50 protein-coding genes are annotated in these 48292 nt (G+C 69.9%); 23 read left to right on the forward strand and 27 right to left on the reverse strand.

The window, feature by feature from the left end; translation table 11 throughout:
• Positions 1-167: 167 nt before the first annotated feature.
• Positions 168-1040, reverse strand: a complete 873-nt coding sequence (locus EIZ44_RS40195) for a MurR/RpiR family transcriptional regulator (RefSeq protein ID WP_134662417.1) — start codon at positions 1038-1040, stop codon at positions 168-170.
• A 94-nt stretch (positions 1041-1134) separates the two neighbouring features.
• Here EIZ44_RS40195 and EIZ44_RS40200 point away from each other — a divergent pair, with 94 nt between their 5' ends.
• The 8 genes from EIZ44_RS40200 to EIZ44_RS40235 all read left to right on the forward strand — a co-directional run bounded on the left by EIZ44_RS40200 (position 1135) and on the right by EIZ44_RS40235 (position 7978).
• A complete protein-coding gene (locus tag EIZ44_RS40200) occupies positions 1135-1881 on the forward strand; it encodes an amino acid ABC transporter ATP-binding protein (protein WP_134662418.1) in 747 nt (248 codons plus the stop codon).
• A gap of 14 nt (positions 1882-1895) precedes the next feature.
• Positions 1896-2816, forward strand: a complete 921-nt coding sequence (locus tag EIZ44_RS40205; RefSeq protein ID WP_134662419.1) for a transporter substrate-binding domain-containing protein — start codon at positions 1896-1898, stop codon at positions 2814-2816.
• Positions 2817-2829: 13 nt separating this feature from the next.
• Positions 2830-3468, forward strand: a complete 639-nt coding sequence (locus EIZ44_RS40210; protein WP_051729800.1) for an amino acid ABC transporter permease — start codon at positions 2830-2832, stop codon at positions 3466-3468.
• The gene (locus tag EIZ44_RS40215) at positions 3465-4277 is read left to right on the forward strand and encodes an amino acid ABC transporter permease (protein ID WP_037820155.1); all 813 of its coding nucleotides are present in this window, start codon (positions 3465-3467) and stop codon (positions 4275-4277) included. Before EIZ44_RS40210 ends, EIZ44_RS40215 begins: the two co-directional genes overlap by 4 nt.
• Complete coding sequence (locus EIZ44_RS40220; protein ID WP_037820162.1) at positions 4274-5740, forward strand: serine hydrolase domain-containing protein; 1467 nt, start codon at positions 4274-4276, stop codon at positions 5738-5740. The genes EIZ44_RS40215 and EIZ44_RS40220 overlap by 4 nt, the downstream gene beginning before the upstream one ends.
• 18 nt (positions 5741-5758) lie before the next feature.
• Positions 5759-6751, forward strand: coding sequence for an AraC family transcriptional regulator (locus tag EIZ44_RS40225; protein WP_134734162.1), 993 nt, complete (start codon positions 5759-5761; stop codon positions 6749-6751).
• A 67-nt stretch (positions 6752-6818) separates the two neighbouring features.
• Complete coding sequence (locus tag EIZ44_RS40230; protein WP_037820151.1) at positions 6819-7244, forward strand: nuclear transport factor 2 family protein; 426 nt, start codon at positions 6819-6821, stop codon at positions 7242-7244.
• Complete coding sequence (locus EIZ44_RS40235) at positions 7241-7978, forward strand: alpha/beta fold hydrolase (RefSeq protein WP_051729799.1); 738 nt, start codon at positions 7241-7243, stop codon at positions 7976-7978. The genes EIZ44_RS40230 and EIZ44_RS40235 overlap by 4 nt, the downstream gene beginning before the upstream one ends.
• A gap of 28 nt (positions 7979-8006) precedes the next feature.
• On the opposite strand, the gene EIZ44_RS40240 is transcribed toward EIZ44_RS40235, so the two are convergent.
• The 4 genes from EIZ44_RS40240 to EIZ44_RS40255 are packed head-to-tail and all read right to left on the reverse strand — an operon-like array spanning position 8007 to position 11645.
• Positions 8007-8774, reverse strand: a complete 768-nt coding sequence (locus EIZ44_RS40240) for an amino acid ABC transporter ATP-binding protein (protein WP_037820149.1) — start codon at positions 8772-8774, stop codon at positions 8007-8009.
• Positions 8771-9664 (reverse strand): amino acid ABC transporter permease, encoded by an 894-nt coding sequence (locus EIZ44_RS40245; protein WP_037820147.1) that lies wholly within the window; start codon positions 9662-9664, stop codon positions 8771-8773. The genes EIZ44_RS40240 and EIZ44_RS40245 overlap by 4 nt, the downstream gene beginning before the upstream one ends.
• 57 nt (positions 9665-9721) lie before the next feature.
• Complete coding sequence (locus EIZ44_RS40250) at positions 9722-10690, reverse strand: aldo/keto reductase (protein ID WP_051729798.1); 969 nt, start codon at positions 10688-10690, stop codon at positions 9722-9724.
• A gap of 31 nt (positions 10691-10721) precedes the next feature.
• Complete coding sequence (locus tag EIZ44_RS40255) at positions 10722-11645, reverse strand: ABC transporter substrate-binding protein (protein WP_167754430.1); 924 nt, start codon at positions 11643-11645, stop codon at positions 10722-10724.
• A 116-nt stretch (positions 11646-11761) separates the two neighbouring features.
• Between EIZ44_RS40255 and EIZ44_RS40260 the strand changes: the two genes are divergently transcribed.
• From EIZ44_RS40260 to EIZ44_RS40270, 3 genes are all read left to right on the forward strand, one after another.
• On the forward strand, positions 11762-12301 hold the full coding sequence (locus EIZ44_RS40260; RefSeq protein ID WP_240691546.1) for a MarR family winged helix-turn-helix transcriptional regulator: 540 nt from the start codon (positions 11762-11764) through the stop codon (positions 12299-12301).
• A gap of 138 nt (positions 12302-12439) precedes the next feature.
• Positions 12440-12709, forward strand: a complete 270-nt coding sequence (locus EIZ44_RS40265; protein ID WP_134734164.1) for a DUF1918 domain-containing protein — start codon at positions 12440-12442, stop codon at positions 12707-12709.
• A 58-nt stretch (positions 12710-12767) separates the two neighbouring features.
• Entirely contained in the window at positions 12768-14597 is a 1830-nt protein-coding gene (locus tag EIZ44_RS40270; protein WP_134734165.1) for a DUF4236 domain-containing protein, read from the forward strand.
• A 2-nt stretch (positions 14598-14599) separates the two neighbouring features.
• Here the strand turns inward: EIZ44_RS40270 and EIZ44_RS40275 are convergent, their stop codons facing one another.
• From EIZ44_RS40275 to EIZ44_RS40305, 7 genes are all read right to left on the reverse strand, one after another.
• A complete protein-coding gene (locus EIZ44_RS40275) occupies positions 14600-16972 on the reverse strand; it encodes an HAD-IC family P-type ATPase (RefSeq protein WP_134734166.1) in 2373 nt (790 codons plus the stop codon).
• 84 nt (positions 16973-17056) lie between these two features.
• Positions 17057-17518, reverse strand: coding sequence for a nuclear transport factor 2 family protein (locus EIZ44_RS40280; RefSeq protein WP_134734167.1), 462 nt, complete (start codon positions 17516-17518; stop codon positions 17057-17059).
• Positions 17519-17626: 108 nt separating this feature from the next.
• Positions 17627-17827 (reverse strand): hypothetical protein, encoded by a 201-nt coding sequence (locus tag EIZ44_RS40285; RefSeq protein WP_134734168.1) that lies wholly within the window; start codon positions 17825-17827, stop codon positions 17627-17629.
• Positions 17828-17919: 92 nt separating this feature from the next.
• Complete coding sequence (locus EIZ44_RS40290; RefSeq protein ID WP_205673461.1) at positions 17920-18585, reverse strand: (2Fe-2S)-binding protein; 666 nt, start codon at positions 18583-18585, stop codon at positions 17920-17922.
• Complete coding sequence (locus tag EIZ44_RS40295; RefSeq protein WP_043827061.1) at positions 18582-19421, reverse strand: CbtA family protein; 840 nt, start codon at positions 19419-19421, stop codon at positions 18582-18584. The genes EIZ44_RS40290 and EIZ44_RS40295 overlap by 4 nt, the downstream gene beginning before the upstream one ends.
• A 25-nt stretch (positions 19422-19446) precedes the next feature.
• Positions 19447-19656: a CbtB domain-containing protein gene (locus EIZ44_RS40300; RefSeq protein WP_043827060.1), complete on the reverse strand. Its 210-nt coding sequence runs from the start codon at positions 19654-19656 to the stop codon at positions 19447-19449.
• A gap of 250 nt (positions 19657-19906) precedes the next feature.
• Positions 19907-20095: a hypothetical protein gene (locus tag EIZ44_RS40305; protein WP_043827059.1), complete on the reverse strand. Its 189-nt coding sequence runs from the start codon at positions 20093-20095 to the stop codon at positions 19907-19909.
• Positions 20096-20275: 180 nt separating this feature from the next.
• Between EIZ44_RS40305 and EIZ44_RS40310 the strand changes: the two genes are divergently transcribed.
• The gene (locus tag EIZ44_RS40310; RefSeq protein ID WP_037820124.1) at positions 20276-21904 is read left to right on the forward strand and encodes a GMC family oxidoreductase; all 1629 of its coding nucleotides are present in this window, start codon (positions 20276-20278) and stop codon (positions 21902-21904) included.
• A 16-nt stretch (positions 21905-21920) separates the two neighbouring features.
• The gene (locus tag EIZ44_RS40315) at positions 21921-23495 is read left to right on the forward strand and encodes a succinic semialdehyde dehydrogenase (protein WP_134734170.1); all 1575 of its coding nucleotides are present in this window, start codon (positions 21921-21923) and stop codon (positions 23493-23495) included.
• Here EIZ44_RS40315 and EIZ44_RS40320 read toward each other — a convergent pair.
• A complete protein-coding gene (locus EIZ44_RS40320; protein ID WP_134734171.1) occupies positions 23482-24144 on the reverse strand; it encodes a TetR/AcrR family transcriptional regulator in 663 nt (220 codons plus the stop codon). The genes EIZ44_RS40315 and EIZ44_RS40320 overlap by 14 nt on opposite strands.
• Positions 24145-24228: 84 nt before the next feature.
• On the opposite strand from EIZ44_RS40320, the gene EIZ44_RS40325 reads away from it, so the two are divergent.
• Positions 24229-25725: an acyl-CoA synthetase gene (locus EIZ44_RS40325; protein ID WP_134734172.1), complete on the forward strand. Its 1497-nt coding sequence runs from the start codon at positions 24229-24231 to the stop codon at positions 25723-25725.
• Positions 25726-25731: 6 nt separating this feature from the next.
• Here EIZ44_RS40325 and EIZ44_RS40330 read toward each other — a convergent pair whose 3' ends face one another.
• Positions 25732-28275, reverse strand: coding sequence for a glutaminase domain-containing protein (locus EIZ44_RS40330; protein ID WP_134734173.1), 2544 nt, complete (start codon positions 28273-28275; stop codon positions 25732-25734).
• Between the two features lie 142 nt (positions 28276-28417).
• Positions 28418-30202: a gamma-glutamyltransferase family protein gene (locus tag EIZ44_RS40335; protein WP_134734174.1), complete on the reverse strand. Its 1785-nt coding sequence runs from the start codon at positions 30200-30202 to the stop codon at positions 28418-28420.
• Between the two features lie 72 nt (positions 30203-30274).
• Here EIZ44_RS40335 and EIZ44_RS40340 point away from each other — a divergent pair, with 72 nt between their 5' ends.
• Positions 30275-31186, forward strand: a complete 912-nt coding sequence (locus EIZ44_RS40340; RefSeq protein WP_134734175.1) for a LysR family transcriptional regulator — start codon at positions 30275-30277, stop codon at positions 31184-31186.
• 24 nt (positions 31187-31210) lie between these two features.
• Here the strand turns inward: EIZ44_RS40340 and EIZ44_RS40345 are convergent, their stop codons facing one another.
• A complete protein-coding gene (locus EIZ44_RS40345) occupies positions 31211-32482 on the reverse strand; it encodes a YbiU family protein (protein ID WP_134734176.1) in 1272 nt (423 codons plus the stop codon).
• A gap of 101 nt (positions 32483-32583) precedes the next feature.
• Here EIZ44_RS40345 and EIZ44_RS40350 point away from each other — a divergent pair, with 101 nt between their 5' ends.
• Positions 32584-33672, forward strand: coding sequence for an ROK family transcriptional regulator (locus tag EIZ44_RS40350; RefSeq protein ID WP_134734177.1), 1089 nt, complete (start codon positions 32584-32586; stop codon positions 33670-33672).
• Here the strand turns inward: EIZ44_RS40350 and EIZ44_RS40355 are convergent.
• Complete coding sequence (locus tag EIZ44_RS40355; protein ID WP_134734178.1) at positions 33662-34387, reverse strand: S1 family peptidase; 726 nt, start codon at positions 34385-34387, stop codon at positions 33662-33664. The genes EIZ44_RS40350 and EIZ44_RS40355 overlap by 11 nt on opposite strands.
• A gap of 238 nt (positions 34388-34625) precedes the next feature.
• Here EIZ44_RS40355 and EIZ44_RS40360 point away from each other — a divergent pair, with 238 nt between their 5' ends.
• On the forward strand, positions 34626-34943 hold the full coding sequence (locus EIZ44_RS40360) for an ArsR/SmtB family transcription factor (RefSeq protein ID WP_134734179.1): 318 nt from the start codon (positions 34626-34628) through the stop codon (positions 34941-34943).
• Positions 34940-35344, forward strand: a complete 405-nt coding sequence (locus EIZ44_RS40365; protein WP_134734180.1) for an SRPBCC family protein — start codon at positions 34940-34942, stop codon at positions 35342-35344. Before EIZ44_RS40360 ends, EIZ44_RS40365 begins: the two co-directional genes overlap by 4 nt.
• Before the next feature lie 2 nt (positions 35345-35346).
• Here the strand turns inward: EIZ44_RS40365 and EIZ44_RS40370 are convergent, their stop codons facing one another.
• Complete coding sequence (locus EIZ44_RS40370; RefSeq protein ID WP_134734181.1) at positions 35347-35982, reverse strand: class I SAM-dependent methyltransferase; 636 nt, start codon at positions 35980-35982, stop codon at positions 35347-35349.
• Between the two features lies 1 nt (position 35983).
• Positions 35984-37381, reverse strand: a complete 1398-nt coding sequence (locus tag EIZ44_RS40375) for an FAD-dependent monooxygenase (protein ID WP_134734182.1) — start codon at positions 37379-37381, stop codon at positions 35984-35986.
• Between the two features lie 111 nt (positions 37382-37492).
• Here EIZ44_RS40375 and EIZ44_RS40380 point away from each other — a divergent pair, with 111 nt between their 5' ends.
• Positions 37493-38458 (forward strand): Lrp/AsnC family transcriptional regulator, encoded by a 966-nt coding sequence (locus EIZ44_RS40380; RefSeq protein ID WP_134734183.1) that lies wholly within the window; start codon positions 37493-37495, stop codon positions 38456-38458.
• Positions 38459-38595: 137 nt separating this feature from the next.
• The gene (locus EIZ44_RS40385) at positions 38596-40659 is read left to right on the forward strand and encodes a phosphocholine-specific phospholipase C (RefSeq protein ID WP_134734184.1); all 2064 of its coding nucleotides are present in this window, start codon (positions 38596-38598) and stop codon (positions 40657-40659) included.
• A 49-nt stretch (positions 40660-40708) separates the two neighbouring features.
• Here the strand turns inward: EIZ44_RS40385 and EIZ44_RS40390 are convergent, their stop codons facing one another.
• The 5 genes from EIZ44_RS40390 to EIZ44_RS40410 are packed head-to-tail and all read right to left on the reverse strand — an operon-like array spanning position 40709 to position 43774.
• A complete protein-coding gene (locus tag EIZ44_RS40390) occupies positions 40709-41848 on the reverse strand; it encodes an MFS transporter (RefSeq protein ID WP_134734185.1) in 1140 nt (379 codons plus the stop codon).
• 9 nt (positions 41849-41857) lie between these two features.
• Positions 41858-42388: a Chromate resistance protein ChrB gene (locus tag EIZ44_RS40395; protein ID WP_134734186.1), complete on the reverse strand. Its 531-nt coding sequence runs from the start codon at positions 42386-42388 to the stop codon at positions 41858-41860.
• Positions 42389-42408: 20 nt separating this feature from the next.
• The gene (locus EIZ44_RS40400) at positions 42409-42930 is read right to left on the reverse strand and encodes a TetR/AcrR family transcriptional regulator (protein ID WP_167754431.1); all 522 of its coding nucleotides are present in this window, start codon (positions 42928-42930) and stop codon (positions 42409-42411) included.
• Complete coding sequence (locus EIZ44_RS40405) at positions 42927-43109, reverse strand: hypothetical protein (protein ID WP_134734188.1); 183 nt, start codon at positions 43107-43109, stop codon at positions 42927-42929. Before EIZ44_RS40405 ends, EIZ44_RS40400 begins: the two co-directional genes overlap by 4 nt.
• A gap of 41 nt (positions 43110-43150) precedes the next feature.
• Positions 43151-43774, reverse strand: coding sequence for a class I SAM-dependent methyltransferase (locus EIZ44_RS40410; protein WP_134734189.1), 624 nt, complete (start codon positions 43772-43774; stop codon positions 43151-43153).
• Between the two features lie 158 nt (positions 43775-43932).
• Here EIZ44_RS40410 and EIZ44_RS40415 point away from each other — a divergent pair, with 158 nt between their 5' ends.
• From EIZ44_RS40415 to EIZ44_RS40425, 3 genes are all read left to right on the forward strand, one after another.
• Complete coding sequence (locus tag EIZ44_RS40415; protein ID WP_134670410.1) at positions 43933-44829, forward strand: RNA polymerase sigma-70 factor; 897 nt, start codon at positions 43933-43935, stop codon at positions 44827-44829.
• A 123-nt stretch (positions 44830-44952) separates the two neighbouring features.
• Entirely contained in the window at positions 44953-45219 is a 267-nt protein-coding gene (locus EIZ44_RS40420) for a GlsB/YeaQ/YmgE family stress response membrane protein (protein WP_037820087.1), read from the forward strand.
• A 165-nt stretch (positions 45220-45384) separates the two neighbouring features.
• Positions 45385-45666, forward strand: coding sequence for a DUF3040 domain-containing protein (locus tag EIZ44_RS40425; RefSeq protein ID WP_037820086.1), 282 nt, complete (start codon positions 45385-45387; stop codon positions 45664-45666).
• A 455-nt stretch (positions 45667-46121) separates the two neighbouring features.
• Here the strand turns inward: EIZ44_RS40425 and EIZ44_RS40430 are convergent, their stop codons facing one another.
• The 3 genes from EIZ44_RS40430 to EIZ44_RS40440 all read right to left on the reverse strand — a co-directional run.
• Positions 46122-46598, reverse strand: a complete 477-nt coding sequence (locus EIZ44_RS40430) for a hypothetical protein (protein WP_205673463.1) — start codon at positions 46596-46598, stop codon at positions 46122-46124.
• 284 nt (positions 46599-46882) lie between these two features.
• Complete coding sequence (locus EIZ44_RS40435) at positions 46883-47794, reverse strand: ArsR/SmtB family transcription factor (protein ID WP_134734191.1); 912 nt, start codon at positions 47792-47794, stop codon at positions 46883-46885.
• Positions 47795-48163: 369 nt separating this feature from the next.
• A partial coding sequence (locus EIZ44_RS40440; RefSeq protein ID WP_240691547.1) for a Fe-Mn family superoxide dismutase occupies positions 48164-48292 on the reverse strand: 129 nt, incomplete at its 5' end.

The raw sequence follows: 48292 nt of genomic DNA on the forward strand, positions 1-48292 counted from the left end.
TGGGTGCATCTGACGCACCCAATGCCACATTGGGGCGCAAGACCGCACAACCCGAAGCCCCAGAGCACCACGACCTCGTGAGGCGGGCGGGCAACGGCCGGTCGGCCGGTCGGCCGACCTCGCGGGGGGCGATCGCGGAGAGAACCGCGATCGCCGCCCGGCGAGCGCTACTTCCGCTCGCCGAGGTCCGCCCGGAGCCGGGTCAGCAGGTCCGCGGCCGTCTTCGCGCGGTCCGGCTCCCGGCCCGCGATGGTGTGCGCGAGGATGTCGGTGACGATCGAGGCGGTCAGGGTCTCGCCGGTGAACTTCGTCGGGGAATCCGGCGCAGGCAGCACGACGCGGACCCGGGATTCGAGGTCCGCGGACAGCTGGCTCGTCACGAGCACTACCGGCGCGCCGACCTCCTCCGCGTAGCGCAGGATCAGCTCGACGTCGCGGTTCTGCCGGGCCGGGACGTACACCAGCACCGCGTCGTCGGCGGTCAGCGGGAGCATCGCGTCCGCGAGCCGGAAGCCGGTGTCGTCGCAGTGCCGCGTGACCAGCCCGCGGCGGGCGAGCCGGAACGCGGCGTACTCGGCGCAGACCGACGACAGCCCGAGTCCCCAGGTGAACACCATCCTGGCGGCGAGCAACAGCCGCGCCGCCTCCTCGACCGCTTCCGGCGCGAGCTGGCGCTGCATTTCCTGCAGCCGCTCGGCACTGTCGGCCATCACCCGGTCGATCTGGCGCGACCCGGTCGACCCGAGGTTCTCCATCGCCGCGCTCAGCCGGACGGTCGGCTCGGTGCGCGCGGTGAACGTCTGGCCGAGGTGGCGTTTCAGCTCCGGCAGCCCCGAATAGCCGAGCGCTTTCGCGGTGCGGACCACGGTCGCGTCGCTGGTCCCGGCCGCCGCGCCGAGGTCGCCCGCCGACGAGAACAGCACCTCGTTCGGATTGGCCAGCATGAACCGGGCGACCTGGCGTTCCGCCGGCTTGAGGTCGTCGAGCCGGGCGCGGACGTGGTCGTCGAAGTGGTCGCCGCCGAGATAGGTAGTGGACATGACACCCTTGACTGGACGTAGTGGCTACTACAAGATGCCGGAGGGTTCTCCGTTGTGTAGTGAACCCTACCCGCCGGCTCGACGAGGAGCACTCATGAGCACAGATCAGCCCCTGGTACGGCTGCGCGGCGTCGGCAAGTCGTTCGGATCGGCCCGGGTGCTGACCGGGATCGACCTCGACGTCCGGCGCGGCGAGGTCGTCGTGGTCATCGGCCCGTCCGGGTCCGGGAAATCGACGCTGTGCCGCTGCGTCAACCGGCTGGAGACCGCGGACGAGGGCTCGATCGAGATCGACGGCCGCCCGCTGCCCGCCGAGGGCGCGGACCTCGCCCGGCTGCGCGCGGACGTCGGCATGGTGTTCCAGTCCTTCAATCTCTTCGCGCACAAAACCGTGCGGGACAACGTGATGCTCGGCCCGGTCCGCGTGCGCGGGCTCAGCCGCGACGACGCGCGGAAACGGGCCGACGAGCTGTTGGAACGGGTGGGCGTCGGCGCGCACGGGGACAAGTACCCCGCACAGCTGTCCGGCGGTCAGCAGCAGCGGGTCGCGATCGCCCGCGCGCTGGCGATGGAGCCGCGCGTGCTGCTGTTCGACGAACCGACCAGCGCGCTCGACCCGGAGATGATCCACGAGGTGCTCGACGTGATGACCGCGCTCGCCGCCGACGGCATGACGATGATCGTGGTGACCCACGAGATGGGTTTCGCCCGCAAGGCCGCCGACCGCGTCGTCTTCATGGCCGACGGCCGGATCGCCGAATCCGCCACGCCGGACGTCTTCTTCGGCTCGCCGCAGACCGAACGCGCCCGCGATTTCCTCGCCCGCGTGCTCAGCCACTGAGCCTGGAGGCCTCCGTGTCCGCTCCCCTCACCCGCCGAGCCGCGCTGCTCGCCGCCGGCACCGTCCCCTTGCTCGCCTCGTGCAGCGGCGGAACCACCCGCACAGCAGGCAATCCCGCCTACGCCACGCTCGACCAGGCCGACGCCGTCGCGCGCGGACCGGTCGGCGTCGACCTGCCGGAAACGCCGACGCTGCGCCGGATCCGCGACCAAGGCGTCCTGCGGCAGTCCGCTTCGGTGACCACCCCCGGGTTCGGCATGATGAACCCGGCGACCGGCAAGATCACCGGCTTCGACATCGGAATCGCCCAGCTGCTGGCCAAATACCTGCTCGGCACGCCCGAGGTGGACAGCATCACCGGCGGCGCCGACACGCGCGAAGCGATCCTGCAGAACCGATCCGTCGATGTCGCCGTCTGTACTTACACGATCAGCAAAAGCCGGGCACGGCTCGTCTCGTTCGCCGGGCCGTACTACCTCGCACGCTCCGGCATCGTCACCGCCGCGGACGGACCGCAGGTCACCGCCGTGCGAGATCTGGCCGGTAAGGACGTCGCAGTACAGCCCGGTGCGGCGCAGGAAGCGCTGCGGAAAGCGTGTCCGCAGGCGCGTGCGGTGGTGTTCGAGGAGTCGAGCCAGTGCGCCGCCGCGGTCCGGCAGGGCCGGGTCCAAGCGTGGTCGGCGAACACCGCGATCCTCCTGGGCAAAGCGGCGGTCGACGCGCGGCTGCGGATGACGCCCGCGACGTACGGCAGCAGCCCGTTCGGCATCGGGCTGCCGAAGGACGATCCGGCGTTCAAGGAGATCGTCGTCGGGTTCCTGCGGCGCATCGCCGCCGACGGGAGCTGGCGGCGGCTGTGGGAGCAGACCGTCGGCCCGCTCGTGTCCGGTCCCGCCCCCGAGCCGCCCGTGCCCGGCTCCGTCCCCGGCTCCTGAAGGGAGATCACCCGTGCTTTCCGGTCACGCCGGGGAAATCCTCGGCGGTTTCACCACCACTTTGCTGCTCACCGCGTGCGCCTTCCCGCTCGCGCTCGTCCTCGGCTGCGTCGTCGCGATCTGCCGGATCAGCCCGGTCCGGCCGCTGCGCGCCGCCGGACGGCTGTATGTCGACCTCGTCCGCAATTCGCCGTTGCTGCTGATCGCCGTGCTGCTCATTTTCGGGCTGCCCGACGCCGGTGTGCTGATTCCGTTGTTCTGGTGCCTCGTGCTCGCGCTGGGCGTCTACTTCGGCGCGTACGTCTGCGAAACCGTCCGTTCGGGCATCCGCGCGGTGGATCGCGGGCAGGTCGAGGCGGCCAGGGCGATCGGGCTGCCGTTCCGCCGGGTCGTGCTCGATGTCCTGCTGCCGCAAGCGTTCCGCGCGATGGTGCAGCCGCTGGGCACGATCCTGATCAACGTCGCGCTGGGGTCGGCGCTCGGCGCGGCCGTCGGCGTGGACGAACTGACCCTCGAAACCCGCTCCTTCAACCTCGAGACCGCCGAACCGATCCTGGCCTTCGCCGTCGCGGCCTGCGGTTATCTCGTGATCAACCTGGCGGTCAGCGGGGTCGTGCGGCTCGTCGAGCGAAAGGTCCGGGTGCTCCGGTGAACGACGACATCCTCTTCGACGCACTCGGCCCGAAAGCCAAGGCCCGGTTGCGCACTGTGTCCATCCTTTGTGGACTCGTCCTGCTCGGCCTGCTGACTCTCGTCCTCGTCAAGCTCGGCGCCTCCGGCCAGCTCGACCCGGCCCGCTGGGCGATCCTCGTCGACGGCGCGATGCTGCGGTTCCTGGTGCAGGGCTTGGCGATGACGCTGCTGGTCGGCCTGGTGTCCACGGTGCTGTCGGTCGCGATCGGCGTGCTGCTCGCGCTCGGCAGGCTGAGCCGGAAGCGGTGGCTGAGCTGGCCGTCCGCCGCGGTCATCGAGTTCTTCCGCGCGATGCCGCTGCTGCTGATCCTGTTCTTCTTCATGTTCGGGCTGCCGATCCTCGGCGTCCGGGTGCCGATCTTCTGGCAGCTGGTGCTGGCGATCGTCGCGCACGCCGGGGCGATCTTCGCCGAGATCGTGCGGGCCGGGATCCTCGCCGTGGGCCGCGGCCAGAGCGAGGCCGGGCACGCGATCGGCCTGCGGCACTGGGAGGTCATGACGTTCGTCGTGCTCCCGCAGGCGGCCCGCGCGCTCGCGCCCGCGCTGATCAGCCAGACCGTGCGGGTGATCAAGGAATCCAGCCTCGGCTACGTCGTCGGCATCGCCGAACTGCTCAACAACGGCAAGGTGCTCGGCGAGTTCAGCGGCGACTTCATCCAGGCCTACGTCGGGGCCGGGCTGCTCTACATCGTCGTCAACATCGCCCTCTCGCGGGTCGCCGAACGGCTCGCGAACCGCAAGAAAACACTCGTCCAGGAGCCTTCGTGACCTTCCCCTCCGCCGCCCCGTCCGACGCGGGCCTCGACGCCCAACGCGTGCGCGGCTTCCTCCACCGGCTGACCGCCGACGGGATCTCGCTCGACAGCCTGCTCGTCTACCGCTCGGGCAAGCTGGCCTTCGAACACTACTGGTGGCCCTACCGCAGCGACCGTCCACACACGACACACTCGGCAACGAAGTCCTTTGTCGGCACCGCAATCGGCCTCGCCCTGGACGAAGGCTTGCTGCGCCTGGACGACCGTCTGACTTCGTTCTTCCCGGAACTCGTCCCGCCCGACGCGTCGGAGCACCTGCGCGCCATCACCGTCGAAGACCTGCTGACCATGCGAACCGGCCACCGCGTCGGCCTGTCCGGCAAAACCTGGCGACTGCTGAAAACCAGCTGGGTGCGGGAATACCTGCGCACCCCCGTGGATCTGCCGCCGGGCAAGACGTTCACCTACTCCAGCGCGACGTCGCACATGCTGTCCGCCATCGTGCAACGGGCATCAGGCCTCTCTGTCTACGACTACCTGCAACCACGACTGTTCGAGCCGCTCGGTTTCGCCGGACACACCTGGGACACCGACCCGGAAGGCATCTGCTCCGGCGGAAACGGCTTGAGCCTGCGCAGCATCGACTTCCTGAAATGGGGCGTCCTGCACCTGCACGACGGCCTCTGGCAAGGCGACCGGATCCTGCCCGCCGGATGGGTGCGCGAGGCCACCGCGTGGCACGTGCAGAACGCCGACGCCGGAAGCTGGAACGGCACCGAATTTGTCCCGTCCGCCTCCGCCGGAGACGAACGCCCGGAGGGTTACGGATACCAACTGTGGCTCGACGCCGACGGCGGATACCGGGCGTCCGGAATGTTCGGCCAGGACGTCTTCGTACTCCCCCAGCACGACGCCGTTGTTGCCACGACAGGCAGCATCACGCACGGGAAGCACCGGCTGCTGTCCGGATTGGTGCATGACCTGCTGGTGCCCGCTTTTACCGGCACTCCTTCCCCTTCGGCTGATGCTTCGTTGGCTGCCGAACTCGCTGTTGCTGCTCCCGCGCTTTCGCCGACCACCGTCGACCTGGGCGGCCAGCGGTACGAATGCGAGTCCAATGAGGACGGACTTTCCGCTATCTCGTTCACTGTGGACGGTGATGATCTTGTGGTGACCTTGGACGACGATCGCGGCTGCCATTCGGTCCGTTGTGGACTGTCCACGTGGGTCGAGTCGGATACCGGAGTTACCACCTGGCAACTGCACCACTCGTATCAGGCCGACTCGACGCGAGTCCTCGCTGCCGCGCAGTGGAGTTCCCCGGGGGTGCTGGTGCTGGAGTGGTACTTCGTGGAATCGCCGTTCCACGACACGGTCACCATCGAGTTCAGTGACGGTCAGTTGCGGTGGCATCGTCGGACCAATGTGAACAGTGGACCTACGGAGCGTCCGGTGGTTACCGCGAAGCTCGACTGACGGCGTACGATCCCGCGGATGAGCCGGGTGGCCGGGATCGCCGAACTCGTGCGGACGCGCGGGCGACGGATGGTGAGCGCCGCCGACGACGTGGACGAGGTCGTCGGCGCGTGCAGCACCGCCCTGCGTCCGCACGCGCTGCTGGTGCGCGATCGCCGGCTGTCCGCGCGGCTCGATCACCTCGCCGCCGGCTCGGTTTCGGTGAACCGGCTGCGGTACGGCGCGGCTGTGCGCATCTCGGAACTGGCTCCCGAACAGGACGAATTCCTGCTTTCGCTGCCGGTGAGCGGCCGGGCGCGGTTCGCTTACGGCACCACGAGCGCGGTGCTGCGGCCGGGGGCGGCGTCGGTGGTGAATCCGTACCGCTCGTTCCAGCTCGACTTCGACGACGCGTTCGACCAGGTCGTGCTGCGCCTCGACCGGCCGCTGGTCGAGCGGACCGCCGCACTGCTCGCCGGGACGCCCGGCACGGTCGCGGTGCAGTTCGACCTCCGGGCGGACACCGTCTCCCCCGGCGTGCTGGCACTGGTCGAAGCGGCGGTCCACCTTTCCGCCGAGGGCGCGCGGCCCGGGCATCTCGAGGCGCTGCTGGCCGAGGCCCTGTTGCTCGGCCACCCGAACACCCTCAGCGAAACCCTTGCCGCCGAGACGAAAGCTCCCTCGTCGGCGCGGGTCCGGCGCGCGATGGACTACCTGCTGGCGCACCTGCCGGAGTCGTTTTCGATGGCCGAAGTGGCCCGGCATTGCGGGGTGTCCCTACGCAGCCTGCAGATCGGCTTCCGCCGCGAAACCGGGCGGACCCTCAGCGAATGGCTCCGCGAACAGCGTCTCGACCGCGCCCGCGCGCTGCTGGCCGCGGCGGATCCCGCCGGCGCCACGGTGACCGCGACCGCGCTCGCTTGCGGCTTCGTGCATCTCGGCGATTTCGCCGCCCAGTTCAAACGCCGGTTCGGCGAATCGCCGTCCGCCGTGTTGCGCGAAACCGACGACGGCAGTTCGCGCAGGCGATAGTCCTGGCACGGCGGGCCGCGCAGACTCTGCGCAACGCAAGTCCGCGCTGCCAAAGGAGAACGCCGTCATGCCACTATCCACTGAGGACAAGCTCGCGATCGTCGAGCTCTCGAACGCCCAGATGCGCGCCCTCGACAACCACGACGTCGACGGGTGGGTCGATGCCTGGATCCCGGACGGGCAGTTCGTTTCCACCTACGGCACCTTCACCGGCCGCGCCGAGCGGGTCGAGTTCATCAAGGGCCACATCGCGGCGGGCAAGGAGGACGGCGCCCGCCACCTGCTGACGAACTACGTCGTCACCGGCGAAGCCGACCGCGCGACCGTCACCTGCCTGGTCGCCAAACTGCAGGTCGAAGCACCGCCGTTCGTCATCGCGACCGGCGTCTACCAGGACGTCGTGGTCCGCACCGCCGACGGCTGGCGTTTCGAATCCCGCCGCCTCGACATCGACCGCGGCGTCTTCGCCCGGGCCGAGGCGGCCGCGCGATGACCGGCTTGGCTGTCGAACGGTGGGGAGAATCCGGCCCGCCGATCGTGATGGTGCACGGCAGCCTGAATTCGGCCGCCGCCGCGTTCAGCGAGCAAAAGGTGCTTGCCGACCGGTTCCGGATCATCGCGCCGTACCGCCGGGGATACCGGCCCAGCCCGCCGACCGACCGGATCGACCCGGACCGCGACGCCGCCGACGTCGCCGAACTCCTGGGCGACGGAGCGCACCTGCTCGGCACGTCGATGGGCGGAGTGGTGGCCATGCGAGCCGCCGCGCTCGCGCCGGGCAAAGTCTGGTCGCTGACCGTGGTCGAACCGCCCGCGCTGCCGAACGGCGCCGGCCGCCCCGCCGCCGACCGGCTCGCCGACGCCCTTCGAAACTGCTGGGCGGCTGCCGAAGACAGCGAGCCGGCGACGTTCGTGGCCCGGTTCCTGCGGGTGTTGAACGTCGATCTGCCGTTGCCGTCGCCGCTTCCGCCCCCGTTGCTGGAGGCCGCCCGCAATCTGATGACGGAACGGCCTTGGGAAACGGGTGTCCCCGCGGAGGCGCTGGCCCGCGCGTCGTTCCCGAAACTCGTGGTGACCGGCGGCGGCACTCCGGGATTCGAGGCAGTCGCCGACGCCCTGGCGGAAACATTGCCCGCGAAGCGGGTGCTGTTCCCCGGCAGCCCGCACGCGGTGCAGCGGATCGGGCAACGGTTCAACGACGAGTTCCTGGCTCACCTGAGCCGTTGAGACGAGGGAGGGCCGGCCCGGCCCTCCCTCAGGCCCGCTCCCCCAGCGACCGCACGAACGCCTGCGTCGTCCGGTGTTTCGGCGCTCCCAAAACCTCCTCCGGTGTGCCGAGTTCGACTATCGTCCCGCCGTCCATCACCGCCACGCGGTCCGACACCTGCCGGGCGAAGCCGATCTCGTGGGTCACCACGATCATCGTCATCGTCCGTTCCGCGAGCCGCCGCATGACGCCGAGGACTTCGCCGACCAGCTCCGGATCGAGCGCGGACGTCGGCTCGTCGAACAGCATCACGTCCGGCTCCATCGCCAGCGCCCGCGCGATCGCGACGCGCTGCTGCTGCCCGCCGGACAACTCGCGCGGATACGCCGCGTGCTTCTCCGCCAATCCGACCGACGCCAGCAGTTCGTGCGCCTGCTCGGTGCACGCACTGCGCGGCCGGCGCAGGACCCGGGTGGGCGCTTCCAGGATATTCTCCAGCACAGTCAGGTGCGGGAAGAGATGAAAACCCTGGAACACCATCCCGAACCGACGGCGCTGGCGAGCGGCGGCACGGTCGCTGAGCGGGTAGTACGTGTCGCCTTTGCGCGTGTAGCCGATCAGCTCGTCTTCGAGCCGGATCTCGCCGCCGTCCACCGTCTCCAGGTGGTTGACGCAGCGCAGCAGCGTGCTCTTGCCCGAGCCGGACGGGCCGATCAGGCACACCACCTCGCCCTGGCCGACATCGAGGTCCACGCCGCGCAGCACCTCGAGCGGACCGAAGCTCTTGCGCACGCCGGACAGCCGCAGGAACGTCATCGCGAGTTCTCCTTGCCCGGGCGGCCCGCGGTGAACCCGCGGCCGAAACGGCGTTCGAGGTAGCGCTGGCCGATCATCGCGAGGCTGGTCAGCACGAGGTACCACAGGCAGGCGACCAGCAGCAGCGGAATCGTCTGGTAGGTGCGGCCGTAGATGAGCTGCACGGTGGTGAGCAGTTCGGTGTAGCCGACCACCGACACCAGCGAGGTGTTCTTGAACATGGTGACGAGTTCGTTGCTCAGCGGCGGGATGATCACGCGGATCGCCTGCGGCAGAACGACTCTCCGCAGTCGCTGCCGCCCGGTCATCGCGAGTGCGGTCGCGGCTTCCAGCTGTCCCGCAGGCACGGACAGGATCCCGGCGCGGAAGATCTCCGCGCTGTACGCCCCGAGCACCAGCGCGAGCCCGACGACCGCCGCGGAGAACTGCGAGATCAGCCGGTTCGTCGGCACGCTGAGGAACTCCGGGCCGAACGGGATGCCCAGCGACAGTTTCGGCAGCAGCGCGCCGAGGAAGAAGATCAGCAGGAGCAGCACCAGCGCCGGGATGGCGCGGATGAACCAGATGTAGGCGGTCGCGACCCAGCGCAGGACCGGGTCTCCGGACAGCCGCATCAGCGCGACGACGACGCCCACGACCAGCCCGGCCGCGCTGCTGATCAGGGTCAGCAGCACTGTGTTCAGCAGGCCGCGCAGGATGTCGGCCGAGAACAGGTAGCCCCCGACGAGCCGCCAGTCCCAGCGCGGGTTGGTGATCAGGAAATGCGCGAACATCGCGGCCAGCACGAGCGCGACGCCCGCGGTGAGCCAGCGCGCGGGCTGCCGCCGCCGGGCGAACCGGACGCCCGCCGGGGCCTCGACCGGCGCGCGGGTGGAGGTGGGGATCGACATGAGGACTCCTTCGGGACAGCCCGGGCGGCGGCCGTCGCGGGGACGGCCGCCGAGGGGTCAGACAGTGACGAACTCGCCGAGCGTCCGTTCGGTGTGCGGATAGGGCGCGTCGTTCTCGTGCCCCGCGACGCCGAGCCCGGCCAGCGCGGCCACGATCTCCGCGCCGCGTTCGCCCGCCAGCTCGACCGCGCGGACGTTGTCCTCGATCTGCGCGATCCGGGTGGACCCGAACAGCACCGACGCCGTCGCCGGCTGCGCCAGGCAGAACGCGAGCGCGAGCTGCGACGGGCTCGCGTCGAACGAGGCCGCGATCTCCCGCAGCCGCGGCACGAGTTCCTTGATCCGCTCGCGGATGCCGCCGGTGTCGATGCCGATCTTGCGGCCGGGGTCGAGGTTCCCGGCGAGGATCCCGCCCTCCATCGTGTCGGAGGCGTGCAGCGAGATCCCGGTGTCGGCGAACAGCTTCTGGTACTCCGCGCTGTCCACGACGGACCGCCGGGCGACGCTGTACTTGAGCTGGACCAGCTGCGGCGCCGGGATCCCCTTCGCCGCGGCGTGGTCGTAGGCGGTGCGGAGATCGGCGGCCGACCAGTTCAGCGCGCCCCAGCTGCGGGCCCGGCCGCTGGTGACCAGCCCGGCGAGTTCCTCGGCGATCGCCGGGACGTCCATCCCCGGCCGGGGGTGCTCGGTGATGATGACGTCGACGTACTCGGTGCCGAGCCGGACCAGGGACTCGTCGAGCTGTTCGGCCAGCGGCTGGCGCGGATAGTCGAAGTACCACACCTTTTCGGCGATCGCGTAGTCCTCGCGCGGTTTCCCGACGACGTCGAGGATCCGGCCGAGCAGCACCTCGGTATGCGGTTTGTCGCGGTAATAGGCGACGTCGAGGAAATCGATGCCGAGGTCGAACGCGCGCCGGACGAGCGCGACGCCCGCCTCGAACGTCATCCGGCTGTAGGTGTTCCACGACCCGAGCGACAGCGCGGAAACCTCGGGTCCCTCGCGGCCGATGCGGCGGTAATCCATGCGTTTCTCCTTCTTCGGTGGACCGGGCGGCTCAGAACCGGGAACCGTTGACCGCGATCCGGTCGACGGCGATCGAGCCCTGCCCCCATTCGTCGAGGATCTTGCGGTAGGTGCCGTCCTCGACGAGCTTCTGCAGCGCACGCCGCGCTGCGTCGCGCAACTGCTGGTCGTCCTTGCGGAACCCGGCCGCGTACGGCGCGAGCCAGTGCACGCCGTCGCCGGTCAGCTCGAACTGGCCGGGATTCTGTTTGATCAGGTAGTTCGCCGGCGCGATGTCGTTCCACGCCGTTTCGACGCGGTCGCTCTGCAGGGCCAGCACCATCGCCTGCCCGTCGGCGAAGGCGTTGATGTTCACCGCGGGCTTGCCCTTGCCGACGCACTCCTTGCTGACCCGCTGCGCGTCGGTCTCCTCGATCGACCCGCGCCCGATGGCCAGCGACCGGCCGCACAGATCGTCGATTCCCTTGACGCCGTGCGGGTTTCCGGAACGGACCATGAGCGCGGTGCCGCCGCGCAGGAAGTCGACGAAATCCATCGTGCCCTGCCGGGATTTGAAGTCCCCCACCGACATCACGGCGTCGAACCGTCCGGAAAGGACTCCCGGCATCACGTTGCCGCCCTCGGTCCGCACGACCTGCACGTCCAGTCCGAGCAGCTTCGTCCACGCCTTCGTCAGGTCGACCACCACGCCGGTGATCTCGATGTCGTTCTTGCTGTCGACGAAAGCGAGTGGCGGAACGCTCGCGCTGGTCGCGACGGTGATCGTCTTCTTGTCCCGGTACCGCTGCGGCACCAGCGCGCTGAGACCGGCGTCGACCTGGACCGCGGCCTCCGCGCCGGCCCCTTTCTTCTGCGCGCCTTCCGGTGCGGGCTCCTGCGGAGCGGCACACCCGCTCAACGCCACGAGTGCCGCGCACGCGGCGGCGGCGACGCGCCCTCGGGTTCGGTGTCGCATCGAGACCTCCATTGCTCTCTCGGACGCCGGGAACGCTAGAAGCCGCTCCGGAACATTGTCAAGGCTTTGACGTTCAACCTTTGACAATCTCGGGGAACCTGGCATGATCGAGAGGCGTGAGGGAGCCCGAAGCCGCCGAACCGGATTACTGGACCTTCGTCGACCACGCGGTCCGCTCGGTGAGCGAAACCCTGCCCGACGTCGACCCGGACGCGATGCGCCTGGTGATGACCCTGCACCGGGCCACCGACCTGCTGTCTTACGACCTGCACGCCCGGCTCGGCGAGATCAAGCTGAACGAATCGGCACAGCTGAGCAGCACCGGTCTGCGGCTGCTGCTGGTGCTGTCGGCGTCCGGCCCGCTGGAACTGCGCCGGGTGGCGGCCCTGTCGGGCATGAGCCGCGCGGCCGTGTCAGCCGCGGTGGAGAACCTCGCCTCGAACGGCCTGGTCGGGAAGGAACCGTCGCGGGAAGACCGGCGGACGGTGCTGTTGCACCTGACCCCGGAGGGGCAGAAAACGTTCGCCCGCTGCTTCGCGGCCTACAACGCGGGAGAGCAGCATTGGGCGGCGACGCTGACGGCCGAGGAGCGGGGTCAGCTGGTCGGGTTGCTGACGAAGTTGATGCAGACCAAGGACGTGCAGCGGCGGACGTGACGGCGGAACTCCTCAAGCGTCTGAGCCGAACCGACCCCCGCGAGTCACTTGCTTACCCCTGATCGGACTACTCCGAGGTTTCACGCCCGGCGCGACGAGGTATCGCTGCGGACGACGACGTCGTTCTGAGGAGGCGACATGCACGCACAGCGCGGAGACTGGCTGGTCGTGAAGGGAATCCACGTGGACGTGCCGGAGCACCGGGGCCGCATCGTGGCGGTGGGCTCGCCGGACGGAGGGCCGCCGTTCACCGTCCGCTGGCAGGGCGCGGACCACGAATCGACGGTCTTCCCGGGCCCGGACGCGATCGTGCTGACCGACGCGGAGATGGCTGTGCAGGACGAACAGGCCCGGGAGCGGGTCGAGGGGCTGGGCGCGTTGCAGCACCATCTCCCGAGCGGCGCGTAACAACCGGCGCACGCACGGCGATCCAGAGCGGGCAAATGCCGTCCGTCGAAGGTCGCCTATGTCGTTCTATCTGCGTACGAGGGTCAAGGTCGGTCCGCTGCGCGTCAGCATGTCGCGGGCCGGGCTCGGCGCGTCCGTCGGCGTGCCCGGGTTCCGCGTCGGCACCGGTCCGCGCGGTGCTTACGTCACGCTCGGCGGCGGGCTGGTCAGTTATCGGACGACGACCCGGTCAACGGCTCCGAGCGCACCGCCGCTGCTGCCCGCGAGCGACGTCGTCATGGCCGACATCACCGGCGCGACCACCCTCGAAATGGCGGCCGCCGATTCGAGCGAGTTCGTCGGCCAGCTCAATGCCGCGGCACGGTCGATGCGATGGTGGCCGTGGGTCCTGGTGCTCGCGCTCGCGCTGGCGGGCGCGTCGCTGTGGACACTGCTGGCCGGGGTGCCGCTCACGGTGTGGGTTTTCCTCAAGGACCGGATCCGGCGGACCGTCGTGGTGTTCTACGACGTGCAGGACGCCGAGGAGGCGCAGCGCTTCCAGGGACTGGTCGACGCCTTCGGACCGGTGCGGGAGGCGCGGCGGGCGTGGCACGTCGTCGCGTCGGGGGCGTTGTCGACGACGCGTCAGCACAAGGTCAACGCCGGAGCATCCGCGCTGGTCAAGCGGCACTCGCTGGACCGCGGCATCGGCGGCCCGCCGCAGCTGTCCGCGAACATCGCCGTCCCGTCGCTCGCCACGAGCCATCGGGCGGTCTATTTCCTGCCCGACCGGGTTCTGCTGCGCGAAGGCAAGCAGTACGCCGACGTCCAGTACGGAGAGCTGCGGATCGAGGCGGACGTCCAGCGGTTCATCGAGAGCGGTTCGGTGCCCGGCGATGCCCGCGTCGTCGGGCACACCTGGCAGTACGTCAACGTCAAGGGCGGGCCGGACCGGCGCTACAAGAACAACCGGCGGCTCCCCGTCCTCGAATACGGATCGGTGCGGCTTTCCGGGCCGAACGGCTATCGCGCGACCTTCGACTTCTCGACGCCGCGAGCCAGCTCGGCGCTGGCGCGATCGTTGCGGGCGATGACCGCGCCCGTCGCACCGCCGGTGGTGGTCACACCGCCTGCGGCACGGCCCAAACCGGACCGGATCCAGGAGACGCCGGCCGCCCCGCTGATCCGGCGGCGGCTGTCTGCGGACGGACGAATCGCGATCGTCGGCGAAGCGCATTACCAGCCCGCGCTGCAGCGGGCGGCGAGGGGGATCGCCGCCGGTGAAGGCTTCGACCAGCACCTCCCGGTCGTCGCGCTTCTCGTGCCGGAACCGCAGAACCCGCACGATCTCCACGCCGTCCGCGTCGACGCGATCCACCCCGGCGGAACGGAAACCGTCGGCTATCTGTCCCGTTCGGACGCCCGCAGTTACCAGCCCGCTCTCCGTGCGCTCGGCAAAAGCGGCTTCGCCGGCACTTGCCCGGCGCGGATCACCGGCGGCGGAAACGGCCGCCGCTACGGGATGTACCTGCACCTCGCGGGCCCGGACGCGCTGGAGATCACCAATCTGCTCGCCGAGGCCGATCTTCTGGCGCCGGAGCGGACGGTCACCGTCACCAAGGAGGAAAACCATCAGAAAACCTTGCGGCACTACCATTCCGGCGTGCTGCGCACGATCGTCGCCGCCGAGCTCGCACCGTCCACTGTGTCCAGTGGCAAGCACAAGGGTTCCTACGCGATCGAGGTCCGGCTCGACGGGCAGCGCGTCGGCGAACTGACCGCGGCGATGAGCGCTCGCTATCGGCACCTCGTCACTGGCGTCCCGCGGTGCGAAGCGTTCATCACCAGCGGCGACCGCGGATTTCAGATCGACCTCCGGCTGCCGAAGACCGACCCTGCCCCGCGCTGAGGCTATTTCCCCACCCGGTTCCCGATCCACCGCCCGACCTCGATCAACACCAGCCCCACCGCCGCGCAGCCCACTGCTGTCAGCGTGTACCTGGTGTTGCTCGGATCCAGCTGGAAAATCTCCCGGGTCCACGGCATCAGGAACATCAACGCCGAAACCACCGCCATGGTCGCGACCAGCGCCGCCTTCCACCACGTGTACGGCCGTGCGACCACCGCCAGCACCCACAATGCCAGCGCCATCAACGTCATCAGTGCCGTAGTGCTCGCCTGCACCTGCGCGGCGTTAGTGGTCGCATGCCCTGGATGCACCAGGATGTACGACACGAACGACGCCGCACCGATCACCACCCCGGCTGGAATCGCCATTCGCAGTACGCGGCCGACGAAACCGGGGCGCGCGCGGTCGTTGTTGGGAGCCAGCGACAGCACGAACGCGGGCAGCCCGATCGTGAACCAGCCGACGATCGTGACGTGCCGGGGCAGGAACGGATACGGCATCGCGTCCTGCCCGATCAGCCCGGGCACGCCGACGATCAACGCCAGCAGCACCGAGTACACCGTCTTGGTGAGGAACAGATTCGCGACGCGTTCGATGTTCCCGATCACCCGGCGACCCTCGCCGACGACATGCGGCAAGGTCGCGAAAGCGTTGTCCAGCAAGACAATCTGCGCAACGGACCGCGTCGCCGGGCTGCCCGCGCCCATCGCGACGCCGACATCGGCGTCCTTCAAGGCGAGCACATCGTTGACCCCGTCGCCGGTCATCGCGACGGTATGCCCGCGAGCCTGCAACGCGGCGACCATCGACCGCTTCTGCGCCGGGGTCGCGCGGCCGAACACCGCGGTCTCTTCGAGCTGCGAAGCCAACTTCCCGGGGTCTTCGGACAGCGTCCGCGCGTCAACGGGAGCCTCGCCGCCGGGCAGGGCCAGCGCGCGGGCCACGCCGCCGACCGACACCGCGTTGTCGCCCGAAATCAGTTTCACCGCAACGCCTTGGGCGGCGAAGTAGTCCAGCGTCTCGCGAGCGTCGCCGCGGATCTTCTGTTCCAGCACGGCCAGCGCCACCGGCGTGACCTTGCCCGGCCCGTCCGGCGCGTCGACGGCGTTCGCGGCCCGGCCGAGCAGCAGCACCCGCAGGCCCTGCGCGCCGATCCGTTCCGCTTCCGCGCGTTCCTCCGACTCGGCCGGCAGCAGCACGTCCGGCGCGCCGAGCACCCAGTCGCCGTGCTCGCCGAACGCCGCTCCGCTCCACTTCCGCGCCGACGAGAACGGCACCACGGCGGTCGGCGTCCAGTCCGGCGCGGACGGGCAGCCCTCGGCGATCGCGACCAGGCTGGCGTTCGGCCGCGGGTCGGCGGCGGCGAGCGCGGCCAGCACCGTCTCCGGAGCCTCGCCCGCTTCCCGCAGCCGCCGCAGTTCGGACAGCCGCATCGTGTTCTCGGTGAGCGTGCCGGTCTTGTCCGCGCAGACGACGTCCACGCGGGCCAGGCCCTCGATCGCGGGCAGCTCGTTGACCAGGCACTGCCGCCGCCCCAACCGGATCACGCCGACCGCGAACGCGACCGACGTCAGCAGGATCAGCCCCTCGGGCACCATCGGGACGAGCGCCGCGACCATCCCGCGCAGCGCGTCGGGCAGCTGCTGCGAACCGGAAAGCTGGTTGTAGATCGACAGCGCGCCCGCCGGGACCAGCAGGTACGTGATGACCTTCAGGATCTTGTTGATCCCGTTCCGCAGCTCCGAATCGACCAGGGTGAACCGGCCCGCCTCCTCGGCGAGCTTCGCCGCGTACGCCTCCGAGCCGACCTTCGTCGCCCGGTACGCGCCGTTCCCGGCCACCACGAAACTGCCGGACATGACCGGGTCGCCCGCGCGCTTCACCACCGGGTCCGACTCGCCGGTGAGCAGCGATTCGTCGACCTCGAGCGCGTCCGCGGACAGCACCTCGCCGTCGACCACGACCTGGTCGCCCGCGCCGACCTCGATCACGTCGTCGGCCACGACCTCCTCCGGGGCCAGCTCGCCGCTGACCCCGTCGCGGCGCACGCGCGGGCGCACCTGGCCGACGATCGCGAGCCGGTCCAGCGTCCGCTTGGCGCGCAGCTCCTGCACGATGCCGACGACGCTGTTCGCCACGATCACCCCGGCGAACAGCCCGTCCAGCAGGTAGCCGGTGGAGAAGATGATGACCGCGAGCACCGCGAAAATCGCGTTGATCCGGGTGAAGACATTCGACCGGACGATCTCCCACGCGCTGCGGCTCGTGCGCGAGGGCACGTCGTTGGTCCGTCCCTCGGCGACCCGCTCGGCCACCTCGGCCGCGGTGAGCCCGCGCGTGCTGTCCTGCGTGAGCAGGCCGTCGTCCCCTGGCATGGCTTCGACCTTACGCAGTTTCCGGGCAAAACCGTCACGTCGCCGCCCCTGGCGGGTCCGCCCGTTCGGGTGACTCGGCGCGGCTCACCGGCCGAGGCGGGTCGCGCGAACCTCCCGGGTTCCGATCAGATCGAGGTGCACCTCGCGGCGCGCGAACCGCCATTCGCCGCCGGTTTTCGCGTAGCGGTCGAGGTAGTGAAGGTGCCACACCGCGTCGGCGAACCGGCCGTCGCGCGGGCTGACATGATGGGCGACGCAGGTGACCCGTCCGCGCGCGGCGGCCGGATGGTCGCCGGGGTCGAAGACGACGCCAGTGATGCTGTGCTCGGTCAGGGACACCTCCTCAAGGACGGACAGGGCGGCAACGACGCCTTCGGGACCGCGATGTTCCCGGACCGGACCGAAGTCGCGCGGCGGATTCGGCAGGACGAGCACTCCGTCGTCGCCGAACAACTGGGCGACGCCCGCGAAGTCCCGCTCGTCGACGCGCGCGGCGTAACGGTGCACGAGATCGTGCAGCGCGATCCACTCCGCCACGGGGATCACCCGCGTTTCCTCGAACGGTCGGCCAGTGCGATGAAGAAGAACACCGGACCGACCTTATGGACCACGACGGCACAGCGGCGGCAATCGTCCCGGAGACCGGGAGACGGGTCAGCTCAGCCACTGCTTCGGCGGCGGGTAGACGTATCGTGCGATGGTCGTGCTGACCCAGCCGATGCAGAAGCCGCCGAACACCGGCAGCACCAGCTGCACCTCGTGTCCGCCGCGGAGCAGGCCGGTGAGCAGGAAGACGAGCCCCCACGCGACGAGCAGGCCGGCGCTGTAGGTCCAGTAGTTGCGATACCTGCGCATGACGGCCTCCCGATGCTCTCCTCCCCGAGTGTTCCTCGCGCAGGTCTCGATTGCAGGGTCACCGGGAGGCTTTCGGGCATTCGGCGCGCAGTTCAGAGCAGCACGCAATCCCCGCATTTCGGGCCGTCGCGGTCCGGGGCCGCCCGATAGAAAAGACAGCAGCTGCGGCGACGGAATCGGCCGTTTTCCCGGGTCGCGGTACCGGAAAGTTCCGGCAATTCCTCCAGCGCGGCGACAATTCCGGCAACCCGGTCAGTCCACTCCGGACGCTCGGACCGCAACACCGTCACCGCCCCGTTCAGCGCCGACGCCACGTTCCCCCGCCGGACGTTCCGCGCCAGCGAGAACTGCGCCATCGCTTTGTCCAACCGTGCCAACGGGCCGCGCAAGACCTGCGATGCGAAGGCACTGACCACATCGGACTCAACCGGCGGGTTCTCCTTCAACGACAACGGAAAGGCACCACCGAGCTTCGGCTGCCACCACGCCGTCGAGTAATCCGGCACCGCTCCCGCACCGACCGCGAGACCCAGTGCGGGCGAGATGATCCGAGCCGCCAGCCCGAGATGCGCGATCGACGCCGCGACCCGCAGTTCCACGAAATCGCCGCCGAGCACGGCCCGGTTCTGCGCGACGCGTTCGCGCAGAACCGGGCCGTCGTCCAGGACCTCGGACAACGGACGCCACGGCTCCGCCGGGTCCTCGGCCGAATGCGTGTCGACGGCGAAGAACGGGCCCAGTCCGGTCAGCGGGTTCACGCCTCGACGGTAACCGCGCGCCCGCGGTCGAGCACGCGTTCGGCGAGCGGGCCGAACACCAGCGCGATGGTCCCCCACAGGATGACCTGCGCAAGCACCGAGTACAGCCGGAACCCGACGAGCGTGTCGGCGGGGAATCCGGGGTACACGATCTGGCCGTCGGGACCCTTGAGCGGCAGCGGCGTTTCACTGGTCTGCGGGCCGTATTCGGCGACGTTGCTCGCCAGCGAACCCAGCGAGGGCAGCAGTGCCATCAGCAGCGCGCACAGCACCACGAACCCGGCGCCCGCGACGAGCGTCGCGTTCCAGTTGCCCAGCTTCGGGGCGAGCCGCTTGCCCGCGACGACGGCCGCGACCAGGAAGAGCACCGACGCGACGACCATCGCCAGGTACAGCCCGGTGCGCGCGCCGATGGTCGCTTCGTGCCCGATCGCCGGCGGGTTGGCCGGGTATTTCAGGAACGGCACGAGGTACAGCGACAGGAATCCCGCCCCGGCCACGAGCACCGCCAGCACCCGCGCGCGGATCCGGCCGACGCGGCCCAGCAGCACGGTGTACGTCACCGCGAACAGCAGGCCCATCGCAACGCCGAAGAGCACCATGCCGAACCCGATGCCGAGATTGCCCTGCACGGCACGGCTGAAAATCTCGTGCCCCTCGTGCTCGGTCGGCATCCCGGCGGCCTTGTCGAGCGCCATCTGCGCCTCGTCGCGGCCGGATTCGTAGTCGATGGCCGCCTGGGTCAGCGGTTCGGCGAAGATCCGGGCGAAGACGAACGCCAGCAATCCGCCCAGCGCTCCGGCGAGGAGGCCGCGCAGAATCAGCTTGTTCTGCATTGTTCGGTTGTCCGTTCCGGGCGCGTCAGTGGCAGGGGAAGCCGAGGAAGTGCCGCGCGTCGTGGACGAACTCGTGCACGTGCGTGTCGCTGCCGAAGATCGAGACCGCGCCCTGGTCGACGCCGATGAAGTAGTACAGCAGCAGCGCGCCGACGACGGTGGCGCCGAGCAGCAGCGCGGCTTTCGACACGGGCAGAACGACCGGGGTGGACCGGTCGGCCGGAATGGTGGCCATGGCTCTCCTTCGGGATGACGCGTCCCTTGCGGGTGGACCTGACGACGGCTCCTCGACCTGACTCGCCCGGGATGGGCACACAGTGGCGCGACCGTGCCGGAATCTCACCGGCTTCGGGAAGCCGTCGCGCGAGCAGCACCGTACGGCGGTGTCCGGCCGGTCGTCAATCGCCCGAGCGTCCGGGGTGTCCGCTATCGCCTGGTTTGCGCAGCCAGTGTGCGCGGGGTCGCACCGAACGGAGCAAGGCCGCTCACGCGGGGTCCGGGCATCGCGCCGACGAGGCAGGCAGCTCCGCCAGCCGGTCGCCGTCGACGAACAATTCGGCGGGCCCGAGACCGGCCAGCGAGCACGGCAGCTCGACGAGCCGGTCCCGGTCGGCCTCCGGCGTCTCGAGACCGCCGATGTCCGCCACCCGCCGCGAGACTTCCGTCAGCTGCAATCCAGCGTCGTCTCCCCGGCGGCGAGCGCGGCGTCGATGCGGCGGTTCGCTTCCTCGGTCCCCATGGGAGCAAGTCAATCAGGTCCGCGCGCGAGGCGTTGCGCGGTCGGCGGGAAAGCTATACCGTGCCTGAACTAGAACAGGTTACAGTTTCGGCGGGGCGCGGGACGAGGAGCGGACATGGCAGCCAGGGTGGCCCGGAAGAGCGAAGCCGACTACGTGGTCGTCGGGTCGGGCAGCTCGGGGGCTGCCGTCGCCGGGCGGCTCGCGGAGTCCGGGGCCAGCGTGATCGTGCTCGAAGCGGGCAAGAGCGACGAGCAGCTGCTGTTGCGCAAGCCGGGGCTGGTGGCCCCGTTGCACGCGGTGCCCCAGCTCAAGAAAATGAGCGACTGGGGCTTCTACTCGGTGCCGCAGAAACATGTTCTCGATCGGCGCATGCCGGTGCCGCGCGGGAAGGTGCTCGGCGGCTCCAGTTCGGTCAACGGGATGGTCTACGTCCGCGGCAACCGGGCGAATTTCGACTCCTGGGCGGCCGAGGGCAACACCGGCTGGGACGCCGACAGCGTCAACGCCGCGTACAAGCGCATGGAGGACTTCGAGGACGGCGAGAACGCCTTCCGCGGCGCGGGCGGGCCGATCAAGATCACCCGCAACAAGATCCCGCAGGAAGGCACGCTGCAGTTCCTCGACGCGACGGCCGACGCGATCGGCTGCGACATCATCGACGACTACAACGGCGAATCCCAGGAGGGCGTCAGCCGGATGCAGCAGAACGCTGCCGACGGCCTGCGCTACAGCGCCTCGCGCGGCTACCTGCACCACCTCGCGCCCCGGACGCTCGAGATCCAGTCCCGGGTGTTCGTGCGGAAAGTGGTGATCGAGAACGGCCGCGCGACCGGCGTCGAGGTGACCGACGCCAACGGCACCCGCCGCACGGTCCGGGCGGGCAAGGAGGTCATCCTCGCCGCCGGGTTCGTCGGGTCGCCGCAACTGCTGATGCTGTCCGGGATCGGGCACGCCGAGCACCTCAAGGAGCACGGCATCGACGTGCTCGCCGATCTGCCGGTCGGCGACAACCTGCACGACCACATGTTCCACGCGCTGACGTTCCAGGTCTCCTCGTGCAAGAACAAGGGCACCGCACCGTATTTCGCCCGCGGGATGGCCCGCGAACTGCTCAAGCCGGGTTCGACGTTCCTGGCGAACTCGGTGTTCGAAGCGCTCGCGTTCCTCAAGACGTCGCAGGCCGCGGACGTCCCGGACCTGCAGCTGCACCTGCTGCCGTGGGCGTACGTCTCGCCGAACCAGGACGCGCCGGTCCGGCATCCGGTCGACAAGCGGCCGGCGCTGACCGTGCTCACCACGCTGATCTACCCGAAGAGCCGCGGCACGATCCGGCTCGCCTCGGCGGACCCGGCCGCTGCGCCGCTGATCGACCCGCAGTACCTCTCCGACCCGGCCGACCTGGAAGTGCTCGGCGAGGGCTCCGAGATGGTGCGCGAGATCTTCGCGTCGAAGGCGTTCAAGGGCTCGGTCAACGAGGAGATCCACCCGGGCAAGCAGCTGCGCGGCCAGGAACTGCGCGACGCGATCCTCAACCGCGCGACGTCGGTCTACCACGGCGTCGGCACCTGCCGGATGGGCGTGGACGACCTGGCCGTCGTCGGGCCCGACCTCAAGGTGCGCGGAGTCGACGGGCTCCGGGTCTGCGACGCCTCGATCATGCCGTCGATCACCGGCGGCAACACCAACGCGCCCTGCATCATGATCGGCGAAATGGGCGCGCAGCTGGTCCTTTCCGGCAACTGACGGGAGCGCGAGACCCATGACCCTCACCCCGGTCCGGCCCACCCGCCCGGCTTCGGCGACTGACGAATTCCTCCGCGGGCTCGTCGCGCGCGTGCCGGGTTCGGGCGGCGCGGTGTGGCCGCTCACCGAGGTCTACACCGGCGACGTCCTGGTGGACCTGCCGCAATCGACGCCGCCGGACATCGAGCAGGCGTTCGCCACCGCGCGGGCGGCGCAGAAGAAATGGGCCGCGACGCCGCTCAAACAACGGCTCGCGGTGTTCCGGCGCGCGCATGCGCTGTTCATCGACCGCGCACGGACGATCGCCGACCTGATCCAGGTCGAAAGCGGCAAGAACCGGCGGATGGCGATCGAGGAAACGTGCGATCCGCCGATGATCATGAGCCACTATCTGCGGCGCGCGCCTAAACTCTTGGCTCCGACGCGGCGCGGCGGACCGGTGCCGCTCGTGTCGTCCTCGACCGAGATCCGGGTGCCCAAGGGCGTGGTCGGGATCATCGCGCCGTGGAATTTCCCTTTCGCTACCGGCATTTCCGACGCTATCCCAGCGCTGATGGCGGGCAACGCGGTGGTCTTGAAGCCGGACAACAAGACCGCGCTTTCGCCGCTGTATGGCGTGCAACTGCTCGAACAAGCCGGGCTGCCGCGGGGCCTGTTCCAGGTCGTGTGCGGCGAGGGCCCGGACGTCGGCCCGACGCTCATCGACCAGGCGAACTACGTCATGTTCACCGGCTCCACCGCCACCGGGAAGGTGATCGGCGAGCAGGCGGGCCGGAATCTGATCGGCTGCTGTCTCGAACTCGGCGGCAAGAACCCGATGATCGTGCTGCCGGACGCCGATTTCGCGGACGCGGTTCCGGGCGCGGTGTTCGGCGCGTTCGGGAACACCGGGCAGATCTGCATGCACATCGAGCGGATCTACCTGCCGGAGTCGCGCTACGAGGAATTCAAGGAAGCCTTTGTGGCCAAGGCTTCTTCGCTCGACGTACGGGCCGCGTACGATTTCGGCCCGGAAATGGGTTCGCTGGTTTCGGTGGACCACATGAACCGGGTCAAGTCCCATGTGGACGATGCGGTCGAAAAGGGAGCCACCGTCCTGTGCGGCGGCCGTCCCCGGCCGGATCTCGGCCCGGCGTTCTTCGAGCCGACCATTCTGGAAGGCGTCACGAAGGACATGCTGTGCGGGGTCACCGAAACATTCGGCCCGGTGGTGGCCTTGCATCGGTACCGGACGGTGGACGAGGCCGTCGAATTGGCCAACGACACCGATTACGGGCTGAACGCTTCGGTGTGGGGCAAGGACCTTCGCGCAGCTTCCGCGGTGGCGGCCCGGTTGGAGACGGGCAACGTCAACGTGAACGACAGCCTGGCGACGGCGTACGCCGCCAAGGGGACCCCGTCCGGCGGCGTGAAGACATCCGGAGTCGGCGCCCGGCACGGGGATCAGGGGCTGTTGAAGTACACCGACGTGCAGAACCTGGCGGTGCTGAAGAAGCCGGTGATGAGCCCGCGACCGGGGCAGAAGTACGAGAAGTACGTGGAAGGAATGCTGTCCGGACTGAAGATGATGCGGCGACTCAGGATCCGGTAGTGTCCGCAATGGACTGACGTACGACCTGGACCACCTTGCCGTCCGCCTCGGTCAGCCCGTTGAGCCGGGCGCGGCGCGTCAACAGTCCGCCCAGGACCAGCTCGACCAGCTGCGCGCCCACCTGCTCCGCCGACACCGGGCCGGTCGGGTCGAACCACGTCCACGCCCATTGCGCCGAGCCGAAGATCAGCAGGCTCTGCACCTCGACGTCGCACGGGCGGAACTCCCCCGACTCGACGCCCGCGGACAGCACCGCCCGCACCAGGTCGAGGTATTCCGCGCGCATCCGGCGGCCCTCGGCCATCGCTTCGTGGTCGGCCAGCCGGACGACCTCGCGCTGGAACGCGACGGTCGCCTCCCGGTCCACCACTTGGTACAGCACGAACGCGTACAGCAGCCCGGCCAGTTGCCGGGTCGGGGTCGGGAGGCGGTCGCGGATCAGCGCGGCCTCGGCGAGCCTGCGGCGCATGTACGACTCGTGCAGCGCGGCGAGCAGCCGGTCCTTCGTGCCGAAGTGGTGCACGATCGTGCCCTTCGACAGCCCCAGTTCGCCGGCGATGTCGGAGAAGTTCGTGGCGTCGTACCCGCGCTCGGCGACGTAGCGGGTGAACGTCGCCAGGATGTCCCCGGCGCGGCCTTTGGGTGGCATCGGCCCACTGTAACCGAAGGTTTGACCACTGACCGTCCGTACGGTTACCTTCGTCGTGGTCCCCGGCGACGAAGGAGTCTCGGCATGGCATCGAGCTTGGCGCAGTGGATTGCCCGGCGCAGCACCGTCACCCCCGAGTCGGTCGCGCTCGTGGCCGCCGAGACTGGCGAGCGGATCACCTACGCCGACCTCGAACGCCGGGTCGCGGGACGAGCGGCGGCGCTGCGCGAGCTGGGCGTGCGCAAGGGCGACCGGGTGGCCTTGCTCGGGTTGAATTCCACCGGCTACCTCGAAACGCTTTTCGCGGTGGCGTGGCTCGGCGCGATCACGCTGCCGATCAACTTCCGGCTCGCGGCGGCCGAAGTCGAGTATCTGCTCGACGACGCCCGGCCGGTGGTCGTGGTGCACGACGACACCTTCGCCGCGCTCGCGAAGGAGGCTTCCGGCGCTCGGACGCTGGTCAACAACAACGAACTCGCCCGAGAGGGCCGCGTCGCGCCCGAACCGACCGGGCCGGACGACGTCGCGGTGCTGATGTACACCTCCGGCACCACCGGGCGGCCCAAGGGCGCCATGCTCACGCACGGCAACCTCGAGGCGAACGCGATCAACGTGCTCACCTCCGGGGAAGGCATCCTCCCCTCGGACATCACGTTGACGGTCGCCCCGCTTTTCCACATCGGCGGGCTGGCGCTGTTCACCCTGCCGCTGCTGTACGCGGGCGGCACCGTGGTGGTCGCGGGCAAGTTCGATCCACAAGAGACACTCGTGCTGATCGAGCGGGAGAAGGTCACCGTCCACTTCATGGTGCCCGCGATGTGGGCGGCGATGACGCAGGTCCCGGATTTCGATTCCTACGACCTGTCGCGGCTGCGGTATCTGCTGTGCGGCGGCGCGCCGTGCCCGCTGCCGGTGATCGAATTCTACGAGGGCAAGGGACTGACCTTTGTCGAGGGTTTCGGGATGACCGAGCTCTCCCCCGCCGCGCTGGTGCTGGAATCGGCGTTCGTGCGCTCGCACGCCGGGTCCGTCGGACGGCCCTTCCTGCACGTCGAGGCGCGCATCGTGGACGAACGCGACGACGACGTGCCCACCGGGACGGTCGGCGAACTGGTGCTGCGCGGCCCGAATGTCTTCGCCGGCTACTGGGGACTGCCCGAAGCGAGCGCCGAAACCCTGCGCGGCGGCTGGTTCCACTCCGGCGACCTGGCCCGCAGCGACGCCGACGGTTTCGTGACGCTGGTGGACCGCAAGAAAGACATGATCATTTCCGGCGGCGAGAACGTTTACCCGATCGAGGTCGAGCAGGTGCTGCACCGGCATCCGGACATCGCCGACGTCGCGGTGATCGGCGCGCCGGATCCGCAGTGGGGCGAAACCGTGATCGCGGTGGTGGTTCCCGCCGGAGACTCCCTCGACGGGGACGCGGTGATCGCTTATTGCCGCGAAAGGATCGCCGCTTTCAAGTGTCCCCGCCGGATCGAAGTGGTGGACGAGCTTCCGCGCAATGCCACCGGGAAGCTGCTCAAGCGAGAACTTCGCGCGCGGTACACGGATTCCGCCGCTTCCGTCTCCCGGTAACCCGGCTCAGATGAACCGCCACAGGTGGTCCGGCGTCCCGTTGTCGTCCCACTGAGTCACTTGTGCACCGTCCGCAGTGGACTGCTGGTCGACCGCCATCACCTTTCCACTGTGGACGTTCACGATTTTCCACCAGCCGCCGCCCGCGTCCACGATGCGCCACAGGTGATCCGGCGTTCCGTTGTCCTGGAACTGCTGCACATGTGCACCGTTGTCCAGGCTCTGGTCGTGCACCGCGAGCACCTTGCCGCTGTTGCGGTTCATGATCCGCACCGTTCCGTCGCCGCTGTCCACGACTGTCCACACGTGATCGACCGTGCCGTTGTCCTGCCATTGCGTCACGTCGGCAGTGTCCGAAAGCGACATGTCCTGCACCGCCAGCAGTTTCCCGGATCGCTGGTTCTGGATCCGCCGCCACGACGTCGTCGAGGCGGCTGGGCGCGGCAGCAAAGCCAAGTATCCAGCGGCGACCGGGCGCGCTTGGAAGCCGGATTGCCGGGCGTCGGCGACGAAGTACCAGTCTGAGAACGGAACCCGCGAACCAGTGGTGTTGGCGAAACTGTAGACGCCTTCGACAAGCGTCGTGCGGATGTCGGTGTGGTCAGTCAGCCAAGCGGCTGTCCACAACTCCCAGTCGGCTTTGGTGTAGTCGTGGCGGAGGTCCAGCGGAACGCCGTGCGCTCCGCGTTTCGACTGATACCAGGCGGCTTCCCGGGCAGCAGTGCCGAGCGGCACCAGATCGAGGCCCAGCAACCGGTCCGCGAAACCGTTGTACTTCAGGCTCCAGGTGCCCGGCTGGTCGTACGCCATCCGCAGGTGCGAGCCGTCATCGGCCAAGGTCGTCCATTGGCTGACGTACGACCGCGAGATCGAGCGGTACCGCAGGGCATCGGCGGAATTTCCGGTGACATCGGCGAGAACGGCCATCGCGCCGACGCCGATGATGCCCTTCAACGCGAGGTTGGCGCTGTGCGCGATCCAGCCGGTGAAGTCGTCGGTCTGATTCTGGTTGCCCGGATCGAGAGTGTTGCCCACCAGGTATTCAGCCCATTGCCGCAGAATTCCGTAGTGAGCGCTGGCGAACGCCTTCGCCGCCGCGGAATCCAGGCGCTGCGCGACCGCGGCGGACATGATGAGCATGTTCGCCGATTCCTCGACCGGCATGCTTTCCTCGTTGCCGTCGTTGTGCCCGGCCGCGTTCGGATAGGACGCGCCGATGTCGTGTTCCGAGAACGTCATCGGCCAGCCGCCGTGCTCCGCGTAATCCAGCACCGGTTCCAGCAGCAGCCGGACGAAATCCGGCGAGAGATGGAGGTAGCCGGGCAGCGCCGGATAAATCACGTCCACTGTGGACACATTGCCGCTGGACGAGATCTCCTTCAGGAAGGCCCACGGGGAGCCGTTCCGATCGACCAGCTCGGTGCCGCCGAACGCCTGGCGCAGGGCGAGCGCGCAGATCGCCGCGTAATGGTCGCCGGCCGCGGCGGACGCTTCGCTGTCGATCCGCTGGTCCAGCGCGATCCCCGCGGCGAGCGCGGCCGGGTAGTCGGCGTGGAACCACGCGACCATGTCCTGCCAGGAGGACCAGTAATGCGTCCACCACGGTGCCAGTTGCGCACCGAGGTAGCTGACCGCAGGCGTGCGGACGTGCCCGATCGCCACCACCAGCGGATCGGCCGCCGCGCCCGGCTGGATCGTGCCCAGGTCTTTGGCGAACGCAAGAACCGGCCAGCGGTCGTTGATCGCTCTTGGCTGGTCCGGATCGCTCGTCCCGGGCAGCACTCCCCCGTTCGCCGACGCCGCACGCACGACCGTGTCCTGCCCGATCTGCCAGGTCACCCCGGCCGAAGGCACCGCGAGCACGAGCGAACCCCAGCGCGGCTGGTCGTGTCCGTCCTCGGCGAGCGCAGTCGGCGAAGCGGCCTGGACGCTCAGCGAGGTGATGCCGCCGGATTCCTGGTGCTGCCAGCCGACCGGCGTGGCCGAATCCCATTGCAGCCACTCGGCCGACGAGTCGAAATGCAACGAAACGCTATGCGCCCGGCCGTCAGTGCTCGCGGCGGCGACGGTGACGTAGCCGAACGGCACGCATTGCCGTTGGAGGTTGCCGGGGTCGACCGGCGAGAAGAAGGTGACGGTGAGGGTCACGCCGCCGCCGGTGAGTTCGTAGATCGAGCGGGTCGCGGTGATCTGCAAGGAGTTCTGCGTCATCGGGGTCAGGCTCGGGCCGGACGGCAACTGCGGCGCACCGGCGAACACGTACGCGGTGCCGTCGATCCGGGCGATGCCGCACAGCGCGGTCACGTGCCCGTTCCAGAACGTCGACCAGGTGCCGGGCAGGGTGTCCGCTGCCTGCCAGGTCGAGAGATACGGCGAGCGCACCACGAGCGGCGTCGCGGGCGGGCGCAGCGTGCCCGCGGGAGCCGCGGCGGCGGTGGACTGGACCAGTTCCGGAAGGCACCAGAGCGCGACCCCGGCGGCCGCGCCGGTGCCCGCCCAGCGCAGGGCGGCGCGGCGGCTGACTTCGCGGGGAGATGCGGAGGAGGACATCGACAGCTTCTTTCGGTCGGCTACCGGACACGGGAAAGAAGAAACCGAGCGACCTCAGTGTGGCACCGCGATACAACGTTGTAAATCTGCCGAAAGCACTGACAAACGCTGTCCTTTTCGGGACAGCGCTTGTCAATCCCCGCTACCGCCCCGTGGCGTACCCCTGCGCCCCGCGCGAGTTCGCGGCCGCCGACAGGACCCCGGTTTCCGGGTCCTTCGCCACCGCGCACAGCCGCCCCTCCGACCAAGGCTCGCCGACCGTGACGTCGTGCCCCCGGCTTTCCAGCGCGGCGATCACCTCCGCGCCGATCCGCGACTCCACCGTCACGCTGCCCGCCGCCATGCCGCGCGGGTAGAACGAACTCGGGAAGCTGTCGGTGTGCCAGTTCGGCGCGTCGATCGCGCCTTGCAGATCGAGGCCGCCGCGGACCTTGTCGCGCAGTGCGGTACCGAGGAAGAAGTGGAAGTTCCACTGGTCCTGCTGGTCGCCGCCGGGGGTGCCGAACGCCATCACCGGGACGCCGTCGCGCAGGGCGAGCGACGGCGAGAGCGTGGTGCGCGGCCGTTTGCCCGGGGCGAGCGAGTTCGGCAGGCCCGGGTCGAGCCACGCCATCTGCAACCGGGTGCCGAGCGGGAAACCCAGCTCCGGCACCACCGGGTTGGACTGCAGCCAGCCGCCGCTCGGGGTCGCGGCGATCATGTTGCCCCAGCGGTCGACGACGTCGAGGTGGCAGGTGTCGCCGCGGGTCAGGCCGTCCTTCGCGACGGTCGGCTCCCCCGCCCCGATCGCCGACGCGGTGACCCCGCCGCCCGCGACGTAGTGCACGTGCCGGCTCAGCCGGGGCGTGCGGCCTTCCGGGCTGCCCGGCCGCAGGTCGAAGGACGCGCGCTCGCCGATCAGCTTGCGCCGGGCCTCGCTGTACTCCGGGGAAAGCAGCGCCTCCATGGAGACTTCCGTGCTGTCGCCGTACCAGGCCTCGCGGTCGGCCATCGCGAGCTTCGTGCCCTCGATGAGCCGGTGGTAGTACTCCGGCGTCGCGTAGTCCAGCTCGTCCGGCAGGAGCGCGAGCTGCTGCAGGAAGGACGGACCTTGGCTCCACAGCCCGGCTTTCGCGACGGTCCAGCCGTTCCAGGTGCAGGTGACCGGGTCCTCGTACGTCGGCCGGAACGCGGCGATGTCGTCGGCGGTGAGGGTGCCCGCGTGCCGTTCGCCGGACGAGTCCATCGCCGGTTTCGCGGCGAAGGCGGCGAGCGCTTCCGCGACAAACCCCTCGCGCCACGCCTTCCGCGCCGCCTCGATCTGCGCTTCCCGGTCGCTCCCGGCCGCCTCCGCTTCGGCGATCAGCCGTCGCCAGGTCTCGGCGAGCGCAGGATTCTTCAGCAGCCCACCGGGTTTCGGCGCGACCCCGCCGGGCAAGTACAACTCGGCCGACGTCGTCCATTCGTTCTCGAACAGCTCGCGGACGGTCTCCACCGTCGCGCCGACGCGCTCGACCGCCGGATGGCCGTCCGCCGCGTAGTGAATGGCGTACTTGAGGACCTCGCGCAACGACTTCGTGCCGTGGTCGTGCAGCAGGAGCAGCCACGCCTCGACCGCGCCGGGCACCGCGGCGGCGAGCGGGCCGGTGCCGGGGACGAGGTCCAGGCCGAGCGAGGTGTAGTGCTCGATCGTCGCTCCGGCCGGCGCGGGACCCTGCCCGCACAGCACCTTCGGCGCGCCGCCTGCCGGGGCGAGGATCATCGGCACCTCGCCGCCCGGCCCGTTGAGGTGCGGTTCGACGACGTGCAGCACGAACGCGCCCGCGACCGCCGCGTCGTAGGCGTTGCCGCCGTCCTCGAGAACCGCCATCGCGGCCGCCGAGGCGAGCCAGTGGGTGGACGACACCATGCCGAAGGTGCCCTGCAACGTCGGGCGCGTCTGGACCATGGGCCCTATCGTCGCGCGCGGGCTGGCGGTACGTCAAAGACATCTGAGACACCAGTCCGATAGCGTATCGCTATGGAACGCCGCCAGCTGGAGTACTTCGTCGCGATCGCCGAGCACGGCGGGTTCACGCACGCGGCGAGGGCGTTGCGGGTGGCGCAGCCGTCGTTGTCGCGGGCGATCGCGAAGCTGGAACAGGACCTGGGCGTCGAGCTGTTCCACCGGGTCGGGCGCAACGCGGTGCTGTCGAACGCCGGCGAACTGCTCGCCGAACGCGCCCGGCTGGTGCTGCGCGACCTCGACGCCCTGCGCGCCGCCGCGCGGATGGCGGGCGACGGACCGGCCGGGCGGATCGATGTCGCGGCCACGTCGTCGTCCGCGCTGGAGCCGGTGATCAGCATCGTCGCCGAGATGCGCACGCGGTATCCGGGCGTGCTGGTGAGCACGTCGGCGGCGTTGTCGGCGGCCGAGGTGGTCGCGATGGTGGTGCAGGGCCGGTGCGAGGCCGGGGTGTGCGGGAGCGCGGAACGCCCGGTCGGGCCGGGTCTGATCGCGCACCACCTGCGGGACGAGGAACTGCTGCTGGTCGCCCCGCCCGGTACGGAAATCGGCTCGGACGGGGCCGTGGAGCGGGCTGAGCTCAGCGGGATGCAGTTCGTGGTCACCACGTCGCCGACCGCGGTGCGCGGTTTCTTCGACCGGCTCGCGGCGACCGTGCCGGACCTGTCGATCGCGGCCGAGGTGGGCGACCGGAGCGTGGTGCTGCCGATGGTGCTGCGCGGGATCGGCGCGAGCCTGATGCCGGACGGCTGGGCCGAACTGGCCCGCCGGGCCGGTGCGGAAGTGCTCCGGTTCTCGCCGCCGGAGACACTCCCGCAGTGGCTGATCTACCGGTCCGGGCCGATTACCGCGGCGACTCAAGCATTTCTGGACATCGCCACAGGCGGGACCGCCAGCATCGGCGCGTCTTGGCCTGAACGTCCATGACGCCCCGAATGGACTAGACCGCTTTCACCCGATCCCGAGGCCGCGCCGTCCGGTCGCGTTCAGCTGTTCCGGAGCGAACCGGTCCGGCCAGGAGCGCTCGTAATGCTCGGGCGGGAAGTCCGACGGACTGGAACCGGTCTCGAATGCCTCCCGCACCGCCCCGGCGTACGCTTCGTTCCGCGGGCACCACGGCGCGGCCGGGATGTACATGACGTTGCCCCAGCCCTGCTGGTTCTTCACCGGCGCGACGCTGTGGATCAGATCGCAGTGCCACCACACGGAATCCCCGGCCCGCACGTCCGGAATACCGCTGGAAGCCCGCAGCAGCAAGGAATGCCACTTCTCGGTGGCCGCGAACACGTGGTTCACCAGGACGCCGCACATGTCGTCCTCGGGCACGTCGGCCAGCAGCGGGCGCAGCATCAGATAGCCCATCGCCTCCGGAATCGGCACCGCGTGCAGTACGCCCTGGTCGTGTTTCATGTCCGACAGCGCGGTCCAGCCCTGGAAAGTGCGGAAAACCGAGCACATCGTCGAACCCTCGAACTGCGGGCCGGCCGTGCGGTGCGCGGCGTCCCACGGATCGTAGGACTCGACGGTGCCGTCGAACAGATGCCGGAACGCCCGCTGGTACGCCTCGGTCATCCAGAGGTCGAGCGTGCCCGGGTCGAGATGCGAGCCGAGACCGCTGGAATCCGCGCCCGGCGGACGGCGGCGGATGCGGTCCGGGTACAGCGAATCCCGGCCGGGGTCGAACCACCGGACGCCGTCGGATTCCGACTTCCACCGCGCGTTGAGGAACGCCTGCACGCGCGCCATCCGGTCGCTTTGCTGGGCCTCCATCTGCGCCGGCGACCAGTAGATCGGGTAGATCCCGGCCCGGGAGACGAGGCTGCCGAAGAAGTTGTCGCCGGGACCGCGGTAGTTCTCGAAGAACCGGTTGCCCTCGACGTAGTCGACGATCCCCTTGTCCCAAGCCAGCGCCTGCTCGCGCGGGAAGTGCCCGCGCACGATCAGGCAGCCGCGCTTCCGGATCCGGTGCAGGTCGTCTTCGGAGACCCGGCCCGCCTCGATGTCGGCGTACTCCAGCACCGGCCAGATCTCGTCGCCGCGCGCTTTCGCCCCCTCGATCTCCTCGACCGCGGCGGCGACGCGAGCCTCGATCACCGCGAACACCTCTTCCACGGTGCGCCCGGACGCCTCGATCCGCGCCCGCAGCGCGGTTTTGGTCTCGCGAATCGCGGCCGGGAGGTCGTCCGGCGCGGTCTCCCAGTGCGGCAACGGGGGAAGCTGCATAGCGCTCGCTCCATTCAGGAAGGGCTCCTTACTGATTCGACGGTAAGGCGCCCGCGCGGATTCAGGCAACAGTCCTGACTAAATCGGCTAGACTCGCGCCGATGACCCCGGCCAAGCCCTCCCTCGACCTGCTCCGGTCGCTGACCGACGAGCACGTCCTGCGGGCGCTGCTCGCCGAACGGCAGCTGACGCGCGCGCAGATCGCCGCCCGCACCGGCATTTCCAAGCCCGCGGTCGGCGACAGCGTCGCCCGGCTCGCCGAGGCCGGCCTGCTGCGCGACACCGGCGAACGCACCACCGGCCGCGGCCGCGTCGGCACCTACTACGCACTGGCCGACGACCTCGGCACGGCCCTGGTCGTGAGCATCGGCCACGACGGCGCGGTCGCCGAAGCTGTCGACGTTTTCGGCGAGGTGCTCGCCCGGCACGTCGAAAACCTCGGCCGCCCGGTGCGTCCGCGGAAGGTCGCCCGGGCGCTGCGCAAGGCCGCCGCCCGGGTCGCCGCCGACGCGGGACCGCTCCGGCTCGCGGTCGTCAGCGCCGCCGATCCGGTCGACCGGGCCACCGGGAAACTCGTCCACCTGCCCGATTCCCCGTTCCTGCTCGGGGAACTCTCCCCCGCCGACGTCCTCGCGCCGACGGTGGCGGGCCCGGTCACCGTGGACAACGACGTCAACTGGGCCGCCCGCACCGAACAGGCCGCCGGCGATTTCGCCTACCTCTTCCTCGGCGAAGGTCTCGGCTGCGCGGTCGTCGCCGATGGCGAAGTGCGGCGGGGACACGCCGGTCTCGCCGGAGAAATCGCGCACGTCCTCACGCGCGGCGCCGACGGTCAGGCGACGACGTTCATCGACGTCTTCGCGGATCTCGGTGTCCGCCAACCGGATTCGACCACGATCGACGTCGCTGCCCTGCGGACCGCGATCAAATCCGACGACGTCCTCGACACCCTCGCCGAGGCGATCTGCGGCGTGCTGCTCGCTCTGGTGACGGTGTCCGACCCGGAACTCATCGTGCTGGGCGGTCCCTGGGGCCCCGACGTGCTCGACGCGGTGTCAGACCGCTTCGCGCAACTGCCGCGCCATGTCCCGCTTCGCGCCCCGCGCGCCACGGACTCCCCCGCCCTGACCGGCGCGCGCGACGAAGCCGTGCGCGCCCTGCGGAGCGCCGTTCTGACGGTCAGCCCTTGATGGTCTTCTTGATCCAGTCCAGCTGACCGAAGACGTCGCCGTCGGCCGCGAGGCTGCTGCGGTCGGATTTGCTGGTGACCCCCACCAGCGTGTCGCGATCGGCAGTGGACATGACCGGACCGCCGGAGTCGCCGCCCGCCGTGACGCCGGTCGTGGTCAGCGCGCAGAAATCAGTGCCGCCGGAGACAGTCATGCCCTCGCAGCGCGGGTCGTCGGGGTCGATGACCTTCGCGTCCACCTGCTTGAGCACGTCGGATTGGCAGCTGTTCTCGTCGCCCGTGCAGGTCGCGCCCCAGCCGAGCTGGCGAACCGTCTCGCCCGGCCGCACCGGTCCGCCGGTCGGCAGCTTCGCCGGGGTGACGTCCATCGGGGTGACCTTGATCAGCATGAGGTCCGCGAGCGTGTGGTTGTTGCGGCTCCCCGGGACCGGCTTGACCACGGTGCCGAGCCGCTGGTCGAGATTGCCGACACGGAACTCGATCCGGGAATCGGCGATCGGCTGCGCGGCCTCAGCGAAGCAGTGGTCGGCGCTGATGATCCACTCCCGGCTGATCGCGGTACCGGTGCATTCGGGCTTGCCGTCGACCAGCATCCGCACCGCCCAGGGTCCGTAATGACTGACCGAACCGCCGATCACCGCCGCTGCCGGAGCCGCTGCCGCGACGGCGATCAGTGCGGCAGCGGAGGCCAGGACGGCCCATCGGCGGAGGTGCATGGGGAGGACGTCCTTTCGGCAGCTTCGCGGTGACAACAGCAAGACGCGTCGGCTGGCGAGGGGTTGCCCGGTGACCCGATCGGGCCGGAACCGGAAAACCTTTGCGACGGGCGCGCGGATTCTCCTGCGTTGGTCGCTCATCAGACCCTCGGCCCGCGAAGGTGACCCGCCCATGACGTCCGCCGACGAGGAGTTCCGCCGGTTGACATGTCGGAAACTCCCGACATAACGTAGCGTCATGCCCGACGACGTCTTCCTCGCTCTCGCCAGTCCCGTCCGGCGGCGGCTGCTGGAGATCCTCGCGGACGGCCCGTGCACGGCCGGCGACCTCGCGGCGCGGTTCGAGCTGAGCCGTCCCGCGGTCGCCGAGCATCTCAAGGTGTTGCGGGACGCCTCGCTGGTCCGCGACGAACCCGTTGGGCGACAACGTTTCTACCACCTGGAAAGCGACCCGCTCGAGCAGGTCGGCGAATGGCTGCACCCGTTCGAACGGTTCTGGCGCGGCCGCCTGCGCAGCATGGCCGACCTGCTGGAAAACGAGGAGGAAACCCCGTGACGTACGCCCGGATCGGCAGCATCTCGGTCGACCAGTTCATCGCCGCCGCGCCGGAAAAGGTCTGGCGCGCGCTCACCGATCCCGAACTGCACGCCAAGTGGTGGGCACCGGGCGGCATCGGCCCGGACGTCGGGCACGAGTTCCACCTGGACATGCCCGGATTCGGCTCGATCCCTTGCCGGGTCCTCGAATCCGAGCCGCCGTCGAAGTTCGTCTACACCTTCAACGGCGACTGGACCCTCACCTGGACGCTCGTCGCCGAGGGCCAGGGCACCCGGCTCCTGCTGAACCACTCCGGCTTCGACCTCGACGACGAACGCCAGGCGGACGCGTGCGAGCGAATGGGCCCGGGCTGGCGCGACGGCGTGCTGCCGCGGCTGGCGAAACTGGACCTCGGCTGAACTCAGCGGCGAGCGTAGACAACCGCTTGCGGCACTTCGCTGTCCAGCTCCTCCACCCACTCCGCCTCGACGGTGAACCCGGCCTCGCGCAACCACTCCGACACCTGCGCGGGACGGCGGCGATAGACGTGCACCTGCATCGGATGCCCGCCGTACCCCTGCGTCTTCACCCGGGCCACGTCGCCGACGTGAAAGCCGATCGCGACCGGCGCTCCGGGCCGCAGCACGCGGTGGAACTGCGCGAGGGCGGTGGGCACCTCGTCGTCCGGGACGTGGATCAGCGACCACCACGACAACAGCCCGGCCATCGAAGCGTCGGGCAGCGGAAGCGCGATCATCGAACCGACCGCGAACCGCAGCCCGGGGTGGTCCCGCCGCGCCACCTCGATCATGCCGGGCGACAGGTCGAGGCCGAACGCGTCCAGACCGAGGCCGTTCAGGTGCGCGGTGACGTGCCCGGTGCCGCAGCCGACGTCCGCGACCGGACCGGTTTCCCGCACCAGCGAGGCGAACAATCCCAACGTCATGCGCAGCGAAGGGCTTCGGGCGATCGAGTCGCGCAACCGGTCGGCGTAGCTGGCGGCGACGGTGTCGTACGAGGTCCGGGTGTCGGTCAGCCACGTCTGCACGACGGCCACGCTAGCCCACCGGCGCGCCGAACCACTGGCGAATCGCGGGCTCCAGACCGTCCGGATCACCGGCCCACGCCACGTATCCGTCCGGACGGACCAGCATCGCTTCGGCACCCGTCGCAACGCGGTTCACCCGGTCCGCCCACCGCGTCGCGAGATCGCCGAATTGTCCGTCCGGGTCGACGAGAACGCCACGTCCGGTTCGCAGTTCCGGGCCGAGGTCGGGCGCGGGCAGGCCCACCAGCGGATGCTCCTCGCTGCCCGGGACGACGTAGCGGATTCCCATGCCGGACAACAGGTCGTCCAGCAGATACTGAACTTCGGGCAGCCCCGCCAAATCCGCGAACAACGACCGGGCCGCGGCCGAGTCGGGGCCGTCGTCCAGGAGCAGCGACTGCGCTTGGACGTTGCGCAGCACCGCCGCGCCGACCGGATGCCGTTCCGCGTGGTAGCTGTCGAGCAACCCCTCGGGCGCGGTGCCGCGCACCGCCGCGACGAGCTTCCAGCCGAGGTTCATCGCGTCCTGGATTCCGGTGTTCATCCCTTGCGCGCCAAGGGGAAGATGCACATGCGCGGCGTCGCCGGCGAGGAAAACGCGGCCGTGGCGGTACCGCGCGGCTTGCAGCGCGGCGTTCGTGATCCGGCGCGCGTAACGGACTTCGACCAGCTCCACCCGGTCGCCGAAGACCGTCTTCAGCCCGGTGCGGAGTTCGTCCTCGGTGACCGGGACGTCCCGTTCCAGCGACCAGCCGGGTCCGCCGAGCGTCAGTCGGCGCAGCGGCCGTCCCTCGACGTCGACACCGAGCGGGAACACCTGTGCGCGGTACCCCTCCGGGGTGATCGTGTGCATCGGGACCTCGGCGCTCAGCCGCACGTCGGCGGCCACCGTGGTCACCGTCCCCGGACGGCCGGAGAACTCCGCGCCCAGCAGCTTCCGGACCGTGCTGCGCCCGCCGTCGGCGGCGACCAGGTACTGGGCCCGGATCACCGCACCGTCGGCGAAGGTCGCGGTGACGCCGTCCGCGTCCTGCGCCAGACCGACCAGCTCGTGGTTTCTCCGGATCCGGATTCCTTGCGCGGCAAGGTGTTTCTCCAGGAATCCCTCGATCGCCACCTGCGGGACCGACCGCCAGGAGAACCGGTGCCGCTCGCGGACCAGCGGCAGCAAATTGCCCGCGAAATGCGCGGTAGTGACCGGATAGTCGCCGGTGGCCAGCAGCGGTTCGAGCAGGCCGCGCTGGTCGAACGCCTCCTGCGTGCGGGACTGCAGCCCGCCGGCCTTGGACAGTTCGCTGGCCCGCGGCAGCCGGTCCGCCAGCACACAGGACACGCCGGCGAGCTGGAGTTCGTTCGCCATCGTCATCCCGGTCGGACCGGCGCCGACGACAAGCACCTCGGCAGTCATGATCTCTCCCTCGTGGGTCGGTGTTCGGAACCGACTCTCGGCCCGCCAGGAGCCCGCGAGCCAGAAAGCGACCGGGTAGCGGCGGATTCCGACACGAGTACGCTCAGCGGGGTGGATTCCGACTACGACGATCTCGACCGGCAGCTCGTGCACGCCCTGCAGATCGACCCCAGGGCTCCGTTCAGCGCGATCGCCGACGCACTCGGCGTGTCGGATCGCACCGTCGCTCGTCGCTACGCCCGGCTCCGGTCGACCGGAGCGGTCCGGGTCATCGGCGGCGTCAACGAGGCGGCTTCCGGTGCGGTGCAATGGTTCCTGCGCATCCGGTGCGCGCCCACCGCTGCGAGCGCAGTCGCCGAGGCCCTCGCGCGGCGGCCGGACACCGCGTGGGTGAGCCTGACGTCCGGCGGAACCGAAATCACCTGCACGGTCCGCCTCGAAAACGCAGCCGACAGCGAAGCGTTGCTGCTGGCCAAACTGCCCCGCACGCCACGCGTCGAAGGCGTCACCGCGCATTCGGTGCTGCACGCGTTCTACGGCGGCTCCGACAGCATGGTCGCCAAAATCGGCACGCTGGACGACGCCGCCGTCGCCCGGTTGCGTCCGCCACCGCTCCCCCGCCGGCCTGGCCCGGCGACACTCGACGACGGCGACCGCACGCTCCTCGCCGCCCTCGCCGACGACGGCCGCGCCGGATTCGAACAGCTCGCCGCCGCGACCGGCTGGTCCCCGACCACTGTCCGCCGCCGCATGGCGGAACTGCGCGAACGGGACGTGCTGTACTTCGACCTCGACCTCGACTGGCGGTTGTACGGCAAGGGAATCCGGACACTGCTGTGGCTTTCGGTCGCCCCGGCGGCCCTGGAGGAAACCGGCATCGCGCTCGCCGCGCACCCGGAAGTCGCGTACGCCGCCGCGACCACCGGCCCGACCAACCTGTACGCGACGGTGGTGTGCGCGAGCCACCAAGAGCTGTACCGCTACCTCACCACCAGCGTCGCCGCGCTCCCCGCGGTCACCCAAGTGGAAACGGCACCGGTGATCAAGACGGTGAAACAGGCAGCGAACCGGCGGTGACGCAGTACGAACGGGCGCCATCCCGGTCGGCGGTTGACAGCGCGCGGATCATCCGTCGATGATGCGTTCGGCCTTTCCCGGTGGGAAATTCCCGAACGCGTCCGCGAAACTGTCCCCGACTTTTCGAGGAGACATCGATGTCATCGGTCAGCCGTCGCAGATTCATGCACCTCGCCGCGGCCACCGCGGCCGGCACGGCTTTGCCCGCGAGCATCGCGCGGGCGGCTTCGGTGCCGGCCGCCGTGCGCACCGGCACCCTCGCTGACGTCGAGCACGTTGTCGTGCTGATGCAGGAAAACCGGTCGTTCGACCACTATTTCGGCACCCTCAACGGCGTCCGCGGCTTCGGCGACCCGCGCCCGGTCTCGCTGCCGAGCGGGAAGCCGGTGTGGCACCAGGCCGACTCCTCCGGCGCCGAGACCCTGCCGTTCCGGCCCGCCGAGGACAACCTGGGGCTCACGTTCATCGAGGACCTCAACCACGACTGGAACGGCACGCACACCGCGTGGAGCACCGGCCGGTGGGACAAGTGGATCCCCGCGAAAACCCGCACCACGATGGCGTATCTGACGCGCAAGGACATCCCGTTCCACTACGCGCTCGCCGACGCGTTCACCGTGTGCGACGCCTACCACTGCTCGATGCTGTCCTCGACCGACCCCAACCGGTATTACATGTACACCGGCTGGACGGGGAACGACGGTTCCGGAAACGGGCCGGTGCTGGGCAATGAAGAATCCGGGTACGGCTGGACCAGTTTCCCGGAAATCCTGGAAAAGGCCGGGGTTTCGTGGAAGATCTACCAGGACGTCGGCAACGGTCTCGACAAGGAGCACAAGTGGGGCTGGACCGATGACGCGTACATCGGCAATTACGGCGACAATTCGCTGCTTTACCTGACCCAGTACCAGAAATCCGCGCAGGGCACGCCGCTCTACGACAAGGCGCGCACCGGCACGAAGGCCAGCGCGGGCGACGGTTTCTTCGACCACCTCGCCGCGGATGTCAAAGCGAACCGCCTGCCGCAGGTTTCCTGGATCGTGGCCCCCGAAGCGTACTGCGAACATCCGGCGTGGCCCGCCAATTACGGCGCCTGGTATGTCTCCGGCGTGCTCGACGCGCTCACGTCGAATCCGGACGTGTGGAGCAAAACCGTCCTGCTCATCACGTACGACGAGAACGACGGATTCTTCGACCACGTCGTCCCGCCGTACCCGCCGCGCGACGCGAACTGGGGCAAATCGACGGCGAGCGTCGCCGGGGAATGGTACGAAGGCGGCGCAGCCGCGTCGTACACCAAAGCAATGCCTTACGGACTCGGGCCGCGCGTGCCGCTGCTGGCCGTTTCGCCGTGGAGCACCGGCGGCTGGGTCTGTTCGCAGACTTTCGACCACACCTCGCTGATCCAGTTCGTGGAAAAGCGTTTCGGCGTGCACAATCCGAACATTTCGCCGTGGCGCCGCGCGGTGTGCGGGGACCTCACGTCGGCGTTCGACTTCACCGGAGCCAACAGCGGCGTCCCGTCCCTGCCCGGCACCGGCGACTACCAGCCGCCCGCCGACCACAGCACCCCGCCGACCTACCACCCGGTGCCGCCGTCGAACGGTTCGCTGCCGAAGCAGGAACCCGGCGCCCGCAAAGCCCGCGCACTGCCGTACGACCTGGCCGCGGACACCGAAGCCCGCGACGGCCGGATGTACTTCACCTTCGCCAACCTCGGCGACGCCGGAGCCGGATTCCACGTGACGTCCCGGATGCGTTCGGACGGGCCGTGGCCGTACACCGTGGAAGGCCGCAAGTCGGTCACCGACAGCTGGCATCTGCCGAGCGGCGCGGGAGATTGGTACCAGTACTCGGTTTTCGGCCCCAACGGCTGGCTCCGCGAACAAGCCGGGACGATCGGCGGCTTGGGCCCGGAAGTCACCGCACGGCACGACGCGGGCTATGTGACGGTGACGTTCAAGAACCCGACCAGCCGGACGGTCACCTTCACCGGCGTGGACGCATACGCGCCCAACGAGGCTTACCGGTACACGCTCGCCCCGGGCACCTCACGCGCGGTGCCGAAGTGGGGCGTCGCGAACGGCTGGTACGACATCACGGTCAAGGCGGATCACGACGGAAAGTACGTCCGGCGCTTCGCTGGCCACGCGGAGACCGGCCAGGCGTCCACAAGCGACCCGGCCATCGCGACCAGCTGATCGTCTGTGAGGGGAACCCTCCGGAAATCTGATTCCCGGAGGGTTCCCCTCACGACTTTCGGAAGCCAGCCACCACCAGTCCGATCACCGCCAGCACCACAGCCAGCCCGCCGAACCCCGCCCCCAGCGTCGCCGCCGACGCGATCGCGCCGACCAGCAGCGGACCGCCCGCGTCGCCCAGTTCCCGGCCGACCTCGGCTGCCCCCATCGTCTGCCCGAGCCGTTCCTTCGGCGCGGAACCGGCCAGATGCGCGAACCCGATCGGCGTGGCCACCCCGACCCCGACGCCGATCGCCACCGCCGCGACCACCACTCCCACGAGACCCGGCACGAACGCGCCCAACGCCAGCCCGGCGGCGGTCAGCAGCAACCCGCCCGCCATCCCCCATCGGTCGGGAATCCGCCCGGCGTCCCGGAGCCGGCCCGCCCACGGCTGCACCAGCGCGGAGCACAACGCCAGCACCGACACCACTGCGCCGGTCGCCACCGTGCCGAGTCCGCTCGCCGCCCCGGTGACCGGCAGGAATCCGATTCCCACCGCGAGCGCCCCGGTCGTTCCGGCCAGCACCGCGGTCGGCCGCAGGAAGCCAGGTTCAGCGAGCCGGCGGGCAAGGTCGACAACGGTCTGGCGCTGTCGCGGCAACGGTTCCGGCGCGGGCACCACCAGCGCGGCCCAACCGGCGACAACGAAAGCCAGCACCGCCAGGGTGCCGAACAGCAAGGCGAATCCGCCCAGCGTGATCAGCACGCCGCCAAGCAACGGCCCCAGCGTGTACCCGACGCTCTTCCACGCGCCGTAACCGCCGAACGCCCGCCCCTGCCGTTTCGCCGGCGACAACCGTGCGACGAGCGCCCCTGCCGCGGGCGAGAAGGCTGCCGCGGCCGCGCCTTGACCGAATCGCGCCAGCCCGACCGCCGCCGGGTTTCCCGCGACGACAAAGGCCGCCGACGCGAGCGCGAACGCCAGCAACCCGCCGAGCAGGACCGGCCGCGGCCCGATCCGGTCGGCCAGCGAGCCGAACACCGGCTTCAGCACGACCTCGGCCCCGTCGTAGACCGCGAGCAGCAATCCGAGGGTCAGCAAGGAATCGCCGTGCGTGTACGCGCCGAGGCTGGCGGCGATGCTGTGCGCGCCGAACGCGGTGACGAACCCGGCGGCGTACAGCGGACGCAGCTCAGCAGAACGCATCGGAAACCCTCACATCTGGTGCAGGGCTTGGAAAACCTGCTCGGTGTAGTCCGCGAGCCGCTCGGCGCACCGCTTCAGCTGCTGCTCGGCCTCCGCCGCCGAGGGCGCGCCGAACACGTCCCGCGCCTTCAGGTCCCGATGCCAGCGCCGCAACCGCTCGAGGCTCTGCTCTTCCTCTTCCAGTTCGGCCATCGTGAACTTGCCGATCCGGATTTCCTTGTCGATCTCGGCGTCGAACTTCCCGCAGTCGGCCAGGAACTCCGTCCACTCCTCTTCCCGCTCGGCACTGAACAGCTCCACCAGGCGCGAACCGTCCCGTTCCGCGGCGTCGAGCGTGATCACCTCGCCGTCGCCGCGTTCGGCCAGCTCGACGGCCCGCTCGACGCCGCCGGCGAACCCGGGCACGTCCGGCACCGCCCAGGCGCCCTGCCCGAGCGACAACGCGCCTACCCGCCGCAGCTCACGCCACACGGCGACCCGATGCCGCGACGGTCCGGACGGCACCCGGACCACCAGCACCAGCCACTTGCCCTCTGCCACAGCGCTGAATGTATCACGTGTTACATGCAGCCAGGTAGCGCCGCGAGGAACGCGCCGACCGTCCGGTCCGCCAATGCCCGACGGTCCGCCATCGGCAGCGAGAGACACTGCAGCGTCACGCCGTCGATCATGGCGAACACCTGCGCCGCGACGTCCTCGGACAACCCGGCGTTGACATACCACTGCCGCAGCTCGCGATCGAGGTTCGCGTTTTCCTTCTGCAGCACCGGATCCACGACGGCCGCCGCCGCGTACGCGAGCCACACCCGGGCCCGCCGGGCGCGCGGTTCGTCCAGCGGCAGCCACAGCTCGACGAAGTCGGCGATCGATTCCGGTTGCGCCGCTTCAATTTCCGCCAGGAACTGCTCGCCCGCGTACTCGAAACCGGCGCGCACGAGGTCGCTCTTCGTGCGGTAGTAGTACTGCACCTGAGCCGGGGAAACGCCCGCCGCGGCGGCGACCGTCCGCACACTGAGCGCGCCGATTCCCTGCTCCGCCAACACATTCAGCACCGCGTCGAGCACATGGGCGGCACGCTTCACTGCCGGGACGCCCGCCACGCGACCGCGACCAGTTCAAGCACCCCGATCACTCCCACGACCACCCCGACCTGCCGCAGCCCGACCACCGGCGTCTCGACGTCGTGGAACACGAAGTACAGCACCGCGCCGACGACCACCATCAGCACGCCGACCGCGATCTGCCCCAGTTTGCCGTTCATCGCACCCCTCCTATACGAACGTACAATACGACCGTACAGGACTAGGCGGTTTTCCGCGCCGCCACCCGCTCGACGATCCCGGCCTTGCTCCGCTCCGCCCGCTCCACCGCGAACCCGGCCGCGGCGAGCAACGGCAGCGGCCGGCGGGTCAGGTAATCCCCCAGCCGGGACACGGTCAGCTTCTCCAGCAGCCGCTGACCAGCGAGAACGAAGCGGCGATGACTGCCGACGTGGTCCAGCAGCAGCAACTGGCCGCCCGGACGCAGCACCCGGTGCATCTCCGCGATGGCACCACGTTCGTCCGGGACGCCGCACAGGCCCAGCGTGCAGACGACGGTGTCGAACGTGCTGTCCGGGAACGGAAGGGACTGCGCGTCAGCCTCGGTGAGCGTCGCCTCGCGGCCGGTCTCGGCGGCGCGCCGACGGGCGAGGTCCAGCATCGACGGGCTGAGGTCGATCCCGGTCAGCCGCACGTCCGGCGGGTACAACGGCAGGTTCCGGCCGGTCCCGACGGCGACCTCCAGCACCTCCCCCGAAGCCTGCCCGCACACCCATTCGCGGCCGTCGGCGAGCAGCGCCCGTTCGAACCACGCGATGTCGCGGTCGTAGCGCGGCGCGGCCTCGTCCCACGTCCGCCGCAGCCAGTCCGGTCCCCGTTCCGCCATCGTCGCGAACTCCTCTCGGTCGAGCGCTGCCCCGGCTACCCTCGCATCCCGTGGGGCGCTTCGACTACGACGCCGAACCGCACGCCGGGCTGGTGTCACAAACTCCCGGCGGCCGGCGTCCTATGGGCGATCGACCCCAGAACGCGAAGGAGCCATCCATGACAGCGCCCGGCGAAGCGAGCCCGGACCTCGCCACCGAGACCTTCCTCGCCCACCGGAACCTGCTGTTCACCGTGGCCTACGAGATGCTCGGCTCGGCCGCCGACGCCGAGGACGTGCTGCAGGAAACCTGGCTGAAGTGGGCGGGGGTCGACCTCGAGGAGATCCGCGAGCACCGCGCCTACCTGGTCCGGATCACCACCCGCCAGGCGCTGACCCGGCTGCGCACGCTCGGCAGGCGCAAGGAGTCCTACGTCGGCACCTGGCTGCCCGAACCGCTGCTCACCGCGCCGGACGTCGCCGAGGACGTCGAACTGGCCGACAGCGTCTCGACGGCGATGCTGCTGGTGCTCGAAACGCTGCGGCCGACCGAGCGCGCGGTGTTCGTGCTGCGCGAGGTCTTCGACGTGCCCTATGACGAAATCGCCGAAGCCGTCGGCAAAACCCCGGCCGCGGTACGGCAGATCGGGCACCGGGCGCGGTCGCACGTCTCGGCCCGCCGCCCGCGCGGCGACGTCACGCCCGCCGAAACCCGCGGCGCGCTCGACGCGTTCAAGAAGGCCGTCGAGACCGGCGACCTGCAAGGCCTGCTCGACCTGCTCGCCCCGGACGTCGTCTTCCTCGGCGACGGCGGCGGCGTCAAGCAGGCGGTGCCGCGGCCGATCGTCGGCGCGGACAAGGTCGCGCGGCTGCTGGCCGCCGGGAGCGCCCAGATCCCCGCGCCGCTGCGCCCGATGCAGGTCAACGGGCATCCGGCGCTGGTGCTGAAGCTCGACGGCGAGGTCGACACGGTGCTCACGCTGCGCATCGACGACGGCAAGATCACCGGCCTGTACGCGGTGCGGAATCCGGCGAAGCTGTCGCACATGGACACGGAAACCGCCCTCCGCCGCTGACTCCTCGCCGGTACTACGGAAAGTAGCCCCGACGCTGGCGCGCGCCACCCGGTCGGACCATGCCATCCTGGTCCGGCCAGGGGCGGCCCGAGGGGCCGCCGCCGTACCGAGGAGAGGACCGACGTGGGCGTTGTCAGCTGGATCGTGCTGGGCCTGATCGCCGGAGTGATCGCGAAGGCCCTCATGCCGGGCAAGGACCCGGGCGGCTGCATCATCACCATCCTGCTCGGGATCGGAGGCGCGTTCGTGGGCGGCTGGATCGGCAAAACGCTGTTCCACACCCAGCTCGGGACGTTCTTCGACCTGCGCACGTGGGGTCTCGCGGTGCTCGGCGCGCTGGTCATCCTGACCGGCTACCGGCTCATCGTGGGCGGCCGCCGCCGCGACTGACCCGCACGGGCGGCCCGCTGCCGGACGCGGCGGGCCGCCCCCGCTCCGCGGCTTCCCGGACTCACCCGCACGGGGCGTCGAATCGAACTCGACCCCGTATTCCGGCCGGATTTCGTGGCAGAATCAGCGGAGAAGTCCCGGCCAGGTCGACGGGCGGAGCGGACGATGGCGCTGCGCGACCACGAACAACACCAGCTGGACGAGATCGAGCGATGCCTCGCCCAGGAAAATCCGCGCCTTGCCCGCCGGTTCGAGAAGTTCCGCCCCATGCCCGCGGTCACCTTCGCCGCGGCGGCGCTCGGCGTGCTCAGCGTGTTCCTGACCGGCCTGGTCACCCTGGTGGTCGGCTTCGGAATGGGCTCAGCCGCCCCGATCGCGGTGGGCGCGGTGCTCACGACGGCGATCCCGCTCGCGATCATCTGGTTTTATCGTTGCCATTGGCGTTGAGGCCCTCGCGCGAAGCTTGCGGTGCAGCGCGAATCCTTCGCCCACGACGCCCGCGCTCACACCCCATGCAGCGACACGCCCCGGGCGGACCGGCGGGCAAGGCGAACCCCGCCCCGGTGGTGGTCGAACCGGCCCCGCGCACGCTGGCAGCGCACCGCCTCGCGCTCACACCCCATGCAGCGACCCTCCCCACGCCAACCCGCGGGTGCGGCGCGAACCCGCTACCCACGACGGCCGAACCAGCCCCGCCCACCTCTAAGCCAGCAACCCTCCCCCGCGCCAACCGGCGGTACAGCGCGAATCCCCGGCCGAACCGGCCCCGCGCATGCTGGCAGCCGAACCCGGCAGCAACCCCGCCCGCGCTCACTCCTCAGCCAGAGACCCGCCCCCGCGCCAACCCGCCGGTGCAGCGCGAACCCCGCACCCACGACAGCCGCACCACTCCCGCCCACGCCTCAGCCAGCGACCCGCCCCCGGGCGAATCGGCGGTACAGCGCGAAGCCCGCGATCGCGGTGACCAGTTCCCAGGCGACCGTCGTGATCACCGAGACCGACAGGACGTCGAGGCGGTCCGGCGACGAGGCCCGGAGCTGGCCGCGCGCGTCCATGCGGATGCGGGTCAGGCCGCGGGCCGCCGGGTCCGAGCGCAGCGGGATGTTCGCTTCCTCGGCGCCGCCGTCCGGGGCGGTCCACGTGACGCGCCGGGTGTCGGGCATCGCGGCGCCCTCGCTCCCCCGCAGCGCGCCGGATCCGGGCTCCACGGCGGCGACGACGGACCGGCCCGGCGCGCGGTCGATCGCCGCCGAGCCCTGCCGGTGAATCCACAGCCCCAGGCAGATCCCGGCCAGCGCCGAGACCGCGACCGCCGCGGCCAGGACCGGAAGGAGGAACACGCGCCCGCGCGCCGCGGACGCGCGGAAACCAGAAGCCATGGTCCGAGAATGCCGCGAAAACCGGGAACGCGGCAGGGTTCGCGGACAAATGTGCCCAAGTCGCAGGAAAAAAGGCCCGCCGCGGGCAATCCGAGCCGGGATCGATGTCCGATTTCACCCGTTCTTTTCACTCATTCGTGGGTAACACCACACTGAGGCAACTCAACCGCCGCAGCCGGATCGGCGAGGCGCGTTCCATTCCGCGCCGGCCGCCGGTCGTGCTGACACGTCGTTTATTGCCGCTGTCTTCCGTTAGTACGTGGAATTCTCCCCCGCGCGCCCCATCATTCCCCGCCGGAAGCGCTCAGCAACGCGAGTCCGGTGGCCGTCGCCGCGTGCCGGACGGTCTTCCCGTCCTGCTGGCTTTCCACCAATCCCGCACGGCGCAGGACGCCCGCGTGCTTGCTCGCCGCGACCGGTGTCACGCCGATCTCCCCGGCCAGTTCGGCAGTGGATCTCGGGATCGTCAGCGCGTGCAGTGCGCGGGCACGGGTCGGGCCGAGCAGGTCCGGCAGCGGGTCCTGGGCGGCATCGCCCGCGGTGATCGCGGGTCGGGCCAGTACCACCGGCGGTTCTGGTCCGCTCGCCGGATCCGGTTCCACGACCCGGAAATAAGCCGGGATCACGAGCAAGCCTCCGAAGTAGACACTGCGATCCGTAGGAGGTTCGCCGAAGAATTCCGGGCCCTCCCAGGGGATCGCGGCACCGGACCGTTCCGGGTGGACGGCCGGAGTCTGCCGCGCGAGGCTGTACGACGTGAGCAGCGTGCGCGCCCCGTCGGCCACTTCCCCGACCCACGACGGCGCGACCCCGTGCACGAAGAACGTCTGAAGGTCGGCGCGCAGCCTCGTTTTCTCCACGCGCACGACGCCGTCTCCCGCGACCGGACCGATCTCCCGCCGCCGCTCCGCCGGTCTCAGCACTCCCGTGCGGCGGACCGTCGCGTCGCCACCTGAGGGCAGCGCCTTCACCGCCCGGTTACGGAACTCCAGCGCCGGCGCCGGACGGGGTTGCGGAAGCAGCCCCTCCCGCCGAAGCTGCTTGCGGGCACGAGCCGACCAGACCCGCAGCCCGCCCGCCGGGCGGCGGCTCTGCAGCGCGGTGAGGCTCAGCACCAGTTCCCACAGCGGATCGGGGCCGGTGCGCCGCCTCGTCCGGCCGAAATCGTCGTCGGTGAAATGAATGCGCAACGCCATGTGCTCCCCCTGCCCCCCGACATGGTTGCGCTTCCAGGGTGCCGCGCCGGTCCGCCGCTGTCCAGGCACTTGTTCGATCAGGGGAAAGAACCCACCGAATGCGAGCGAATCTCGCTGAATCAGGTGGTCCTTGCCGCAGACGGCGCGCGCGAATCGGCATCCGCATTCGGCGGGCGTGCAGCGTGCACGTCCGGATGCACTCGGATCCAGGCCGTGCAGGCGGCTGCCGGGATGCGCGGACTACCAGCAGTTCCCGACATTCGTCGCAGCGATTTCCCCCAGCCGGGCGACTAATTGCGCCGAAACCCGCGAAACGGGGCCCGGCCGCATGGGCCGGACCCCGTTTCCGGTGCCTTCAGTGCGTCGGGCTCAGCCGAGCAGGAGGCCGTTGCCGCCGGCGACGGCGTTGTCGAAGCGCTTGCTGATCTCGGCCCAGTTGAAGATGTTCCACAGGGCCTTGACGTAGTCCGGCTTCACGTTCTTGTAGTCCAGGTAGAA

The organism is Amycolatopsis nivea (assembly GCF_004522235.1).
Taxonomy (GTDB): Bacteria; Actinomycetota; Actinomycetes; order Mycobacteriales; family Pseudonocardiaceae; genus Amycolatopsis; species Amycolatopsis nivea.

Bases quoted from the DNA above. Each gene is read 5' to 3' on its own strand.
- EIZ44_RS40195 (WP_134662417.1), bottom strand. From the start codon at position 1,040: ATGTCCACTACCTATCTCGGCGGCGACCACTTCGACGACCACGTCCGC.
- EIZ44_RS40200 (WP_134662418.1), top strand. From the start codon at position 1,135: ATGAGCACAGATCAGCCCCTGGTACGGCTGCGCGGCGTCGGCAAGTCG.
- EIZ44_RS40225 (WP_134734162.1), top strand. From the start codon at position 5,759: ATGAGCCGGGTGGCCGGGATCGCCGAACTCGTGCGGACGCGCGGGCGA.
- EIZ44_RS40230 (WP_037820151.1), top strand. From the start codon at position 6,819: ATGCCACTATCCACTGAGGACAAGCTCGCGATCGTCGAGCTCTCGAAC.
- EIZ44_RS40235 (WP_051729799.1), top strand. From the start codon at position 7,241: ATGACCGGCTTGGCTGTCGAACGGTGGGGAGAATCCGGCCCGCCGATC.
- EIZ44_RS40240 (WP_037820149.1), bottom strand. From the start codon at position 8,774: ATGACGTTCCTGCGGCTGTCCGGCGTGCGCAAGAGCTTCGGTCCGCTC.
- EIZ44_RS40245 (WP_037820147.1), bottom strand. From the start codon at position 9,664: ATGTCGATCCCCACCTCCACCCGCGCGCCGGTCGAGGCCCCGGCGGGC.
- EIZ44_RS40250 (WP_051729798.1), bottom strand. From the start codon at position 10,690: ATGGATTACCGCCGCATCGGCCGCGAGGGACCCGAGGTTTCCGCGCTG.
- EIZ44_RS40255 (WP_167754430.1), bottom strand. From the start codon at position 11,645: ATGCGACACCGAACCCGAGGGCGCGTCGCCGCCGCCGCGTGCGCGGCA.
- EIZ44_RS40265 (WP_134734164.1), top strand. From the start codon at position 12,440: ATGCACGCACAGCGCGGAGACTGGCTGGTCGTGAAGGGAATCCACGTG.
- EIZ44_RS40270 (WP_134734165.1), top strand. From the start codon at position 12,768: ATGTCGTTCTATCTGCGTACGAGGGTCAAGGTCGGTCCGCTGCGCGTC.
- EIZ44_RS40275 (WP_134734166.1), bottom strand. From the start codon at position 16,972: ATGCCAGGGGACGACGGCCTGCTCACGCAGGACAGCACGCGCGGGCTC.
- EIZ44_RS40285 (WP_134734168.1), bottom strand. From the start codon at position 17,827: ATGCGCAGGTATCGCAACTACTGGACCTACAGCGCCGGCCTGCTCGTC.
- EIZ44_RS40295 (WP_043827061.1), bottom strand. From the start codon at position 19,421: ATGCAGAACAAGCTGATTCTGCGCGGCCTCCTCGCCGGAGCGCTGGGC.
- EIZ44_RS40300 (WP_043827060.1), bottom strand. From the start codon at position 19,656: ATGGCCACCATTCCGGCCGACCGGTCCACCCCGGTCGTTCTGCCCGTG.
- EIZ44_RS40310 (WP_037820124.1), top strand. From the start codon at position 20,276: ATGGCAGCCAGGGTGGCCCGGAAGAGCGAAGCCGACTACGTGGTCGTC.
- EIZ44_RS40315 (WP_134734170.1), top strand. From the start codon at position 21,921: ATGACCCTCACCCCGGTCCGGCCCACCCGCCCGGCTTCGGCGACTGAC.
- EIZ44_RS40320 (WP_134734171.1), bottom strand. From the start codon at position 24,144: ATGCCACCCAAAGGCCGCGCCGGGGACATCCTGGCGACGTTCACCCGC.
- EIZ44_RS40325 (WP_134734172.1), top strand. From the start codon at position 24,229: ATGGCATCGAGCTTGGCGCAGTGGATTGCCCGGCGCAGCACCGTCACC.
- EIZ44_RS40330 (WP_134734173.1), bottom strand. From the start codon at position 28,275: ATGTCCTCCTCCGCATCTCCCCGCGAAGTCAGCCGCCGCGCCGCCCTG.
- EIZ44_RS40335 (WP_134734174.1), bottom strand. From the start codon at position 30,202: ATGGTCCAGACGCGCCCGACGTTGCAGGGCACCTTCGGCATGGTGTCG.
- EIZ44_RS40340 (WP_134734175.1), top strand. From the start codon at position 30,275: ATGGAACGCCGCCAGCTGGAGTACTTCGTCGCGATCGCCGAGCACGGC.
- EIZ44_RS40345 (WP_134734176.1), bottom strand. From the start codon at position 32,482: ATGCAGCTTCCCCCGTTGCCGCACTGGGAGACCGCGCCGGACGACCTC.
- EIZ44_RS40350 (WP_134734177.1), top strand. From the start codon at position 32,584: ATGACCCCGGCCAAGCCCTCCCTCGACCTGCTCCGGTCGCTGACCGAC.
- EIZ44_RS40355 (WP_134734178.1), bottom strand. From the start codon at position 34,387: ATGCACCTCCGCCGATGGGCCGTCCTGGCCTCCGCTGCCGCACTGATC.
- EIZ44_RS40360 (WP_134734179.1), top strand. From the start codon at position 34,626: ATGCCCGACGACGTCTTCCTCGCTCTCGCCAGTCCCGTCCGGCGGCGG.
- EIZ44_RS40375 (WP_134734182.1), bottom strand. From the start codon at position 37,381: ATGACTGCCGAGGTGCTTGTCGTCGGCGCCGGTCCGACCGGGATGACG.
- EIZ44_RS40385 (WP_134734184.1), top strand. From the start codon at position 38,596: ATGTCATCGGTCAGCCGTCGCAGATTCATGCACCTCGCCGCGGCCACC.
- EIZ44_RS40390 (WP_134734185.1), bottom strand. From the start codon at position 41,848: ATGCGTTCTGCTGAGCTGCGTCCGCTGTACGCCGCCGGGTTCGTCACC.
- EIZ44_RS40405 (WP_134734188.1), bottom strand. From the start codon at position 43,109: ATGAACGGCAAACTGGGGCAGATCGCGGTCGGCGTGCTGATGGTGGTC.
- EIZ44_RS40410 (WP_134734189.1), bottom strand. From the start codon at position 43,774: ATGGCGGAACGGGGACCGGACTGGCTGCGGCGGACGTGGGACGAGGCC.
- EIZ44_RS40415 (WP_134670410.1), top strand. From the start codon at position 43,933: ATGACAGCGCCCGGCGAAGCGAGCCCGGACCTCGCCACCGAGACCTTC.
- EIZ44_RS40425 (WP_037820086.1), top strand. From the start codon at position 45,385: ATGGCGCTGCGCGACCACGAACAACACCAGCTGGACGAGATCGAGCGA.
- EIZ44_RS40430 (WP_205673463.1), bottom strand. From the start codon at position 46,598: ATGGCTTCTGGTTTCCGCGCGTCCGCGGCGCGCGGGCGCGTGTTCCTC.
- EIZ44_RS40435 (WP_134734191.1), bottom strand. From the start codon at position 47,794: ATGGCGTTGCGCATTCATTTCACCGACGACGATTTCGGCCGGACGAGG.